At 49.2% G+C, this 57,671-nt stretch carries 35 protein-coding genes (2 of these 35 running past the window's edge); 8 read left to right on the top strand and 27 right to left on the bottom strand.

Annotation, left to right across the window (positions count from 1 at the left end; translation table 11 throughout):
• From BLS44_RS00735 to BLS44_RS00640, 21 genes are all read right to left on the bottom strand, one after another.
• On the bottom strand, positions 1–776 hold the 5' portion of the coding sequence (locus tag BLS44_RS00735; RefSeq protein ID WP_090388124.1) for a sialate O-acetylesterase. Its footprint begins 757 nt before the window's first position; the window shows 776 of its 1,533 coding nt (coding positions 1–776); its start codon is at positions 774–776; its stop codon lies off the left edge, out of view.
• 214 nt (positions 777–990) lie between these two features.
• Complete coding sequence (locus tag BLS44_RS00730; RefSeq protein WP_090388123.1) at positions 991–2,775, bottom strand: alpha-L-fucosidase; 1,785 nt, start codon at positions 2,773–2,775, stop codon at positions 991–993.
• Between the two features lie 84 nt (positions 2,776–2,859).
• The gene (locus tag BLS44_RS00725; protein WP_090388122.1) at positions 2,860–4,125 is read right to left on the bottom strand and encodes an SGNH/GDSL hydrolase family protein; all 1,266 of its coding nucleotides are present in this window, start codon (positions 4,123–4,125) and stop codon (positions 2,860–2,862) included.
• Between the two features lie 113 nt (positions 4,126–4,238).
• On the bottom strand, positions 4,239–4,748 hold the full coding sequence (locus tag BLS44_RS00720; RefSeq protein ID WP_090388121.1) for a hypothetical protein: 510 nt from the start codon (positions 4,746–4,748) through the stop codon (positions 4,239–4,241).
• Positions 4,749–4,751: 3 nt separating this feature from the next.
• Positions 4,752–6,401 carry a RagB/SusD family nutrient uptake outer membrane protein gene (locus tag BLS44_RS00715; RefSeq protein ID WP_090388580.1) on the bottom strand — a complete coding sequence of 550 codons (1,650 nt, stop codon included), beginning with the start codon at positions 6,399–6,401 and terminating at the stop codon, positions 4,752–4,754.
• A gap of 186 nt (positions 6,402–6,587) precedes the next feature.
• A complete protein-coding gene (locus BLS44_RS00710) occupies positions 6,588–9,956 on the bottom strand; it encodes a SusC/RagA family TonB-linked outer membrane protein (RefSeq protein WP_218127672.1) in 3,369 nt (1,122 codons plus the stop codon).
• Positions 9,957–10,164: 208 nt separating this feature from the next.
• Positions 10,165–11,193, bottom strand: a complete 1,029-nt coding sequence (locus BLS44_RS00705; RefSeq protein ID WP_090388120.1) for a FecR family protein — start codon at positions 11,191–11,193, stop codon at positions 10,165–10,167.
• A 90-nt stretch (positions 11,194–11,283) separates the two neighbouring features.
• On the bottom strand, positions 11,284–11,856 hold the full coding sequence (locus BLS44_RS00700; protein WP_176954267.1) for a sigma-70 family RNA polymerase sigma factor: 573 nt from the start codon (positions 11,854–11,856) through the stop codon (positions 11,284–11,286).
• A gap of 29 nt (positions 11,857–11,885) precedes the next feature.
• Positions 11,886–13,478 (bottom strand): hypothetical protein, encoded by a 1,593-nt coding sequence (locus BLS44_RS00695; RefSeq protein WP_090388118.1) that lies wholly within the window; start codon positions 13,476–13,478, stop codon positions 11,886–11,888.
• A gap of 218 nt (positions 13,479–13,696) precedes the next feature.
• Complete coding sequence (locus tag BLS44_RS00690; RefSeq protein ID WP_090388117.1) at positions 13,697–15,121, bottom strand: alpha-L-fucosidase; 1,425 nt, start codon at positions 15,119–15,121, stop codon at positions 13,697–13,699.
• 165 nt (positions 15,122–15,286) lie between these two features.
• A complete protein-coding gene (locus BLS44_RS00685; RefSeq protein WP_090388116.1) occupies positions 15,287–16,660 on the bottom strand; it encodes a polysaccharide lyase 6 family protein in 1,374 nt (457 codons plus the stop codon).
• 34 nt (positions 16,661–16,694) lie between these two features.
• The gene (locus BLS44_RS27000) at positions 16,695–16,817 is read right to left on the bottom strand and encodes a hypothetical protein (RefSeq protein ID WP_262492836.1); all 123 of its coding nucleotides are present in this window, start codon (positions 16,815–16,817) and stop codon (positions 16,695–16,697) included.
• Positions 16,818–16,957: 140 nt separating this feature from the next.
• A complete protein-coding gene (locus tag BLS44_RS00680; RefSeq protein ID WP_090388115.1) occupies positions 16,958–18,151 on the bottom strand; it encodes a glycoside hydrolase family 88 protein in 1,194 nt (397 codons plus the stop codon).
• Positions 18,152–18,200: 49 nt separating this feature from the next.
• Positions 18,201–20,075, bottom strand: coding sequence for an alpha-L-fucosidase (locus tag BLS44_RS00675; RefSeq protein ID WP_090388578.1), 1,875 nt, complete (start codon positions 20,073–20,075; stop codon positions 18,201–18,203).
• Positions 20,076–20,148: 73 nt separating this feature from the next.
• The gene (locus tag BLS44_RS00670) at positions 20,149–21,318 is read right to left on the bottom strand and encodes an alginate lyase family protein (RefSeq protein ID WP_090388114.1); all 1,170 of its coding nucleotides are present in this window, start codon (positions 21,316–21,318) and stop codon (positions 20,149–20,151) included.
• A gap of 97 nt (positions 21,319–21,415) precedes the next feature.
• On the bottom strand, positions 21,416–23,563 hold the full coding sequence (locus BLS44_RS00665) for a glycoside hydrolase family 31 protein (protein ID WP_090388113.1): 2,148 nt from the start codon (positions 23,561–23,563) through the stop codon (positions 21,416–21,418).
• A gap of 86 nt (positions 23,564–23,649) precedes the next feature.
• On the bottom strand, positions 23,650–26,214 hold the full coding sequence (locus BLS44_RS00660; protein WP_090388112.1) for a glycoside hydrolase family 95 protein: 2,565 nt from the start codon (positions 26,212–26,214) through the stop codon (positions 23,650–23,652).
• Positions 26,215–26,362: 148 nt separating this feature from the next.
• Positions 26,363–28,891, bottom strand: coding sequence for a glycoside hydrolase family 2 TIM barrel-domain containing protein (locus tag BLS44_RS00655; RefSeq protein WP_245729048.1), 2,529 nt, complete (start codon positions 28,889–28,891; stop codon positions 26,363–26,365).
• Positions 28,892–28,900: 9 nt separating this feature from the next.
• Entirely contained in the window at positions 28,901–29,698 is a 798-nt protein-coding gene (locus tag BLS44_RS00650) for a hypothetical protein (protein ID WP_090388111.1), read from the bottom strand.
• Positions 29,699–29,763: 65 nt separating this feature from the next.
• Positions 29,764–31,338: a RagB/SusD family nutrient uptake outer membrane protein gene (locus BLS44_RS00645; protein ID WP_090388110.1), complete on the bottom strand. Its 1,575-nt coding sequence runs from the start codon at positions 31,336–31,338 to the stop codon at positions 29,764–29,766.
• A gap of 9 nt (positions 31,339–31,347) precedes the next feature.
• Positions 31,348–34,467, bottom strand: a complete 3,120-nt coding sequence (locus BLS44_RS00640; RefSeq protein ID WP_090388109.1) for a SusC/RagA family TonB-linked outer membrane protein — start codon at positions 34,465–34,467, stop codon at positions 31,348–31,350.
• A 176-nt stretch (positions 34,468–34,643) separates the two neighbouring features.
• Here BLS44_RS00640 and BLS44_RS00635 point away from each other — a divergent pair, with 176 nt between their 5' ends.
• From BLS44_RS00635 to BLS44_RS00625, 3 genes are all read left to right on the top strand, one after another.
• The gene (locus BLS44_RS00635) at positions 34,644–35,495 is read left to right on the top strand and encodes an AraC family transcriptional regulator (protein WP_245729047.1); all 852 of its coding nucleotides are present in this window, start codon (positions 34,644–34,646) and stop codon (positions 35,493–35,495) included.
• Between the two features lie 144 nt (positions 35,496–35,639).
• A complete protein-coding gene (gene dnaX, locus BLS44_RS00630; protein ID WP_090388108.1) occupies positions 35,640–37,406 on the top strand; it encodes a DNA polymerase III subunit gamma/tau in 1,767 nt (588 codons plus the stop codon).
• Positions 37,407–37,702: 296 nt separating this feature from the next.
• Positions 37,703–40,012, top strand: coding sequence for a M60 family metallopeptidase (locus BLS44_RS00625; RefSeq protein WP_090388107.1), 2,310 nt, complete (start codon positions 37,703–37,705; stop codon positions 40,010–40,012).
• A gap of 200 nt (positions 40,013–40,212) precedes the next feature.
• Here BLS44_RS00625 and yidC read toward each other — a convergent pair whose 3' ends face one another.
• On the bottom strand, positions 40,213–42,057 hold the full coding sequence (yidC, locus tag BLS44_RS00620; RefSeq protein ID WP_090388106.1) for a membrane protein insertase YidC: 1,845 nt from the start codon (positions 42,055–42,057) through the stop codon (positions 40,213–40,215).
• 211 nt (positions 42,058–42,268) lie between these two features.
• Positions 42,269–43,918: a CTP synthase gene (locus BLS44_RS00615; RefSeq protein WP_090388105.1), complete on the bottom strand. Its 1,650-nt coding sequence runs from the start codon at positions 43,916–43,918 to the stop codon at positions 42,269–42,271.
• Between the two features lie 494 nt (positions 43,919–44,412).
• On the opposite strand from BLS44_RS00615, the gene BLS44_RS00605 reads away from it, so the two are divergent.
• The 3 genes from BLS44_RS00605 to BLS44_RS00595 all read left to right on the top strand — a co-directional run bounded on the left by BLS44_RS00605 (position 44,413) and on the right by BLS44_RS00595 (position 48,400).
• A complete protein-coding gene (locus BLS44_RS00605; RefSeq protein ID WP_090388103.1) occupies positions 44,413–45,726 on the top strand; it encodes a spondin domain-containing protein in 1,314 nt (437 codons plus the stop codon).
• A gap of 145 nt (positions 45,727–45,871) precedes the next feature.
• Positions 45,872–46,714 (top strand): helix-turn-helix domain-containing protein, encoded by an 843-nt coding sequence (locus tag BLS44_RS00600; protein WP_090388102.1) that lies wholly within the window; start codon positions 45,872–45,874, stop codon positions 46,712–46,714.
• A gap of 153 nt (positions 46,715–46,867) precedes the next feature.
• Positions 46,868–48,400, top strand: coding sequence for a tetratricopeptide repeat protein (locus tag BLS44_RS00595; protein WP_090388101.1), 1,533 nt, complete (start codon positions 46,868–46,870; stop codon positions 48,398–48,400).
• On the opposite strand, the gene proC is transcribed toward BLS44_RS00595, so the two are convergent.
• Complete coding sequence (gene proC / locus BLS44_RS00590) at positions 48,390–49,178, bottom strand: pyrroline-5-carboxylate reductase (protein WP_090388575.1); 789 nt, start codon at positions 49,176–49,178, stop codon at positions 48,390–48,392. The genes BLS44_RS00595 and proC overlap by 11 nt on opposite strands.
• Positions 49,179–49,247: 69 nt before the next feature.
• Positions 49,248–51,476, bottom strand: coding sequence for a phosphoribosylformylglycinamidine synthase subunit PurL (purL, locus tag BLS44_RS00585; protein WP_090388100.1), 2,229 nt, complete (start codon positions 51,474–51,476; stop codon positions 49,248–49,250).
• 263 nt (positions 51,477–51,739) lie between these two features.
• Here purL and BLS44_RS00580 point away from each other — a divergent pair, with 263 nt between their 5' ends.
• Together BLS44_RS00580 and BLS44_RS00575 are read left to right on the top strand one after the other, a co-directional pair.
• Positions 51,740–53,008: a hypothetical protein gene (locus BLS44_RS00580; RefSeq protein WP_143019619.1), complete on the top strand. Its 1,269-nt coding sequence runs from the start codon at positions 51,740–51,742 to the stop codon at positions 53,006–53,008.
• A gap of 133 nt (positions 53,009–53,141) precedes the next feature.
• The gene (locus tag BLS44_RS00575; RefSeq protein ID WP_090388098.1) at positions 53,142–55,331 is read left to right on the top strand and encodes a glutamine synthetase III family protein; all 2,190 of its coding nucleotides are present in this window, start codon (positions 53,142–53,144) and stop codon (positions 55,329–55,331) included.
• A gap of 817 nt (positions 55,332–56,148) precedes the next feature.
• Here the strand turns inward: BLS44_RS00575 and BLS44_RS00565 are convergent.
• The gene (locus BLS44_RS00565; RefSeq protein ID WP_143019618.1) at positions 56,149–56,655 is read right to left on the bottom strand and encodes a hypothetical protein; all 507 of its coding nucleotides are present in this window, start codon (positions 56,653–56,655) and stop codon (positions 56,149–56,151) included.
• 788 nt (positions 56,656–57,443) lie between these two features.
• Positions 57,444–57,671 carry the 3' portion of a hypothetical protein gene (locus tag BLS44_RS00560; RefSeq protein WP_143019617.1) on the bottom strand. The gene runs 657 nt beyond the window's last position, so 228 of the gene's 885 nt are visible here — the last part of the coding sequence; the start codon falls outside the window, past its right edge — the gene reads right to left on this strand; the stop codon is at positions 57,444–57,446.

Here is a 57,671-nt window from a genome sequence, read left to right as displayed (position 1 = left end):
TCCGGGTGTGTTGCCGAATCTTTCAGCCATTGATCCCGTTCCTGCCCGTACTTCGCCAGTTCTTCCGGGTATGTTTTTACGGCTGTTTCGTAACGATCAAGTATCCGGCGAAACTCCCTGCCGGTATCCAGTACTTCTTTTCGTGTCCAGGACTCTGCGGGTGTTCCGCCCCAGGACGAGTGGATCAATCCCACGGGCACCCCGGTTGCTTCCCTGATCTCTTTGCCAAAATAATAAGCAACCGCAGAAAACGTGGCTGCAGTTTCCGGTGTGGTGGGCGCCCAGCTGCCCTGCAGATCCGGCCGCGGTGTTCCGGCCACTTCCTGTTGTACGGTAAAGAGCCGCAGGCGGGGATCTGAAGCTTTTGCCACTTCTTCTTCGTAGCCGGTTACCCCGGTGCGCCAGGCCTTTTGCTTGGCCAGCGGGAATTCCATATTCGACTGCCCGGAGCAAAGCCACACTTCGCCCAGTAATACATCATTAATTTCAATGACGTTTGTTCCGTTAAAACGGATCGTGTACGGGCCACCGGCCGCGATGGTCTTTACATGCGCTATCCAGCGCCCGTCCATACCGGCCATTACGGTTACCGGTTGCCGGTTCCAGCTGCATTGGATCCTAATACGCTCCCCCGGGGTTGCCCAGCCCCATAATGCTACCGTCGTCCTTTGCTGTAGTACCATGTGATCGGCAATCACCGCAGGCAATTTTACTGCAGCATTTATGCTACCGCTGACAAGTAAGAATGACAGGCAACAAATACATTTCCATTTCATTTATTATCTCATTTAATGGTTCGGCCCTATGGGTCCCGGTTCCTGTTAATACCGGGTGCTATCAGATATTGCGTTCCTGCAGCGCTTATGATAAGCGTTCATATATCTTATCCCGCATTATTATTGCGCTTTCAATATTTTCTTCCTGCGGTACTTTTCAACAGCATTCCTCCGCTACAAACGCTCCTGTGTACAATCATTAAGGAAGCTCATGCTATTTCAGCGGCTCTGCAATAATGCCCTTTAGTTTAAACAACTCCTTTCCCTGCCGGCAGGGGCTGATGGTGATGGTATATACGCCGGCCTTCTGTACTGTGAAAATTGTGACCGGGTGTTTGATAAACAACAGCGGGGCCGATTTATCAAATTCAGAAGTCCTCAATGTACGGAACATATAGGTTTTGCCATCCACCTCCAGGCGTCCTTCCTGTTTGGCGCTTTCCTGCGGACAGGCATACTCCAGGACCAGCTTATAATCTCCCGGCTCTGTAACCCGCACTGTAAATGAAACGGCATCCTCAGGGGCCCTCATACCGGTAATACAGGTCGTGTGCTTCCAGTCGCCAAAGTAATGACTATAGGTCAGCGACTCCACACGGGCCTGTCCTTTTACGGCTGCAAAAACTGCATTCACCGGGTTAACGGCGTATTGGGCAGAAACTGTAACGGGAGCCGTTGCATTATAAGCCGGAGTTGTACCGCTGTATTCCACTACCACAACCTTGTCGGGTGTATGCTCACTCCGCAGGGCTGTGGTATTCACAACCAGGTCGCTGCCGTTCTGGTTATAAGAAAGCACTTTTTTATCCGTTAAGGCGTATACCCGGGTTACCCTGTTGGCAAAGCCCGGCACCAGTAACTGCCCGTTCCCCGGCTGTTCCCAAATATGGAGAAAAAGTCTGCCTGGTTTTGCAGTGGTTACCCCCCAGGGTTGCGCCGGTATCCAGCCGGCAGTGGAGGCATAAATACTTTCCCCGTTTTTCTGAAGCCATGCACCGGTCTCCTTCAGGTACTTTATAGAATAATAGGGAATATTCCCTTTGCCGTCCGGGCCCACATTCAGCATCAGGTTGCCGCCTTTGGAAGCCACGTTAGACAGGAGCCGGATGATCTCATGCGATGATTTAAAATTCATATCATGCGCGATATACCCCCAGGAATCATTATGTGTGTAGATCGATTCCCAGGCACCTTCAATGGGTACCGGCGGCACTTCCGAATCACCAAAATCCTTGTAGTCCCCCAGCCCCTGCCCTACCCGGCTGCTAAACAGGCTTTGCGGCTGCAATACCCGCAGTTCATCAATAAAGGCCTGCGTTTGTTCCCTGGTCATACCTCCGGGCGTATCGAACCAAACGATCCCGAGCGGGCCATAATTGGTCAGCAGTTCCTTCAGTTGCGGTATGGCTTTTTGACGATAGTATTGCTGGTAGTCTTTTTTCGACTCATCAAAATCCCAGGTATTCCTTCCGCCGTTGGGCTCATACCAATCCTGGAACTGGGAATAGTAGAATCCGAATTGTATCCCTCTTTTTCTTGTTGCTGCGGCCAGGGCTTTCATGGGATCCTTTTTGTAGGGCGTTGCATCCACAATATCGAAGTCCGTTACTTTCGAGTCAAACATAGAAAAGCCTTCATGATGCTTGGCTGTGATCACCATGTATTTGATACCCGCATCCTTTGCCAGTTGCGCCCATTCATCGGCATTAAAATTTACCGGGTTGAAGCTTTCGGCCACTTTGCGATAGCGGCTCACCGGTATCTTTGCCTGGTTCATAATCCATTCCCCGCTGCCATAGTAGTTTTTCCCGTCCCAGGTGCCGGCCAGCCGGGAATACAATCCCCAATGAATAAACAGCCCGAACTTTGCCTCTCTGAACCACCGGATATTGGAATGTTGCTTCGCGGATGACGACTGATCCCACATCTCTTCCATGCCCTGCTGCGCCACACAGCAAAGGGACATACACCAAACCAATGCAACTAAAATAAACTTCATCTCTCTTTTTATTAAATCCATTTGCTGTTTTATCCCCGTAGCGCCGGTCTCCGTATTCCGATAGGCCCCGGCAAGAGTGCAGACTTATTGCTCATTTACCAAAAAATATACGATCCTGGCCGCATTGCCCCGCGACCGCTGATTATGCTGATCCGCAATCGAGATCTTCAGTTGGTGCTTTCCTTCTTTCAGCCCGTCGCCAAGCAACAGGTACCAGGGTAAATGTAGCCCACTGCTCCATTGCGTATACAGATCGAGCGACTGCTCCGGCCCGTTATCAACGGAATAGCGGATCACACCGGCATCCGGACCGGAAACGACCGCAATACCCACGGCCGTGCCCCGGAACGAAAGCGTTACAGCCGCCCCGGGAGTTACCCCCTCAAGCACCGGGACCTTCACAAAGCCCGGTCTTGTGCCTGCATTGTCGGCCGGCGTCCAGGAAGCAGACCATACAAACCCTTTTTCAATAGCAGCATTTTTCACCGGGATGTATCGCCCACCGGCATAGTTAAGCGGGTCTAAAGGCCGGGGTATTTTTTTTGTCCTCAGCGCCCGCGGCGCCCTGCCTTTCAGCTGCATTTGCAACAGGGTCTTTATGGTATTAAAATACAGTTCCTGCCCAAAAAGTGAAGGATGCAGGTCCTTAAAATCGCCTGCCCAGGTAAATTCTTTGTGCGCTATCCGCTGATATACTTCCTCTGCCAGGTTAATGAACGGCAAACCGTAATAGCGGGCCAGTGTATCGTGCAATTTAATTTCAGCAGGAACCTTCCCTGCTGCATAATCAGCAAGCTTAAACTCATCGGCAAAACCCATCAGCACGATATTCATACCCGGGTTACCCGTCAGCGCATGACGAATAATCCCCTCTAAGGCGCGGCGCTGTTGTATTGCAGGAGTCCCGTTCACATAGTCATTCACCGCCGACTCGATAAACAGCAGATCCACCGGCCCCTGGTCCAACACATCTTTCTGAAACCGGAAGGCATGAGGCAGGCTGCCCAGCGACGGAATACCGGCATTCAGAAAGCGGAAATGCACCTGGGGATACTGCTCCGCCAGATAGCGCTCTACCTTATTGCGCCAGCCCGTCATATTGGTGATGGATCCCCCCAGGAAAGCAACGGTTACTTCTTTTTTATTACTGACCCGGAACCATAGATTATCCAGCGTTCCATAAGCATGGATAAACGATTCTGCCGGCAACGGCTGCAACGCGTTCAGCGTATTTCTTTGAACATAACTTTGCTTAGGTTCCGTGATACCCCGGGCGGCCGCGAACAGCCCTGTACTCAGTGCTAAAAACAGCACCCCTGAAACCACGCATCTCCTGATCGTTGCTCTCATGTTTTTGTATTTTAACAAACTTCCTGCTAAAATACAAATTCCACCGCACCGGCTATCCTCAGATTTAGCTAACTATTCAGCTATATATTCCCGATCCGTTCCCGGAACGCCGTTTATTGTATCACCAGGGGTCTTTTATGCGCAGTAGAAAAGGTATCTACCACATACTGGCTGGTACTGTCGCCTATCAGATTGATCACCGCGCGTCGCGTACCCGGCGTGCTGTTATTCAGCAGCCGGATATAGATCGTATCCTTGGTCTGTTTTGCCTGGGGGAACAGGATCGAGAATCTACCGTCTACAGGCTGCAGCACGTTTCCCTGCCGGTCCACCACATTAAAATCCTGCCCCAGCACCGCAGGATTGGCGATCCCGGAGGTTTCCACGCGATAGTACGTTTTTGCATCATAGCTCCGGGTAAAGCCGGAATAAAACTGTATGGGCAGTTTAAGTAATGCGGTCTGCGACCGGTTTACCCTTACCGTATCATTCGTATTGGGATAATAGACCACATAGTAATGGTGTTCTAATTCCGCCAGCCCTTTGGGATAATCCTTTTTTTCACAGGAGGCACCTGCAAACAACAGCAGGAATGCCAGGTATATATATTTTACTGATTTCATGGCTTATTTCCAATTAGGATTTTGTTTTACATTATTCTTGCTCAGCGCAATTTCGTTCAGCGGTACGGGATACAGGTAATCACGATCCGGCCGGAAGGCTCTTGATGAAGCCGGCTCCACTACCAGGATCTTATCCGCATTCAGATTAAGCGTATTGGGATTGGTGCCGATCCATTCCGCCGCAAAGAATTTACCGCCCAGCAGTTCTTTGGGGAGCACGGTTTCTGCAGTTTTCCAGCGGATGAGGTCATCGTACCGGAATCCTTCGAGGGCCAGCTCCACTGCCCGCTCCCTGCGGATCTCTTCCCGCATGTCCAGGTGGTTGGCCGTAACAAAGGCATTCGTAAGCTTTACCGGCATACCAACCCTTGCTCTTAAAAGATTGATCGTGTTGTTAAGATCCTCATCACTGATAGCCTCCGCCAGTTCATATTTTGCTTCGGCATAGATCAGCAGCACTTCTGCGTAGCGGATAAGCAGGCGGTCTACCGTGGCCCTTTGCGAAAGATCGTCGGCATTGGTGTACCCTTTCTTGGAACCATACGAGGTTCTGCCCCCGATGCTGATGGAGGGGATCCAGGGCCGGCCATAGGAATTTTCGCCCATTGCAAATACCGTCGCCGCCAGGCGGGGATCCCTGTTCTGCAAAACTGTATTGTAAGATGTTTCATTGGCCTCGGGCACAAAATAAGCAGACCGGCTGGCCGCAGGTGTGTTATCCGTATTGAAGGCCGGAAGCCCATCTGTATACAGGTACATGCGGATCATATTCCGCGTAATGGCATTGGCGCCGTTGGCCAGTGCCCTTGAATTGCTGTGTGTCAAAATGGGATTGGCGGCACTTTCGCCATAAACTTTTACAAAAATATTCTCCTTATTCGCAGGTCCGTCCGAAACCTCTTTAAACAGGTTCTCGTAGCTGGCATACAGCCCGTGGCCCTGCCCCATTACGTTAGCTGCCGCCTCTGTAGCTGCCTGCAGATGCTCCTGCCAGCCCCCCTGGCCGTGAAACTTCAGCCGGGTTCCCTCATACAATGCGGCCCTTGCCTTTAACGCCCACGCCGCGCTCTTGGTTACCCGTCCATACTCTGCCGCCGGAAGGGCCGCTACAGCCGGTAACCAGGCGGCAGCAAAATCCAGGTCGTCGTATATTTGTTTTATCACTTCCGTGCGCGGTGTACGCGGCATCAATAATTCAGGAGAATTATAGTCAAGAGTTTTCAGCAACAAAGGCACATCTCCATATTTCTGTAAAAGATTCAGGTATGCATAGGCCCTGAAAAACCGGGCTTCTCCAAAATAGCGGTTACGGATCGTTTCCGATACATTTGCCCGCTGTCCTTTTTCAAGAATGTTGTTGGCCGTAAATATTTCTTTATACCGGTCGCTCCAGTCCCCGCTCGTTGCCGGTACTTCCCGCGTTCCGTTGCTGATCGTATTAATGGCGATTGCCACGCTCTCGTCCGAGCGGGTATCATTCCAGTTCGGCGCCAGTTGCTGGTAAAGCCTGTTTGCCGCATACATCAGGTCGCTTTGTGTATTCCAAAAATCCCCATCGGAAAAGATGGCCTCCGGCTTTCTGTCTATGGAGCACCCTGCCAGTGTAAGCGCTGCCAGGAACCAGAGGAGCATCCTGTTTATATTCTTTTTCATCTGTATATTTTTTATTTGTCCCGCCGGGCGAGACGATTTTATTGTCCCCCGCGCCGCCCCGAATGTTTCGGGGGTCCTGTGGGCCGGGATTCTCATGGAGTTTCGCATAAAAAAACCGTCATCCTTCCGGGTAGGAAAACGAATATTTTTCATGCTTCATTTCATATTATTTCTCAGTCAAAATTTTTATAAAGATAGATTCACCCCAAAGGCAACGGTCCGGTAAAAAGGATACGTAACCGCACCAACCCCATTGCCCACTTCCGGATCAAATACGCTCAGCACTTTGGTTGTTTCCCAAAGGTCCTGTCCGGATACATAAACCCTGAGGTCCTGGAAGACGCGCTTCTTTACCGGGATATTATACCCGATCTGCAAATTCTTCAGCCGCAGGTAATTCCCGTTCTGTGCCCATTTATCGGATGGCAGGTAATTGAAGGATGCAGACTGGTACATCCGGGGGAAATAAGCATCCCGGTTATCGGGCGTCCAGTGATCCATATGGATGGTCCAGGGCATATTGGACGTAGCCACGAACGGCGCCATCGTGTTGACATCTATTAAGAATTTGCGCTGAAGCACCCCCTGGAAGAACACCGAAAAATCGATCCTTTTCCAGTTCAGTCCCAGGTTAAACCCGTAACTATAGCGGGCATTGGCTGTTCCCAGGTATACAAGATCTCCATGATTTTCGGGGGTAGCATCTCCTACATTTATCTGGTTATCGCCATTCAGATCCAGGTATTTTACATCCCCGGGGCCCGATTTAACAGGAAACCCGCCGGGGTGCTGGATCTTGGCGCGGTAAGCATCTGCTTCCTCCTGCGACTGGAAGTACCCGTCTGTCCGGTAGCCCCAAACCGTATTGAGCGGATACCCCTCCAGCAAGGGAGTGATGCCTCCCTGTGACGAAGCATTGGTATTGATCACGTTTCTTCCGTCATATTTCAGGAGCTTGTTCTGGTTGTCCGAAAAATTGGCACCCACTGTATAACCCAGGTTGCCCACGCGGTCCCTCCATTTCAACTCCAGCTCATACCCCCAGCTTTTAAGCTCGCCCACGTTAAAAGAAGGAAGATCGATGCCGATGATGCTGGGCAGGTTTAACGAGGCTAGCATATTTTTATTCTTTTTTACATAGTAATCACCCGAAACAGAAAGTCTGTTCCGCAACAAACCGATATCTACCCCGATATTGGATTGCTGTACGGTTTCCCAGGTAACCTGCGGGGATGCCAGTACCGACTGGTAAAAGTATTGGGTACGGGTATTGTTAAACACCAGGTTATTATTCGTACTTAAACCGCTTGTGAGTAAAGGGATATAAGGATAGAGGCCCAATGGCGAACCATTACCCAGTTGCCCCCAGGAAGCCCGCAGCTTCAGTTCATTCAAACCGGGCAGGGCATTTCTGACAAAGTCCTCCTGGCTGATTCTCCAGGCTGCGGAAAAGGAGGGGAACAATTGCCACCGGTTGCCCGGGGCCAGGCGCGAGCTGCCATCGTACCTGTAGGATGCTTCCAATAAGTATTTATCCCTGAACCCGTAGTTCAGTCTTCCAAATGCAGAAGCCATCGCCCAGGTCTCTATTACCTGGCTCGACTTTACGCTCAGCGGATCTCCATAATTGATGCTGAAGGCATCGTTATTGATCATATTCTGGGCGGAGGCATTCAGGCGATCGTTCCGGAACTCTTCATAAGAAGCGCCCTGCATGATCTTGAACTGGTGATCACCGTTCAGGTTGAAGGCATAGGTAAGATAACTTTGCAGGTTGTTTTGAAAGCCCCTTGCTTTGTTCACCTCTATGGAGTTGGGCACATTTAAACTAAAGCGCACCGTATTCCGGGATCTGCCGTACCAGTACAGGCTCCTGTTATGCGCCTCCCTGGTATAGGAGCTCTGGTTCCTCCAGCCAATTACATCCAGGGTAAGCCCTTTTACTACATTCTTTATCTGAACATTGAGCCTGCCTGTTAAGTTTTCCAGGTTGCTTCTCTGGATCCCCGCGTTTTTTTCGATGTCGACCGGGTTCACCTGCAGGTCGCCGTTATAGGGCTGGCCGGTTGTATCTTCCTGAGGGGTGTACAATCCCTGCCGGGTCCGGCTCCTGTAAATACGGTCAATGATATTATCCGTGCCATTGGAGTTCTCGTCTACAATATTGCTTACATATCCCAGGTTCACCTTCAGGCTTACGTATTTGTTAAGCTCCGCGTTAATATTGGCTTTCAGGTTATACCGGTAGTTATTATCCGGGCCATAGCGGAGCACGCCATCTCTTGTATAAAAGCTTCCCATAAGGATGTAGCTCAATTTATCCGTTCCGCCGCTTACAGAAAGGGCATGGTTTTGCATATGGTTTACTTTATCCATGCCTTCCCTGATCCAATCGGTATTTCCAAAATACTCCCACCGGTCGGTAGTCGGGTTGGGCCGGTACCAAAAGTTAGGATTACGCAGCCACTCCCTTTGTTCGTCGTTAAATTCCGCAGAACCGGTGGCATTGAGCCGCGATTCGTCGATCAGCGTTTGCTCGTCCCAGGAATTCAAACGCTGCGGCATCCGGGCACTTATATTTAAGCCATAATAGCTGTTTAATGATACTTTCGTTTTTCCGGCAGCGGCCCTTTTTGTGGTGATCAGCACTACCCCGGCTGCCGCCCGGGCACCATAAATTGCAGAAGCGGAAGCGTCTTTTAATACCGATATGGTCTCCACTTCGTTGGGGTCTACAAGGTTAATATCCTGTTCTACCCCATCTACCAGCACCAACGCATCAGCACTGTTGGCAGAGGAAAAGCCCCGGATGCGGATGCCCAGTCCTTCGGCGCCCGGTTTACCGCTTGAACGTAAAACCGTTAAGCCCGGAACCACTCCCTGTAAGGCGCCGGTAACGTTGGGCGCCGGGCGGTTGATCAGGTCTTTACCGCCTACCTGGGCCACAGCCCCGCTTAAATTGATCTTTTTCTGCGTGCCATACCCTACTACTACCACTTCGGTAAGCTTTGATTCGTTTTTTTCCAGTGCAATGGTCTCCGGCAGGTTACTTACCGGCAGCTCCCTGGTGGTATACCCCACAATGGAGAGCACCAAAACAGACTGGGCATCTTTTACCTTAATGGAGAAGCTGCCATCCCCACGGGTAACCGTACCATTGGTGGTTCCTTTTTCCACAATATTCACGCCCATCAACGGAGCACCGTTTTCATCAGTTATCGTTCCTCTTACCTGCAGATCTGCCGGTCCGGATTCGTTACCGATGATCACGATGAGTCCCTGGTTCATCCGTTTATAGGCAAAGGAAGTATGCCGCAACAGTTGCTGCATCAGGTCGTCAATAGTGGCATTCCGGGCCCAAACATCAACCCGCTGACTGCTGAGTGCCACACTATCGCTGTAAACAAAGCGGTAATCGTATTTCTGTTCGATCCCCTTTAAGACAGCAGTAATAGCAATATTGGTCTGCTTTAAATTGATCCTCCCCTGGGAAAAAGTATTGATAGCAATCGCCTGGCTGGAAGTCAGCAGGACGATAAAGACGACAAGCTTCATTATCAACAGGTATTTGATAATTAATTGCACCCGATCGCACATGACAGGGCAATCTTTAATTTTCATATTTTTGTAATGATTAAAGTGATGGAATATTGCTGTCCAGGCAATGATTACTGTCCTTATCCGGCGGGAAATGTTGCAAGCATTTTCCGCCTTCTTTTTTTGATATCAGGTTTCTTTTCTCATATGGGATCGTTTTGAAAGGTTATTTATAAAGCAATACATTATTCTTATCAATTTCATACTGTATACCTGCCGCAAGCCGGAAGGATTCCAGTACTTCAGAAAGACTTTCATCCTGGAAAGTACCACTAAGCCGGCGGTTCAGAAGCACCGTATCCTTTACCCGTATGGTACACCCGTAGTACCGGTCCAGTGATTTTACAATTGTTTCCAGCCGCTCCTGGTTAAAAACCAACCGGTTCTTCAGCCACCGGGTTTCGGGGGCCGCTGCCTCCAGCGAATCGTAGTTCACTTTGATCACGGCAATTTCCGGGAGGTCTTTTTCTCCCGCAGAGGCAGGCATCGTGCTGCGGACAACGACTTTCTCCATGGGTTTCAGCAGGATCTTCCCCGTTCCTTTCCGTTTGAAAGCCACCTCAACCGCCCCCTCCATCAATGTTGCCTGCGCGTTCGTTTCGTCCTTATAAGAGCGTACATTGAAAGCGGTACCCACCGCCTTTATATCCATTAGCTGCGTATGTACAATAAACGGGTGCACTTTGTCTTTTGCTACTTCAAAATACGCTTCCCCCGATAAGTAAACCGACCTGGTTTTGGCGCCAAATTCATGATCATAGGTCAGCCGGGTATCGGCATTGACCCAAACCTTACTGCCGTCGGGCAATATAAGGTTGGTACGGGACCCTTTGCTGGTGGCAATCACATTTGCCGCTTTCCGCGATTGCCGCGGAGGGTTCATTAAAACATAGAACAATGCACCCGTTATGAGTATAAAAAACACAGCTGCAGCCGCCATCCACCGCCCTGGTATCATCCGGCTGCGCTTTTCCGACTGACGGATCTTTTTCTTTAAACGGTCCAAACCCGCCGCTTCCCCGCCCATCTCCCTGTTAAACAGCGGATCCGCACCGGAAAACAGTTTTAGCGACTGCAGGATACCGGCATACGATCCGTTCTCCGCCAGGGCCTCATTGAGCTCCTTTTGCTCCAACAGCGTTATTTCGCCGCTTTCCTTTTTCCGTATTAGTTCAACAAACCGGGTCCGTTCCATAAAACTGCACTTATGGGTAAAGAGTACCCGGAGGGGAAAAACCCTTAGTCGTCTTAAAAAAAAATCAGAAAATTTTATCGGGGGTATATTCTATGAGGTCTTCGAGAATCCCAAAGGTTTATCCATCAGTTCCAGGCATTCCACGATCCGGCCGTAAGCCAGCCGCATATGGGCTTCCACCGTCTTTACCGAAATCTCCAGCAGGCTTGCTACGTCTTTATACCGGAGACCCTCTTCTTTGATCAGCCGGAAAACCAGGCGACATTTATAAGGGAGTCCGTTGATCGCCGTTTCCAGCAGCTGCCGGGCTTCTTTGGCTATAATGCCGGTTTCAGGCCCTTCATGGGCCAATGTTATATATTCCCCCTCTTCGGACGAAAGCGGCGCTATACGCTTCCGGGATTTCAAATAATGAACAGCATTGTTTTTCAAAGCACGGTAAAGATAATTAGCCGGATGTCCGATTCCGGCGAGGTTTTTCCGGTTCGCCCAGATGCTTGCAAAAAGGTCCTGTACCAGGTCCAGCGCCACATCCTTATCCCCCACCAGGGCTGCGGCATAGGCACGCATCCCGGGTAAAAAATGAAGATATAATTGTTCAAAAGATCCGTAATGATCCTGTTCCGCAACTTCCGCAAGCCATCCTTTTATCTTCTCATGCATCCCGGCTGACATTTACAACAAAGGTCTATTTAATATTTTACCTGGACAAGAGCAAATTGCCCGTCTTCATATCCTATATTTTTGAGCGCCTTTTGCCCCATCCGTTCCTGCAGCTGCCCCAGGTATAAACTCCCGGGGGCAACTGCAATGCCCTGTGCATCAAACACACCTTCGCGGAGCAGTGGTTCTTTATTAAAGGGCATCGCCCGCTGTTGCCTTTCTCCTGTTGATCCGATCACCCAGTTATATGCGCCCGGCGGCTGCTGGTTCAGATAAGATTTTGCCCGGCAGTTCCATGCTACGGCCCAGCCGATGGCCCAGCCATGCCCGGATCCCATTTCACCGCGGTTCATAAAATCAATGCCGCCATCCGGCACTTCACAGGCATCCACCAGCAGGCCGGTAGCCCAACGCTGGTGTGGCTGAACCCAGCCATTGCCGGTAAACCGGCAATGCAACAGCACGATGGGGCCGCTCACTTTGGCCCCTGTTGCCAGGAAGAAGACATTATCGCCCCGGATGGTACAGCGGTTGAATAACAGCTGGGCCCCGTCGGCAGACAGGTCCGCCGGTTTGGCCGATCCTTTGGTAGGTACCGTATGCCGGATATCAAGGTCTGTAACCGTGATCTGCTTCCCGCCAACGCCTACACTGTTCACCGTATTCCGGATCTGTACGCAGCGGATCCAGCCATTGGTTAAACCGCGCGTCCGAATGGCCGAATGATGCGCCTGGCTGATGGTCACCGGTTGTTCCGGCGCATCGATCTCCAGGTACTCTATACCCGCGTTTTGAACCCCACCTGTTTTTACGATCTTTTGTATCGTAGCGCCGGGTTTTATAAGCGCCGCATCGTAATTGTCCGTAAGGGGCACATCAACAATGATGCGGTTTCCCTTTATGGTTTTGATGGTCCGTTCAACCGATAGTTCGCCGGTGATCCAGGTTTGTTTTTTCCCGTCGCGTACCAGGGTATCCATTCCCATAAACCGTACCCATTCCGGGGTGATCGGTTTTGTGATCAGCACCAGGTCACCCGCTGTAAATGCGGTGGCATCAGCCACGGTGAACCGGTCCGTACCCGATGGGATATAGGCATCCGTGATCCGCACTTTGCCACCGGCTGTCTTCGTTTGAACCGGGGCTTCCAGGCGGATAGCCACATGTGGCGCCCCCGTCATCTGTATTTTGGTTGCAGTTCCGCTGCCCCGTAATACAATGCCGCTGCTGTGAATGGTAATGGGCTGCGCACACGAGAATTCCCCTGGAGCCAGCACTACGGCTCCCCTGAAACCATCTGTCTGCGGCAGTTTCGCCACCGAATCAATTGCGTTCTGAATGTTGGGGGTATTGTCTCCGGCAACCGGTTTCACCCTCACTACCTCTTTTACCTCCGGCAGTTTTATCCCTCCGCCTTTATAACCTGCATAAGAAAAATCCATGATCCGGTCGCCCCTTGAAGTGGTTGCATACTCCAGTTGCCCCCCGGCATTTACATGTACCCAACGGCTTTCATTGTTGTTGCGGCCGGCCGGCCCCGTTTTTTGTGCTGCTGCAGTACCTGTCAACAGCATCAGCGCCAGCAATGTGCCGGCGCCCTTTTGACGAATATCATTTTGCATTGCAATAGTTCACTGTTTTTATACCGGGCGTTTATTTTATCGGTTGGCGTATGATCCCTTCCTGGCAGCTGCAATAAAACCGCAGGACCACTCCGCATCGCGGTGTGAAATTAACCGCAAAGAACACACAAAGACTTACAAAGCCATTGTTCATGATCACGATACTTCACTGCTCCACCCCACCGTCACGTAAAACGCAACCCCTTCTCCGCCTGAAATTAATCCAGCTCGCCCGTCTTCATCTTCTTACCGCCCTTCGTATTTACATTGACAACCCGGCCTTTTACCTGCAGCCGGATCACCGAAGCAATAGCATCCGGGGCCGCTGCCGGCAGGTCGATCACCACCGTTCCTTTTTGATTACGGGCTTTTACCATTTTGTTACCGGCCAGCTGTACCGCGCTGATCACTTTATTGGAAAGGCCCGGCACCACCAGCTTTCCATCCTTCGGCCAGTCAAATACAAACAGGTTCAGTACGGTATTGCCGCCGGCCGGCTTCATGGTGCATCTCCCCCAGGACAAATCCTGCAACGGGCTGGCATGTGTAGCGTACACGGCGCTGCTGTTCACTTTCATCCATTTGCCGATCTGGGCCAGGCGCTCAATGCTTTCCTCGGGTACCGATCCATCATCCTTTGGGCCGATGTTCAGCAGGTAGTTGCCGCCCTTGGAAGCAATGTCTACCAGGTTGCGGATCAGGGTCTCCGTTGGTTTCCAGTTATGGTCCCAGCTCTTATACCCCCAGCTGCCGTTCATGGTCATACAGGTTTCCCAGTCCTGCCCGTCCAGCTCCGCCTGTGTGGGGATCTTTTGTTCCGGTGTTTTAGTATCCCCCGGAAAGTTCGGACGCTTTAACCGGTCGTTGGTAATGATATTGGGCTGCAATTTCAATGCATCCTGCAGTTGCTGTGCCGCCTCATCGGTCATATTGGTGGGTGTATCCCACCACAATACAGCGATATCGCCATAGTTGGATAAAATCTCTTTTACCTGCGGCACCGATACATCCTTAATATACTGGTCAAAGGTTTTTGTTTCCTGCGCCGGATCCCAATGGCCTTTATGTGCCAGGGTATAGGCATCGATCTTTGCAGAGTCCGGGTTGGCCCAGCCCTCCCGCATTTCCTTACGCGCAGCCGATCCGCCCGGGTTATTCCAGTCCTGTGCCTGGGAATAATAAAAGCCCAGCTTTATCCCGTATTTGCGACAGGCCTCTGCCAGTGGTTTTAAAAGGTCCTTACCATAAACCGTGGCATCCGCCACATTCCATTTACTGGCATTGGATTTAAACAACGCAAACCCATCGTGATGCTTGGATGTAATGATGATATATTTCATCCCTGCATCCTTCGCCATTTTTACCCAGGCATCCGGATCATACTTTACCGGGTTAAAAGATTTGGCACGTTCCTGGTACTCGGCTACCGGTATCTTACTGCGATTCATGATCCACTCCGCACCACCTCTTGCCTGCTGATGGCCGTGATATACACCGCCCCATTGCGCATACACGCCCCAGTGAATGAACATTCCAAAACGGGCTTCCCGCCACCATTTCATGCGGGTATCCTTGTCTGCCTGCTGGCCATTTGCCATGCCTGTAAGCAGGCATATAAATAGTACAATTCCGATTCTTTTCATATCTGTTTTATATATGGTTCTTTTTTTATGTTACCGGCTTCAGGGCTACCATCAGCACCGGTTGTGTCACTCCCTTCATCCTCCGGTAATGCTATTCAGCTACCGCTTCCGACGGAGCGCTGTTTGTTACAGTATCGTTATACACGGCGTTCCGCAGCGCGTTGTTTATTTTGCCAGCGCCCCTACCTCATCCGCCTTTAATGCGTGTGCCGTTGCGGTTGCCGTGCTGTACTGATCGGCACCGGTATCCCATTTCCCGTTACGGGGCTGGCCGTCCATGTCTACTGCCTGAACGGGATACCCTTCCCCGCCTGCTCCGATCGCCGGGCTGCCTTTATCCAATCTCCAGATACCATTTGTTCCTTTTACCAGTTTGGGATCTAATACGCGGCAGCCTGATTCCGGCATATCCCCCGCCCCTTTCGTATCAAAAATAATATTTCCCTTCCACTGTGGTGACGTATAAGGTCCGGCAATGGATGCAGCTACATCCCCACCCCGGATGATATTACAGACAATGGCAATGGCCGTGGCGCCCAATCCGTTCTTCCTTCCCGGTTGTTCAATATTCTTCTTATTGTTCACCATTGTATTAAACGCGATCAGCACCCGGTCGGGCCGGTCATGCTCGGTAAGGGCGGCCCCATCCGCTACCTCTCCTCCGCCGTTCCCTACAGTAATGGCCGGGTTACAGTTTTCAAAATAATTACTGAAGATCTGGTGATCATCTCCAAAAATGCGGATCCCCGGTGTATTGAAAAAATAATTACCATACACCGTGCACTTATTTCCATGCCGTAAGGTGAACTGCGCCGGGCAATCGCGGATGGTATTGTAGCGCAGTGTTACACCCGATGCCTTTACGGAGATCAGTTCATTTTCGCCATGACATTTTTCAAACAGGTTATACTCCACGATGCTGTTGCTGGTAGACAAACTAAATCCGCTTAAACCAAACTGGAAGGTTTCGGCACCGTTGGCACCACCCTGGTCCGGAAAATTGTAAAAATAATTGTGATGGATGTGCAGGCGTTCTGCAATCTGTTTGCCTTCTCCGCGTATGGCCAGGATCCGTCCCATTTCGGTTTTATTCTGGAACGTATTGTAGTCTATTTCATGATCACTTCCTGCAATGGTCAGGTATTCTCCTTTGCCCGGCGTTTCAAAAACATTGTGTGTCCAGCGGCAAAAGCGGGTACCGGCTCCGGAGCGCGCTTTTGACGCCGCATGGGTAAATTTAAACCCTTCAATGACGATCCAGGTGGCAGGTCGTTGGATGCTGATACCGCCAGCGCCGCTTATTTCCGCACCACCGGTACTTTCTGCGCGGATGGTTATCGGCTTTTGCTTTGTTCCCTGTTGTACAATCTTAATATCCTGGGCCGCTTTATAAACGCCGTTTTTCAGAACGATCACATCGCCGGGAACTGCATTATCAATCGCTTTCTGCAGCTCATCAACGGAGGCAACAGTGATCGTTCCGGCCATCGCCTTCATCAAGAACTGCAGGAATAAAACCGCAAGTATATATTTTTTCATCTGTATCTTTTTAAACCGATTTGTTCATTCCATACTACATGCAAAAACAAACAACAGCAGCCCCATAATGATGTTGCCCGTTTTCTTTAAATTTTTCATATGCCCATACATTAAAGTTGACCAGATCGCCGGAAGCCGTTCCGGCTATATATTTCATAACAAATAACCTATTTTATTGCACAAAAAGAGTGCGATAAATTTGCTTTCTGCTCAACGATTTTAACCTGTTCTTCAGATGATCCTTTTCCGGATACCAGATCGCACAATCTTATGGCTGCGGAGGATACCGGGGGGCTATCAGAACAACCCCTTTCCCATGCGAAGCTTTTTTGCCCGTTGCAACGCCTCCAGGTAATAATAGTCGGCATAACTCAGCGGTTCATCTACTTCGGTATTGGTGAGTTTTGTGCCCGTACTGTGCAACAGTAAAAAACCGCTTGCAGTGCCAAGGGGAGCCCGGTAACTTTTTGTAAGACTGCCCACAATCCTGTCTGCCGCTGTCCGGTACTTTTTGGCATTTTTACTATACGTGCTCAGCTCATACAGGGCCGATGCAATCACCGCAGCAGCCGAAGCATCCCTGGGTTCATCGGGAATGCCGGGTGCATTAAAATCCCAATAAGGAACACCGTCTTTGGGCAGGTTGGGATGATTGAGAATAAAGCCGGCAATATGCTCCGCCATCTGAAGGTATTTTATATCCTTTGTTTCCCTGTAACACAGCGTATAGCCATACAATCCCCAGGATTGCCCGCGCGACCACGCTGATTCATTGGCATAGCCCTGGTGTGTTGTTTTTTTATTGATCTTACCGGTAAGGGTATCATAATCCACCACGTGGTAAGAGCTGTAGTCCGGGCGAAAATGATTTTTCATCGTTTGGTCTGCATGACTTACTGCAACCTGGTACAGCGACCGGTCGCCGGAAAGCTTGTACGCTTCAAATAACAATTCCAGGTTCATCATATTGTCGATGATCACCGGAAAATCCCATTTATTCTTGCTATGATCCCATGAACGCAGCACACCGGCAACCGGGTTGAACCGTTTACTCAGGGTTTTTGCTGCCTGGATGATCACCTCTTTATAATGCGGGTCTTTTGTAAGGCGGTACCCGTTTCCAAAACTGCAATATACTTTAAACCCCATATCGTGCGTGGTGCCATTGGTTTTCTCCTGTTCTATATCCGCTGTAAAACTGCGCGCTGTTGTTTCCCATTTCTTATTTCCCGATAGCTCATACAGGTACCAGAGCTCGCCGGGAAAGAAACCACTGGTCCAGTCGCGGGAAGCCACCAGTTTCAGTTTCCCGTCTTCCAGCGTTCTTGGCGACACGCCCTTCTTGTCCGTTTGCTTTGCTGTGGCAATCTCCCGCAGCATCACAGCTGTTTGCTGCTCCGCATCTTTTACCACACCGGCTATATTTGTATTTTGCGCAAAGCCTTTTAATGCGCCGGCAATAAAGGCAATGAGGATTACTGTCTTCTTCATGTTTACAAATGAATGGCTCATAAAGAGCTTTTTTAATGTTTTTGTAATGCTATCTATGTTGCCCCGGCAAGACCAACTGCACTTCGAGCAACTTCATCAGTTCCGTACCGGAAATCGCTTCCGGGCTTAACACAAGCGTATTCACGCCCCGCTTCAGCTCCAGCTTACCAATTTTTTCGGTAACAACTCCGCCCTTTGCCTGCTGCACTTTTCCTTCAATTGAAGCGGTATTATTCAGCAATAATTTATAATTACCGTCACATTCCTTCCCGGTTACATATTTAATCACCACATCATATTGCCGGGCTTCCATCGTACGTATATTCCATACCAGTTGCTGTGCTGCCGACTTCCAGCCTTCTACATAATAACGGCCGGCCTTTCCATCTCCAAAGCCAAATCCTTTTCCCTCTAACTGCGCATCAAAAGCCAGCAGGCGTGTTACCGGAATATTGGGCGCCACAAAGAATACGCGATCCGTGCCGGGTTGGTCCTTTAATTCCAGTACTATTACCGTGTTGGCCACATCTGCCGTAACACCCGATAAGTCGATCTGCAGGTCATCCCGCCCGATGCGCTTTGTTTTTACTATCTTTTTGCCGGATAATGTATAAGCTTTGCTGATGGCAGATTGTAACCCGCCTACATATAGTTTCCGGTCGGCGGGAAAATCAAATATATGCAGGTATATTTTATTGCCCCGCAGGGTGCTTACCCCCCAGTTCTGCAAAGGCAGCGGGCTTTCTGCAACATTGTAAATACTTTCACTATTTTGTTTTACCCAGTTGCCGATGCCTTTCAAAATAGCAAGATCTTTTGTATCGATCGTCCCATCGCCCTTCGGGCCAATATTCATCAGCAGGTTGCCGCCGCGCGCTGCCGCCTTTGCCAGCAATTGTATAAAAAAGGGAACGGATTTATGACTGTTATCATACCGGGAATAGCCATAGCTTTCGTTTGTTGTAGGGATCGCCTCCCAGTCGCCCGTGGCCGGTGGAAACTCAGCAGGGCGGTCAGCTGTATTCAAATAGTCACCGTAATTACGTTCTGTGTTCCGTGCCAGCCTGCCGTTCACCACTACATCAGGATCGGTTTCCCGTATCGTCTTTAAAATGCGCAGGTTCTCGGAGAAGGGCAGTTTATGCGGGGTATCGAACCAGAGAATATCCGGATGGTATCTGGTCAGCAGTTCTTTTATCTGTGGTATGGCTTTTTCATTTACGTATTGCACTGCTTTTGGCAGGAGTTCCGGATGATGATCAAACCAGTCGCGACCCCCAAACAGGTTCTTATCGCCACCAGGGTTCTTGTATTCCCAGTCATTACCCGGAGCATCCGGATGTTCCCAGTCAAATGCATGCGAATAATAAAACCCGAATTTGATACCATATTTTTTGCAGGCGGCCGACAATTCCGCCAGGGGGTCCCGCTTAAACGGGGTTTGATCATGGATGTTAAAATCCGATACCGAAGAAGGATACATGGCAAAGCCATCATGATGCTTGGCGGTAATGATCATATAGCGCATACCGGCATCGCGGGCCGCCCGGGCCCATTCATCGGCATTAAACAGAACCGGGTTAAACCCGTGCGCCAGCTCCAGGTACTCGCTGCGGGGGATCTTTTTCACACGCATCAGGTGCTCTGCATAGCCCCCTACTTTTTGTCCTTTCCACTCGCCGCCGGGCAGGGAATAAACACCCCAGTGGATGAACATCCCGAATTTCGCCTGCCGCCACCACGCAATGCGCTCTTCATGCGTTTTCATGGACTGCTTCCACCAGCCAGTCACCGCTTCTTGAACGGCCTGCTGATCCCGCTCCTGCCCTTTATTGTACATATCCCTGTCTTCATCTCCCGCTACCTGTGCGGTGGCCGTAACAACACCGGCACCCAGCAATAAACCTAAAAACAAACGTTTCATACTATAAGGATCTTGCCCCATCGGGGTTGCTTTATTTTCTTTATTCAATATATACCGTTCACAACAAATATGTTTACCGGCCCATCCAGATCAGCGGGTTTCTTACCGGCAGGTTCCGGATCACTTCTTCCGTTTCCGGCGCATGATCCAGCTTTTTCCAGGTATCAAACCAATCCTTCTTTTTAAAAAAGGCAGCGCCAAACACCAGGGCCGGCTGGGCAACGGGCCAATTGTTCCAGTACATTACATCCTGTTTATACGGCCACTTATTTTTATCGGCGATAAAGGGGTAAAGAAAGGCAATCCCCTTCTTTATAGAGCGACCGTCCGGAGTCTGATAGTTCCAGAGATCATCCGATTTTGTTGACAGTACCTGGCAGATCGTGGTCATGGCATCCAGGTTAAATAAGGAGTAGCCATAGGGTTTGGTACGGGCCAGCTCTTTGGGGAAACTTCCGTCCGGCGCCATCTGGTTGGGCAGCAGCACAGTTTTATACCGGTTACTGCAAAATTGCATCAGTTCCCTGTTCCCCGTAAACTTTGCAAAAACCGCCACCTGCATTACCCAGCAGGTACCATGATTATTGGCCGCGTTCATTTCATCCCTGCCATAAGGATGGGTGGTCAACCATTGCAAGAAAGCAGCAAACCATTTTTTTGTTGCGGTCAATACTTCCGGGTCTATTGCAGCATCTCTTTCCATTACCGACAGCCCCTGTACGACTTCCATTAACTGAATGGCATCGATGATGCCGATACCACGGCCCGTGGCCCGGCCTTTTATGGCCTGGGCATACAGCAGGTTCGGGTTCATCAACGTGGCAGTATCTGCAAACCAGGCCTTGCAATGTACCAGCAGCTGCTTTACATACTTTTGCTGCGGACTGATGCGGTAAGCCGAGGCCAGGGCGCCTGCGATCCGGCTGAAGCGGATCATCGCATGCCGGTGCGCCACAAAATTATCCGGATTTGTTTGCCCGTCTTTTTGAATATACGGACTATCTACATTAGCCGGATTGGGCCACCAGTAATCGCCCTCACTGTAAAAATCATGTATTCCGCCGGCACTGCGGGATGCCCGGTGTGCCGTTACCGTCTCCGGACGTTGCTGCATGGCCCAGGCCGCTTTTTCCAGCACCTGCTTTTTTAAAACGGCTTTTACCTGTGCCAGATCCTGGGCATAAAGCTGCTGCACAGTTGCTGCTGCAAACGATATGGTAAAATATAAGAATATGGTTTTCATTTCCAAAAATTTATCCCGGGAAACGTGGGATACCCCAATGCTTCTCCCCTTTTACAGACGTACCTTTACACCTTCCTGCCTTTGCGGTCCATAACTGCTACTTTTCCGTCATAAACCTCCACGTGATCTTACCGTATGATTGGACCTCTTTTTTATGCGGGGGTTCAATACTTCCTTTTAATTTTCCTTTGGTATCTTTTTCGATGCGGATGGTTCTCCAGTCGTAGTTCCCTTTTTCATAACCGAAGGTTTCCCCGTCATCATCATACAACCGGTAGCTGCCGGGCTTTTCGCCATATACCCGGATCTCCAGGTCTGTTTTTTCACCTGCTTTTGGGGCATGCAGCAGTGGTGGCATCATAGGGATGATACCGCCATCCTTTACATATACCGGGATCTTATCCAGCCCGGGTGTAACGGTAATCACTTCCCCATCGCCGGCATAGGCCCCGGTATAAAAATCGTACCAGCGCCCTTGGGGCAATATGATCTTTCTTGAGGTTTGCCCGGTAAACAGCGGTGCCACCAGCAGGTATTCACCAGCCATATACTGGTCCTTTACCTCTTTGCTTACGGCTTCCAGGTAAGGATTATCTTCCAGGTTGTTCTTTACAGAGCTGCCGGCGTTCACCTGGTTCACCTGGTAGCCCGGTTCGAGGCTCATTCCCCTGAACACCGGTGTACCTTCGAAATGATATTTGGCAAATTCCGAATACCAGTAAGGCATCATCCGCATACGCAGCAAAGCCAGCTCTTTGATCTGCGCAGCTACCTCGGGATAGGACCAGGGTTTGGTGCCGCTGGACCAGGCGTTGATCATGGCCATGGGCGAAAAGATCACCGTCTGGAAACGGCGCAGCCATTCTTCCGCCGTTTTTGAAGCACGTACTTCAGGGGTCCATAAAACGCCGATATACCCGCTGTTGATCAGGGCCGTGATGAAGTCTTCGTGGTTGTAATAATCATTGTACAACACATACGGGTAACTATTGGCGCCGGCATTGGACGCCCGCACCAGACCGTAGGTACGCTGGTTTTTATTTTTAAACAGATCGATACTGTTTTTCATGGCCAGTACGCCATAGGTCTGACGCATCTGCTCTCCCGAAAGTCCGGACGGGAACCTGGCTACGTCCGGCCACAGGTAATAATCATATCCGTCTACTTCATCGATCTTATACCCGCTTACGCCGATATCCACCTGGTCTTTTTTTAATTGTCCAAAGAAAATATCGCGTGCTTTGGGAATGGTAAAATCCGGCACTTCGCCCACCCAAACGGTATGCGATCCGGTATAGGGCGTGATGTCTTTATAAAAAGAAGCCGATTTGGATACATAGGGATTGATCCAAAGGTTCAGACGGATCCGCCTCTCCAGCATTTCTTTTACAAAAGCCGGGGGATCCGGGTACCGTGTTTTATCCCATTCGAAGGTGCCGGGATAAGAACGGCTTTGCCAGCCGGGTTCCAGCCCGATAAAATCGAGCGGATAGCCTTTTACAGAAAAAGAGTCCGCTTCCTGTTTGACTTCATCTGCCGTGAACAGCGATCGCACCCGTTGTGTAAAACCCAGTCCCCATCGCGGCGGCAGCGTGCCGCCTCCGTTAAACAGGTTGTAGCGACGTACTGCATCGAGCGCCGTTGGGCCTGCAAAAACATAAACTTCCGTACCCGGCGCCGGTACCAGCAATTCTACCGCATCCGAATACGGCCTGGAGCTCCAGCTTTTGTCGGTATTCCGGTCCTTCTCCACCGGCGGATGCTTACTGTCTTTGCGCACGCCCGATCCGGCATATACGCTGATATACCGCGCCGCATTTACAAACACACCATAACCTCTCGATGAAACATAAAAAGGTACCGGTGCATGCGTACGCCCGTTATCCTTTCCGCCGTAGTGATCCACATGCAGCTGCAATATTTTACCGCGCTGATGCACCGTCTGAAAATTCAGGCCGAAGCCAAACAATTGCTCTTCCTTTTCAAGAGGGAACCGCAGGTAGGTCTTCCCATCAGAAACCGTTCCGGAAATATCAGCCTTTGAAAAAGGGAAATCCTGCTCGCTCATTTTCTTCAGCCCCGGGGCCGGTGTGGCGCCGGCGGCCTTTAAAAGATCATAGGCCTCCGGCCTGCCTACAACGCCTTTCCACACACCCGGGGCTACCGGCTGCCATATGACTTGCTGGGCGCCTGCCTTGCTTAGCACAAGGAGTAGAAAAAACGTCAGAATATTTTTATAGACCATTGTTAAATTTCAATCAATACTATAATACTTATGCCTTCGGATGAATCGTCAATAATGAATACTCCGAGGCTATTGCCTATTCACCTTTATAATGGAACAATCGTATATCGTTTTCCTTTTACTGTTTTAAAATCAATGGTATACCCTTTTTTAACAAACAGGTCCACCAGTTTTGCCTCCTTATTTTTCTCATAGGGTGGTCTTCCATAAGCTGTAAGTAACGGATTCAGGTTCACACCCGTGGCCGCTGCTGCGCTCACCTCCGCTATCCTTACCGGTATAGAAGTATGTACCCGGCAATTACCGCCGGAACCCGATAGCACCGTAGCGTTGGTCAGGCGGCCGTTATCCCATTCTATATTCCATTGAAAATTGCCGCGGGCCCGGATGCCTTTTACCGATCCCTTGCTCCATGCAGACGGCAATGCGGGCAATAATACGATATGCCCATCATGACTTTGTAACAGCATTTCCGTGATGCCCGCCGTAGCTCCAAAATTACCATCGATCTGGAAGGGTGGATGTGCATCAAACAGGTTGGGATAGGTACCGCCCCCACCCATGGTTTCCCTTGTCTGTTTGGGATCGATATAGGTAAACGCATCGCTCAGTATCTTATAGGCATGATCGCCATCCTGCAGCCGTGCCCACCAGTTGATCTTCCAGGCCATGCTCCATCCCGTGCTTACATCTCCGCGGAAGAGCAATGATTGTTTTGCCGCAGCGGCCAGCTCCGGTGTTTCATTTATATTGATCTGGCTGCCGGGATATAGCCCGAACAGATGCGATAGATGCCGGTGCTTATCCTTCGGATCATCCCAGTCTTTAAACCACTCCTGCAGCTGGCCATACTGACCAATATGATAGGGGTAAAGTTGTTCCCTTACCGTTTCCAGCTTTTTTGCAAACGCCGCATCCGTTCCCAGGATCTTTGCCGATTTAATAACGGCCGTAAACAATTCACGTATAATGGACATATCCATGGTACTGGCCATCGTTAACTGGTATTCTTTTCCTTTTATTTTTATAGTGTTTTCCGGTGATGTAGATGGATTGGTGACCCAATAGCCCGAAGCCGGGTCTTTTACCAGCCAGTGCAGCATAAATTGTGCTGCGCCCTTCATCAGCGGATAAGCTTCTTTTTGCAGGAAATCTTTATCCCCCGTAAAAAGATAGTGCTCCCACAGATGCGTGGAAAACCAGCCGCCTGCCATGGGCCAGCAGCTCCAGCGCGGCATTCCCCGCGGGTCATCCCATCCCTGTCCGCCGGGCGGCGAGGTTTTAGCCCAGAGATCGGAATTATGATGTGTTACCCAGCCTTCTTTGATGCCATAATTCGTTGCTGCAGTAACCGCGCCATTCACTGCCAGCTCTTTCATAAAATCAAATAAGGGCTGGTGACATTCGGAGAGGTTGGTATTCTCCGCCAGCCAGTAGTTCATTTCGGTATTGATATTGGTGGTATAGTTACTACCCCAGGGCGGCTGCACATGATCGTTCCAGATACCCTGCAGGTTGGTAGGGCGCGCACCGGGCCGGGAGGCAGCGATCATGAGATAACGCCCAAACTGGTAGTACAGGCTTTGTAAAGCGAAATCATCCGGTGCCTTTGCAAAACGCTTCAGCCGTTCATCTGTAGGCAGCTTCAGGCGGGTAGCATCTGCACCCAGGTCGATCGTTACGCGGTTGAAAAGGGACTGGTAATCGGTTATATGCGCAGACCGGATCTGTCCGTATTTTTTTTGCAATGCTTTATCCAATACAGCCCGGGCTTCAACAGCAGGATCCTTTCCCTCTTTACCCGGCGATTTATCAAAGCCATTAAAACTGGTGGCCTCAGAAAGATAAATAGTTACCGCATTGGCCCCCGATACTACCAGGGTTGTATCCCTGCGGCTTACCGATCCGCCTTCAGCAACGATCTTTGCATGCACTTCAAAATTCAGTCCCTCACCATTCCAATCGTCATACACCACCTGTTGCGGCTCATACTCGCGGTTGGCCACAAATTTCGGCGCCTTTCCTTTCAGCACCAGCAGGTCCCGGTCTTTATTTTCCGTACGGTATTTCAGCTTACTCGTCAGCCCGGCAACAAAACGGATGGCATTCTTTTTATCGGCCGTAATGCGGATGATCATGATCTTATCCGGATGACTGATAAAAGTTTCTCTTGTATACTGTACGCCCCCGGCTTTATAACGCACGGTGGCCGTGGCATTGGCCAGGTCCAGATCCCGGTAATAATCCGTTACCTGCGTATCCTTTAATGAAAAATCCAGCCAGAGATCTGCCAGCGGCAGGTAACGGGCCGAATAAGGACCATGCATTTTCTTCCAGACCACGGCTGCACTGTCGTAGTTACCGGCAAAGATCAGCGCCCTTACTTTTTCCAGTATCGCGGGGCCCTCCGGCTGATTACCCGGATTGGGAGCACCCGACCAGAGCGTGTTGTCATTTAACTGGTAGCGCTCCTTTACAACACCGCCAAACACCATGGCCCCGGTCTTCGCATTTCCCAGCGGCAGGGCTTCTTCCCAGATGGCAGCAGGCTGCGCATACCAGAGTCTGAGTGCATTACCCACATTCCCGGTTTGTGCGTTCAGGGTCCACACCGGCATCGCCATTGTCAAAATGATCAAAAATCTTTTCATTATCTATACCGCCCTATGGGGCTTTGTTTTATGTTAAACACCTGTTCCGCCTATGAGTTGTTCCTACAGGGAGGCCATCAGCGCGTAACCCTACTTCATGAACCATTAAGGAACTGCCCCCTTAACGGCTGATACCTTCCCGGTCCTTTTACAGGTCCACAAAAGCTATGGGCAATTTACCGGATCGGGCACTTGCCACCACCCGGTCTTTTCCTTTCTGCACGCGGATGAGCGCCCGGCCGTTATAGCATTGCAGATACCTGGATCCGGAAGAAGTTCCCAGGTCATCCAGTAAGCGGCCATCTCCCGTTAATCCAAAACGGATCCAGTCCGTTGCATCCAGGCAGGGCACGCCTTTATCATCCAATAGCTGTGCCTGAAGGGTAACGACACCATCTTCCTCTTTTATTTTTTTCAACTCCAACCGCGCGGGTTTTGTCCATTTTTCGGTCTGGTATTCAAACCGGATCTCATCGGTAACGGTTTCTTTTCCCTTTTTCGCCACTACGGTAACCACATACTCGCCTTTTTTCAGCGGCACATTCCAACGCAGGCCGGCAGCAGGAAAATCCTGGCTGTTCCTTTTTTTAGTTCCAAAGGATTTGCCATTTACAAACAATTCCGCAACGTCACAATTGGAATACACTTTGATCATTTTTTCCTCATCTTCATTGCCCCAGCGCACCGGCCAGGTATGCCCGTAAATATGCGCCATGGGTTTGCTGGTCCAGTAGGACTGGAACACATAATAGGCTTCTTTCCTGGTAAGATCCCGTTCTACCACTCCTTTCTGATTCATATACGGAATGGGATTATCCGGACGTACCGGTGTAGAAAAATCTTTAAAGGGCCACTGCGCTGTACCCGTGAGCCAGGGCATGGTTTCCTGTTCTTTTAAATGCCAGTCTACCAGGTTGCAGATATAGGTCTCGCTCCAGTCACCATCCTTTGAAGCCCGGGCGGCCCCGCCATATAAAGAGGCATCCCCGGCGCGCTCATCAGCGGCACCGGAGGCCTTGATATTCTGTAAGGATCTATCCGGGTTTTCAGAATGCCGCCCCGCATGGCTGTCGCCGCCCCATTCCACATGTAAAAAATGATCCACCTTATCAAACTCCGCTTTGGTAACCTCCTTATACTCCGTATAAATACCACGATACCAGCCAGCCCAGATGGAGGGTGAATACACATCCACAATATCACTGCAAAAGTCGCAACGGCGGATAGCGGTTTTGCGGGAAGGATCCAGGCGGTGCGAAAGGTCATTCAATTCCTTCATGAACTGCCGGATCTTTTCTTTGTCAAATGTGGGGAAATCACCGGGCCAGTCGTTCTCATTTCCCAGGCCCCAGATGATCACCGAAGGGTGATTATAGTGCTGTTCGATCATATGGGTGAGCATGCGCCGGGCCTGCTCCTTATATACATCACCGCCCAAACCGCCCCGGCACCAGGGTATTTCTTCCCATACCAGGATGCCCAGGCTGTCGCATAAATTTAAAATGATGCGCGATTGCTGGTAATGCCCCAGCCGGATAAAGTTAACGCCCATCTCCTTCATGGAGATCATTTCAGCCCGCATCATATCTTCCGTCATGGCGGCGGCTACACCGGCATGATCTTCGTGCCGGTGTGTGCCTCTCAATAAAAGCCGTTGGCCATTGAGCAGGAAGGGGCCGTGTTTTACAAACTCAAAATTCCGGAAGCCTATTTTTGTCCGCGCTTCAGATATCCCATCTGCTGTACGGACCGTGGTCACCAGGGTATAAAGGGCCGGTGTTCCGGGCGACCACAGCTGCGGCCGGTTCACTTTCAGCTCATCAAAGCGGTACTCACCGGCTACACTGCTTTTTTTACGGGTCGTCTGCAACACTTTTCCGTTGGGATCCAGCAGCTGCAGGGTCATCTCCGCCTCACCGGTAACCGCCGCGGGATTATACAACCGGGTGCGTACATTCACCGTACCTGATTTGCCATCTTTACCCGTTACGGCATCTGCAAACACCTTGTCCAGGGAAACAGCGGGTACATATACCAGGTTAAGATACCGGTACAGACCACCATAAAGGTTAAAATCCGAAAGATCCGAAGGGATCATTTCCAGGTCGCGTGAGTTATCGCAGCGAATGGACACCGGTACCCTGCCTTTGAATTGTTTTACCAGGCTGTCCTGTTTCAGGAATGCGTTTACAGCATCTGTAATGTCGGCCGTCCATTCATCATACCCTCCCACATGCGAGGCCACTTTCGTGGTATATACGTATACTTCTGTTTTTTGCCCGGCCCCTTCAAAATGCAGGAGGGTTCGCCCGTTTGCATAGGGATTTTTAACAGCCAGCTGCGTACGGTACCAGGCCGGTCCCTGATAATAATTTTCATCGGGGTCTACGGCATCGCGTGCGTTCACGCAATGCGGCAATGTAACATTGGTCCACAACGGAACGCTTTCCGGGTTACCTGCCTTCACCGGCCGTACGGCTTCCCATATGCCGCCCAGATCCTGTTTCAGGAATTGCCAGTTATGGGTCAGGCGGGTGGCCTGTTGCGCAGCAGCGCCCATACTCAGCAGCAGTGCTGCTAAAATACCGGCCGAAAGAAGCGCCGGCTTGTACAGCAACCGTTTTTGTTTTGAAATACGTGTGAAAATATCTTTCCCGGGTGATCCAAAAAACATCATGTCAAAAATTTATTTCGAAGGGTACAGCGCTGCACCATACACATGCACAACACCATTGGTAGCTACAAACCCGATGGACCGGCTGCTGGTGCGGTCATTAAATACAATAGGGGCAATATCGGCATTATTCTGTATACGCAACGTAAATTTCCCCTGGGGGTCAAATCCTTTTCCGCCTGCCCCGTTGAACCCGGGCAGGGAGGGATCCCAGTAGCCCAGCAGGGATTCCTTTGTAGCTGTGCTATTAGGAGGCAGCAGCGATTGTACGGATCGGTTCTCTGCATTCAGATCATAATAATTGTGTATGCCCTCCCCAATAAGATACAGGAAAAAATTCTTTACCGTTTCCTTTGAGTAATCTTCCCATTTGGTAGCAGGATGTGTTTGTGGCAGACCGGTGAGAGGGTTCATGATGGGGTTGCCGTTCTGATCCAGGTTCACAATGGGAAAGGTAAAGAACAATCCTTTGTCCATTACGCCCGAAGCGTTAAAGCCCCGCACGGCATCATTGTGCAGGAATATAAATGTTCTTCCCGCCTTTTCATACTCGGAAAGATCCAACCCGCAATAATCCAGTCCCTTCTTCATCCACCTGAATACGGTATCATTGGGCGCCTCGGGTGTACCATCGGCCCTCTTCAGCAAAAACTCCCTGGCTGTCATGTGAATATTGGGGTCCAGCGTTTCCTTTTTATAATCATAGTTCTCCTGCCGGCTTAGCCCCAGCAGTTTTTTACATCCCGGCAAAAAAGTTGCAACTACGGCAAGCACCAGGATGCTGTTCATAATGCCTCTGAATATTTTCATCTGTTGATATTTTAATATTTTCAATGCCCCGGCAGGATACACATTGCCGGGCCCTGTCTGTTTTTTTATCCGCCGTAGCCGGGATTTTGCACCAGTTTCTTGTTCGCATTCAGCACACTCCGGTTTATCGGCCACAAAATCCTCCGCGGATCGCTAAACCCAATGGCTTCCCCTGCAGGAGTTCCGGCGGAGATCTGCCTTCTTCTCAATATGGGGTCCATGATCTTTATCACATTACCGGTACGAACAAGATCAAACCATCTTTTACCTTCCCCTACCAGTTCCATCTGGCGTTCCTTCAGGATGGCATCGGCCATTGAAGGCTGGTCGGCAACCGGCGGCGTGTCTGCTATATATGCCGGCAATCCTGCCCGCACCCGTACAAAATTGAGGTATTTCAGCGCTTCTGACAGCTCACCCGTTGCATTTAATGCCTCTGCATATAACAGGTAAATATCGGCTAACCGGTACATCGACAGGTATACCGGCGCTTCCTTAAAATAATAGGTTGCCAGCTCTGCTGCCGTGGAAGCCTTGGTTGGATTAACAGGGGAAGCATACCACTTGATAAACCGGTCGCGGTTTGATTTGGTTGGGTCGTTACCTGCAGAATAAGGATCAATCGTTTGTTTGGAGCGAATATCCACAGGAACCGGGGCCGCAACTGTTTGTGGCATCACCCAGTTGTTATACAGGTCAATATCCATGGAAATGGGTTTGTTATTGGCCGTCCAGGATGTGGTCATGCAGGCACAATCATTTTTCAGGAAATCCCAGTGAATGCTCCAGATCGACTCGATGCTCGTATTGGGCACCGTGAACAGATTTTTCCAGGTTGCCTGCGGCTGAAGATTGGCCCCGCTTGCACCGGCGTACAATGCCCCCGTAGGACCTTTTGCCTTAAACAGGTTCTTCATCCATATAATCGCATTGGCATAGTCATGCTTCCACATATATACATCTGCCAGGATGGCGCAGATAGCGCCTTCACCGATCGTCCATACCGAAGCCGTCTGGTTTTTTGTAACCAGAGCATAAGCATCGGTGAGGTCCGGTATGATGCGTTCATCGATCACCTTCGCAGCCGCCGTGCGTGGTTTTTCAAGCGAATCCGACAGGCTCTCCATAGGGGTGGTCCAAACAGGCGCATCGCCCCACACCCTTACAATGTAAAAGTAACAGATGGCACGCATGGCATAGCTTTCGGCCAGCGCCTTATTCATCACGGCTTCGGTAACCCGGCTATCCGTTACGGCGGCACCCGGGATGTATTTGATATTGGCATTCGCTCTTCCGATCACGGTGTATAAGCCAGACCAGTCGGAAAAAGCATTATCCGTTGTCAATGCATTCATTGTTACCTCGGTGGTAGTAACCGTGGTATAGCTCAGGAAGCGGTCAAAATTATCAGAGCGGTAATCGCCCCAGAACAGTGCTTTTTCCTTGTAATTCCCGTCGCTGCCAACCATTTGCTGCTGGAACCCGGAATACATACCCGCAACAGCCGCATTAACATCGTATAATGTTTTGTAAAATTTATTCTGGGCCACCTGTGCCTGTGGCGAAAGATCAAGGAACTTTTTGCAGCCTCCGCATATAGTAATAGCGCAAACGATAATGATATAACTCAGCTTTTTCATTTTGTCATTTTAAAAGTTAACATTGATGCCAAACCCATACTCCCGTCTTTTGGGGTACTTCCCGTTATCATAACCCGGCTGCAGTATATTGGAGGTACTGAATTCAGGATCATACCCCCTGTAGTTAGTCCAGGTAAGCAGGTTGGTACCATACACATAAACCGTTGCTCCTTTCAGGAGGATCTTCCGGGTTATGCCGGGCAGGAACGTATATGAAAGGCGCAAACTGGAGAGCCTGATAAAAGAAGCGTCCTCAATGAAGATACTGTTTGCATCCTTTTTCTCATTCCCCCTGTTTTTAAAATCGGGGTAATAAGGATATTTAGCTATATCACCCTGCTGTCTCCATACATTGTAAACCATTTCCGGGCTCCCGGCTCCTGTATTGGATGGATAACTTTGCGCGGCCAGCAATGCATTGTACACATGTGCGCCAAAAGATGCGTTGACCAGGAAAGACAGTGAGAATTGCCGGTAATTGAGGTTATTAAGGATCCCCAGGTAAAACTTGGGTTGTGCGTTGGCCAGGATCTGCCGGTCGCGGTCATCGATCAGGCTGTCTTTGTTTTTATTCTCCCAGATCACATCTCCCCCACGCAGTTTACCACCGGGATCATACATCTGGTGCACGGCCCCGGTATAAGGCTGCCCGTTAAACGTGTATACGGGCTTCCCATTCTCATACAACGGTTTTCCATCCGCCCCCAGCACTACTGTAAGCCGGTCCCAGTTATCGTTATATGCGTTGGATTCATTCCACGCGTATACCCCAAGGTTTTTCCAGCCAAAGAAATTACCGATCCTTCCGCCTTCTTCAATATACCATTTGTCAGCTACGATAAACGGCATCCCGTCACCCAGTTTTTTAATGATGTTCCTTTCAAATGAAATATTTCCACCGATCTCCCAGGTCAGGCCCCTGCTGTCCTTTGCAAGAACAGGGGTACCTTTGGCTGAGAACTCCAGCCCGCGATTCTCCAATGTTCCTATATTCACCTTCACGTTATCAAAACCGGTTTCGCCCGGAAGTGCTTTCTCATACAGGAGGTCTTTTGTTGTTTTGATATAGTAGTCCGCCGTAAAGGTCAGCCGCCCGCGGAAGAAGGTCAGATCCAGGCCGGCATTCTGCTGCTGGGTGGTTTCCCAATGCACGCGTTCATTTCCGAACGTAGCGGTAGTATAAGCGCCGCCCACTCCTGCATAGCTCCCGTTGAACGTGATCTTGTTCAGATAATCGTTGGAACCGATACGGTCGTTACCTACCTGGCCAAAGCCGATCCGGAACCGGCCGTCCGTTAACACATCTTTTGCCCAGTACATGAACTTTTCATCAGAGAACCGCCATCCTGCAGATGCAGAATAAAAGTTACCATACCGGGATTCGCTGCCAAAACGGGAAGAACCATCACGACGGAATATACCGGCCAGCGTGTACCGGCCCTTATAGCTGTAGTTGGCCCTGGCAAATAAATTGGCCCCCGCGGTAACGTCGGCATCCGAATAGGTTTTGGAAGCTGTCAGGTAAGCCGGCTGCGTAATAAATATTTCCTCACTCACTACATTGGCATATTCGGAATGCTCCCTGTCGTACCGCCGCTTATCTGCACTCACACCCAATGTGGCCTGCAGGTTATGATTGCCGTTAAACGTTTTGTTATAGTTAAAGAACGACTGGTATTCCCAGGAAAATACTTTTTGCATGTCATTAGCGCCATTGTTCTGATCCTTATTGGCCGAAACATACCTGGGCGAGAACTGCAAATTCTGGCGGTTATCCAGCATGGCGTTAAACGTGGTGGTAAACAGCAGGTCTTTCGTGATCCGGTATTGCAGCGAATTGGCAAACTGGATGGAGAACACATCGGTTTTATTGGTTTCGTATATAGCGTTGGCCACCGGGTTGCGTTTGGACCCGACATAGCTGGTGAGCGAGCCATCCGGATAATAGATCAGCGAATAGGCAGGCCGGTCAAATGCCACCGCAACCGTTCGCGCAATCGGCACTTCATTACCGGTTTGCCACAACATAGAAATATTGCTCACATACTTGAATTTGGGTGAAGCCTGGTATTCAACATTGGTTCTTACCTGTACCCGTTTTAAATAACTGTTTAAAATGATCGACTTGTCGTTAAGATAGTTCACACCGGTATAATAACTCAATCCTTTTTGTCCGCCGCTGATCCCCAGGTTTACCTGCTGCCGGTCTCCAAGATTACCCAGCAGGATCTGCTGCAGGTCATTATCCGAGTTAAAGCCGGGGTTCAATGAATCCGTATTGCCGGGGTTCCGTTCCTGGATCCTTCTGAACTCGCGTACTTCGGCGGAATTATTTTGCGGCAGCTTGTGCGCCAGCCTTCCAAAAATGCGGGAATAATTCAGGTCGATCCTCGGCCGGCCTTCTTTTCCTTTTTTGGTGGTAATGATGATCACACCATTGGCCGCCCTTGCACCATAAATAGCAGCTGAAGCAGCATCCTTCAGTACTTCGATCCGCTCAATATCCATTGGATTGATACGGGCTCCATCCGGGTTGATCACACCGTCAACCAGGTATAGCGGGCCATTGCCCCCGTTAAGCGTGGAAGCTCCCCGGATCTGGATGGAACCTTCAGCCCCCGGAGCGCCGCCGCCATCGTTCACCACCAGCACCCCCGCAGCCTGTCCCTGCAGTGCATCAAACAAATTGACGGGCTGCCGCTCTTCAATTTGTTTCGAGCTGATCGAGGAAATTGCACCGGTCACATCCCGCTTACGCTGGGTTCCGTAACCGACCACCACGATCTCATCCAGGTCGCTCAACTCCTGTTTTAAGACCACATTTACAGGTCCCTCCTGGTTTAACACCTGTTCAAAACCGGTGAAACCAACAGCGGTAAAAATGAGGGATCCCTTTCCATCAGGGACCTGGATAGAAAACCGCCCGGAAGAATCTGTCATTGTTCCGCGATCCGAGCCTTTCAGCGAAACCGATACCTGTGAAACAGGGTTGCCCTTTTCATCCACCACTGTTCCCTTTACCGGAACGTTCTTTTGCGCCTGCAAAAAAACCGGAAGAGAAAACAAGAGCGGGATCAGGACCAGCAGTTGCATAAGCCTGCGCTTTTTTTTCATAAAGCAATACGTCATACAGTTTAATTTAAGAGGTTTGTTCAATCGTTTGCACAGACTGCAAGTACGTATGTTTTGGGGGCAAAAGAAGTATCAACATTATCCAACTAGTAAGCTATTTTGGCATCAGCAAATACCCAAACCTGATTCCGGCGTATATTTCATTTACCTTCTCGGGGTCAACCGACATTTGTATGAAACCACATGTATTAAAAATGATGGCAACGCCGGGCGCTTCTTTTGCGGTCAGAAGAGACCAGGCTCCCGTTAATAGCCGCTGGCATTGTCATAAGGAAGCTGAGTTGATCTATATTGCCCGGGGAACGGGAACCCTGTTGATCGGCGACCATACCCGTTATTTTTCGGCAGGGACCCTGTGTCTGATAGGATCCCGTCTACCCCATTACTGGAAATTTGACGAGTGCTATTTTGAAAAAAACGCCCCTATCGATGTTATTGCCATTCATTTCCACGAGACCTTCTGGGGAAAAGCCTTCCTGGATCTCCCCGAAAACGAGGGCATCCGGTTGCTGCTCCAAAAAGCCCGCAGGGGGCTCCTGATCCACGGAAACATTCAGCCCATGGTTCCTTCCTTTCATTACCTGGTCCATGCGGAAGGGCCCTACCGGATCATCTCCCTGGCAACATTGCTTTCCAAGATCGCGGACTGGGGCCCCGTTACCAGTCTTTCTTCAGAAAACAGCTGCCTCAGTGCAGGAAATTTTGAGGGAAAAAGGATCCATGAAGTTTATGAATATACGGTGAAACACTTCAGGAGGAAGATCCCGCTCCCGGAAATTGCCCGGGTGGCCCATGTAAGCCCCCACGCATTCAGCCGCTATTTCAGGCAACGCGCCCGGAAAACCTATTCGCAATTTATTGCCGAACTGCGGGTGGGCTATGTATGCCGGCAACTGGTGACAACCGATCACCCCATCAAACGCCTGTGTTATGAAAGCGGGTTTCAGAATACGGCTTCTTTTCACAAATGTTTTAAACAGATTACCGGCATGAGCCCGCTTTCTTACCAGCAGGTATACAAATAAGCTACAGCCCCAACAAAAAGCTTTATTTTTTGAATGCCCGGGCCATCTTCTCCTGTAGCATTCCCAGTTTTCCACATTTGCCGACGCCGCAACAAAACCACCCCCAATTATGTTACATTTGTCAGACAATATCAGGAGTTTTTAATGGATAAATTTATTGTTTCAGCACGGAAATACAGGCCACAGACTTTCGACACCGTTGTAGGCCAGGCGCATATCACCACCACGTTAAAAAATGCCATCAAACAGAATCAGCTGGCACATGCTTTTTTGTTTTGTGGCCCCCGTGGCGTGGGAAAGACCACCTGTGCCAGGATCCTGGCAAAAACCATCAACTGTGAGCAATCGACAGCAGATGGGGAGGCCTGTAATACCTGCAACTCCTGTGTTTCTTTTAACCAGGGCACTTCGCTGAATATCCATGAGCTGGATGCGGCGAGCAATAACTCGGTGGATGATATCCGCACCCTGGTAGACCAGGTGCGTTTTGCCCCGCAAGCAGGCCGCTATAAAGTGTATATTATCGATGAGGTGCATATGCTGAGCTCTTCGGCTTTCAATGCCTTCCTGAAAACACTGGAGGAGCCGCCCCCCTATGCCATTTTTATCCTGGCCACCACCGAAAAACATAAGATCCTTCCTACCATCCTCAGCCGCTGCCAGATCTTTGACTTTAAGCGGATCACCACCAATGACACGGTGGAACACCTGGAAGCCATCTGTGAAAAAGAAGGGGTAAAAGCGGAGCCGGCGGCTTTACAGACCATTGCACAAAAAAGCGAAGGCTGTATGCGGGATGCACTAAGTATCATGGATAAGATCGTCAGCTTTACCAACGGCGAGCTGAACTATGCCAACACCCTGGAGCACCTGAACATCCTGGATGAAGATTACTATTTCAAATTGCTTGACAATATGTTGCAGCAGGACCTTTCCGGGGCGATGCTGCTGTATGACGATATCAACCGGAAAGGATTTGAAGGCGACCTGGTACTAAACGGGTTTGCCGCCTTTATCCGGAACCTGCTGGTGAGCAAGGACGAAAAAGTAGTGGCCCTGCTGGACACCGTAGAAAGTTTTAAACAGCGCTATCTCGAAACAGCCCAAAACACGTCATCGTCATTCCTCATCAGCGCGCTGAATATCCTGAACGAATCGGAGATCAACTACCGCGCCGCCCGCAACAAACGGCTGCATGTGGAGCTAACGCTGATCAAACTTTGTTACCTGCAGCAAGCCATCGAATTAACAGCCGGCGATACCGGGCTGAATAAAAAAAAAATAGCTGAAAAAGCTGTATCAGTCCCCTTCAGGAGCCTGCAACCTGTTTTACTGAAACTGGCACCCGCGGCAAAAGTGGGGGAACCCGTTGCCCGGCCGGCCACTACAGGCAGCCGGCTGATCATTGAGGAACCGGCTCCAAGGCCTGTACCTCCACCGCCAGCTAAAGAATCGGTGACGGCTAAAAAGATCAGCAGCCTTGAGAAATTAAGACAACAATTTAAGGACACGCACGTTGAGCCGGTCGATCACCCCCTTACACAGGAGGCCCTGGAAGAGGCCTGGAAGGAATTTATCGTATTGCTGAAAGAGAACAAAAATTCAGCAGCACAAAGCTTTGACCTTGCCCAGCTAAAAGTACTGGACACTAACTCCTTTTATGTGTATACTGCCAACGCCATCGAATACCGGTTTATAGAAACCTGTAAAACGCAGACCTCGGAGTTCCTGCAAAAAAAGCTGTCGAACTCCCAGCTGCAGTTCTACATTATTAAAAGAGAGAACAGGGAAGTACAGGAAAATACAGAGCCCAAGCCGATGACCGCGGTACAGCAGTATCAGAAAATGATCGAAAAATATCCGCTGGTAAAGGAGCTGAAGGAAAAACTGAAAATGGAACTGGACCGGTAAGTACAGGTTAATGAAAAGCTCAAGGTTCGGTCGGGTTTTCATACTTGCCTCTGCTGAAAGCAGATAACTTGCAGCTTTGTTTAACGTGGAAAAAGAGCGCCCGATATCTGTCAAAAGCTGGAGTGAGAAACCGGATGTTCTTTCAGGCAGGAATTGAGACCTGAAAACCGGGTAGCCTGGTTTCAAAGTCCGTTCAGCAAACCTGGAAACCGTCCCTCACTTTATTTTTTCTTTGAGCGACAAGCTTGTTCTCTATTCGTAACCAGGCTTATTGCGTAATAAAAAACGGACGCTTTATGAAAGATCGATTGCCGGCTTTTGCCCGGTTTGCTGCTGTTTTACTGGTACTTTTTTGTTGGAAAGCTTATGCCCAGGAAGGAACAGACCGGGTACGGTTGCTGACCCAGGTGCAAAAGCTGCCGCTACCTGATTCTGTATTTGCCGCTGCTACTTATCCGCTCAGCTTCACCCCCGAAGTCATTGCTACGGCGAACCTTGGTAACGACGTTGCGCGGATTTTTGTTCCAGCGATCATCAGCAGCCGTATCGGGAAGGGTAAACTGCTGATCATTGGGTCCGGAGCTTACTTAAACAGTTCACTGCTGAATAGCACTGGTGTTCAACAGTTCCTGCTGAACGTTTTATCCTGGGCTGGGCAAAACAGGAATACAAACGTGGGACTAATAGGCTCTCTGCAGGCGTTTCAAAACTGGTTAACTTCAAAAAATTACTCTTCCTCGTTACTCGCAAACGGGGCTATTCCCTCCGGAACTTCGCTCCTTTTTTGCAATACAGACATAACGCACAAAGAACAGCTGCAAAAAATCCGGGCCTTTGTTGAAGCGGGGGGATGTTTTGTGCTGGCCTCTCCCTTATTTGGCCGGTCCCAGGCAGATGGCGGCTCAAAGCATACACTCCACCTGCAAACCCTGTTATATGCCGCAGACCTTTTTCACGTAACCAATTTTCCTGATCCGGCCGCCAATAACAATCAACTGACACTGGATACAGTACCCCGGTATCTAAACATCCGGCACATTATTGAAGACATCCGCAACAACAACTATGCAAACTATATAATAGAAAGAAGCGATATCGTCGCAGCTACGATTCTTAGTCTTGCTGTTAATACCAGGGATTCCGTTTCTTCCTCTGCCGTCTATGACACAATCATGCACCTGTTTAACCTGCAGGACACCGCCAACCTGATCCTTCCCGGTGCCATGACCCCTCTTTTTAAAAGCGACTGGAAAAAATACCTGGGCTACCAGATGCAATCTGCCTACCGGGCAACGCTCGCCGAAAAGGATCCGGGTTATATCAATCCCGAAGCAAAGAATTTTCCAGGCCCCGTAGCGCCCCTGGCCCAAAAGGTCACAAAAGAAATAATCATTACACCCTACAGCAATAATAGTAGTCTTGCAGAACCGGCTCCTTCTTTTAAGCGCTGGTACAGTACCGGCCTTTATGCGCCTGCCGGTGCCAGGGTAACCATAAAGATCGCCCGCAAGGATATTCCGCGTCGGCTGGCGGTACAAATTGGAGCGCATAGCGATCAGTTGTTTGAGCTAGATATGGTTAGCCGCTGTCCCTATGATCTGACGGCCAGCACCGACCTGGAAAAAGACACTACTACTGTACACTCTTCGTTTGGCGGGTTGATCTATATAAAAATTCCCGACACGGATGGAGGCGCCCCCCTTTGCATAACAATCTCTGGCGCGGTAAATGCGCCTTATTTTCAGCTGGGAAAAACAACACGGGCCAGCTGGCAACAAACGATCCGGAATTATCCAGCTCCCTGGGCCGAGATCGCCAGCGATAAGCTTATTCTAACGGTTCCTTCATCCCGGATCAGGAACCTCGAAGATCCCCGGAAACTGATGCTACTCTGGGATAGCATCATGGATGCAGATGCAGACCTTGCTGCAATCCCCAGGAAAAGAAAGCACCCTGAACGAATCGTTGTGGACCGCAACGTGGCGTATGCCTATATGTATACGACCCTGGAAAGGATCACGGTTCCCGACGACGAAAGCTGCAAACTGATGCTGGATGCAGACCTGCTGCGCAAAAAAGGATCCTGGGGACATTTTCACGAGCTGGGGCACCGGCACCAGTTCTGGGGGATCGATCATAGCGAACTAAGTGAGGTAACCGTAAACCTCTACACCATGTATGTATTTGATAAAGTATTAGGCAAAGGGTTGTATAACCATAAAAACATTTCAAGCAGGGCCGCCGTGCGCGAAATGATCCGCTGGTATTTACAATCCGGCAAAACCTATGAGGAAATGAGCCGGGATCCTTTCCTCTACCTGAGCGTATTTATCCCCATTATAGATGAAATGGGCTGGCAGCCCATATTGAACCTGCATAAAAATTTCCGGGCTATACTAAATGCAACGCCTGACCGCAGTAAACTGGAGGCAGACAACAACACACGCCGCAATTCCTTTTACAAGGCATTATGTACAGCTACACATAAAGATCTCACCCGCTATTTTGCACTATTCAGGATCCCGGTTTCAGAAGAGGTAAAAAAAGAAGCCGCTCTATATCCCGCATGGCTTCCCCATTATTTTGTAGACCCTGCGGAGCCCTGACATCTGAAAACAGGAACGCGCTCTCAACTGTCAGCCAGCTACAGGCAAAAGCGGGTAACGAACAGCCCCCCGAATCAAAGGAATAGAATATTGTCAATGATCAATAGAATATCAAACGGATCTAATGTGAAGCATGAAACCAGCCTCGCTTAGTCAACTCATTGACCATTGACTATTAACTATTGGCTGTCCATCACTGACTATTTCTTCTTCCGCTGATCCTGCATCTGCTTTTGCTGCTCCTGCATCTGCTCCAGCCGTTCCTGCCATTTGGATTTGGTCTTGGGCTTTTTGCGGTTTTCCTGGATCCTCGCCAGGATCTTGTCATGGTCAATAATATAGGTCTGGATCACAAATTGCAATGCTAATGTGATCAGGTTAGACACCGTATAATACCAGGTAAGGGCCGATGGCAGCCTGTTGAAAATAAACAACAGGAATACCGGGAAGATATAGGGCATGTACTTCATCATCGGGTTGCTCTGGTCCGGCGACATGCTCATACTGTAAATAGAGATCAGCAAACTGGTAATTGTGGCCGTGATGGTAAACAGGCTCAGGTGACTTCCCAGCAATGGGATATGGATCCCGAACTTGATCGGATCATCAAAAGCAGAAAGATCGCTTGCCCAAAGGAAGTCGGCCCCGCGGAGATCCACACTCGCATTAAAGAAACTATACAAGGCAAAGAAGATCGGGATCTGGAACAGGGCGGGTATACAGCCTCCCAACGGGTTTACACCGGCCTCCCGGAACAGCTTCATCTGCTCCATGCTCATGGCCTGCTGATCGGCACCAAATTTTTCCTTTAGTGTTGCGATCTCGGGCCGCAGTGCTTTCATCTTTGCACCGCTTAAATAACTTTTGTAAGTAAGCGGAGAGATCAGCAAACGGATCACCAGGGTCAGCAGGGCAATCACCAACCCAAAATTGCTTACAATGCTTTTGAAAAAATCAAATACCGGCACAATCACATACTGGTTCAGCGGGCGCACAAATGCATACATGCCCTGGCCCAGGTTCACCAGCTTGCTGAAGCCGTTGTCGTATTTCTTCAAAATATTATAATCGGCCGGCCCATAAAAAATGCTCATTGGTATGGTGGCCGTGTTGCCGGCAGGCACTTTCAGCTGCATATTGGCCGTGCTCTTTACCACTTCTTTGCTGGCATCGGGGGGAACGGTCCAGGAGATCTTGCCCCCGGTAAAATTATCCTTTGCAACCAGGAAGGTATTGAAGAACCGCTGGCGGATACCGATCCAATTCACACTTTTTTCAAAGTTGATATGATCCTTCCGGCCAATAGTATGATAGTCGAAATTACCGTTTTCCATGAAGCCGATCTGCGTATTCTGTTTTTCAAATTCGATATCGGATTCCTGCTGGGCAGCATCATATTGCCAAACCATATTCATGGTACCCTGCGACAACAAACTGCCGGGCTGCGACAGGTTGATGTTAAAATCGATCTTATAGTCGTTCGGATGAATAATGAACTGATGGGTGATATAGTTTACCGAGGCAGCGCTATCGCCCCCCTTTAATTCGAAAGTAACCAGCTGTGCGCCGTCAGGCCCCGATTCTACCCGGCCATTACCAAAATAAAGGTCCCCGGTCTGCGCACTTTGATTGGCTGCCGTATTGATGGCATAGCTGATCTTGTTAAAATCCGTAGCAGCCAGCCGTACGTGCTGGCTATCCAACGCATTTTTAAACTTTTTAAGCTCTACATATTTCGGCTGCCCTCCTTTATTGGTAAAAACGATTTTGAACACCTCGTTTTCAACCGTCACCAGCTGCTCGGCGCCCTGTGCCGCGCTTAAAAACATACCGGCGCTGGTTGCATGCCGCTGAGAGTCGGCCCGGAGCGAGTCCCTGCGCAATGTTGCGCTGTCCAGTTTTGGCTTTAATGCATTGGCTATAGAATCCTGCCGTGCCAACTGTTTCTGGTGCTCTCCCTGCTGCAGGTTATTGTAGTAGAAATAAAAGAAAAAAAGTACGGCTAAAAGTCCGAACCCGATGATCGTATTCCGGTCAAAATTCATTACTTACGTATATTTTTGAGCCGGCAAAGATAAGACAAAGCGGGGGATTTGCCTTTTTGGATTTCATCTGTTTATTTTTTATTGTTTTTGATGGTCTCCGGCCCCGACAATGACGGTTCCGGATATGCAGGCACCCTCCAGCCTTGTTTATAAAAAAAAGCCGCCCGGGAACGGGCGACAATTATTTAGCAATTTATAATATATAGTACCCCTATAAATCAGCATTTACGGCATCTCCTTTTTTGAGGGAACTATTATTTGCGGCATGTTCCACTGCGGCTTCCACAAATTTAACAAAAACAGGGTGCGGGGTTTCTACGGTACTTTTCAGCTCCGGATGGAACTGCACCCCCACGAAAAACGGATGCGAAGGCAATTCGATCACTTCTACCAGGCCGCTTTCCGGGTTTTTACCACTGGCAACCATACCTGTCTGCTCAAAAGCCTCCAGGTAACGGTTATTGAATTCCCAGCGGTGGCGGTGCCGCTCGGTGATCTGTTGTGTTCCGTATATAGCAGCAGCCAGGCTCCCTTCTTTCAGTTCACAGGCATAAGAGCCCAGGCGCATGGTGCCTCCTTTTTCAGTAACCGTTTTCTGGCTCTCCATCAGGTCGATCACGGGGTCAGCCGCATTTTCATCCATCTCAGTGGAATTGGCGCCTTTCAGCCCGATCACATTCCTTGCAAACTCAATGGCAGCCATCTGCATACCCAGGCAAATACCAAAGAACGGCAACCCATTCTCCCGGGCATATTGCACCGCTGTTATTTTTCCTTCCACCCCTCTTAATCCAAATCCCGGCGCCACCAGCAGCCCTTCCAGACCACCCAGTTTTTCCGCCACGTTCTCCGGCGTAATATACTCACTGTGCACATTTACGATCTGCACCTGGCACTCATTTACCGCACCTGCATGCACAAAGGCTTCCAGTATGGATTTATAGGCATCCTGCAGCTCCAGGTACTTGCCAATAAGGCCGATCCGAACCACCGATTTTGGATACTTCAATTTATCCAGAAAGGCGCGCCACCTGAGCAGCTCCGGCTCTTTATAATCGGCGATGCCCATTATTTTTAAAACCGTAACATCCAGCTTTTCGCGCAGCATGGCCATGGGCACTTCATAGATCGTTGACTGGTCTGCAGATTCAATAACGGCCTCCTGGCGCACATTACAGAACTGGGCTATTTTCCGACGCAGTTCCGGTGTAAGAGGCTTTTCAGTTCTACATACAATAATATCAGGACGTACCCCCTCCTGGCTCAGCATCCGCACGCTGTGCTGGGTGGGTTTGGTCTTTAATTCTTTTGCGGCTTTCAGGTAGGGAACCAGGGTAAGATGGATGACCACAGTATCTTCATCCGGCAGTTCCCACTGCAGCTGGCGTATGGCTTCTACAAAGGGCAGGCTTTCAATATCACCAATGGTCCCCCCGATCTCGGTGATCACAATATCATACTCACCCGTGGTGCCCAGCTCCATCATCCGGCGCTTGATCTCGTTGGTGATATGCGGCACGACCTGTACCGTTTTTCCCAGGTAGGCGCCCTCCCGTTCTTTATTGATCACTGTCTGGTAAATACGACCGGTGGTCACATTATTAGCCTGTGAAGTAAAAATGTTCAGGAAACGCTCGTAATGCCCCAGGTCCAAATCGGTTTCTGCTCCATCCTCGGTTACATAGCATTCTCCATGTTCATAGGGGTTCAGCGTACCGGGATCGATATTGATATAGGGGTCAAACTTTTGTATTGTAACCCTCAGCCCCCTCGCCTGCAGCAGTTTTGCCAGCGATGCGGCAATAATTCCTTTTCCCAATGAGGAGGATACCCCTCCGGTCACAAATACATACTTAGCCATAATGGTATATTAAAATCAATAAATTATTCCTTAACAAGAATCATTTCACGAAAAAAATCAACCTGTTTCAACAATATCCAGCCTGCTTGATCTGCTGAAAAGAACAAAATCAGCCGCTATGACCCATAAAATCCGATGGAAAATTTGAAAGGTCGTGCAAAGATAAATAATCTTGCCGGAATTAAAATTTTTGGGTCCATAAAACTTTGAGGGTGGCCTACAATTCCATTCTTTTCCAAGGTTCCGGAAAAACAACCGTTCGGCTACTGAATGCGGCGCATTCCCCAATGTCCCCTGCGGGAGCCATTGCAGGGAAATAACCGCTCCGGCTATATTTTATTGAAGGCTCATAATTATCCCGTTTGCTGCTTGGCATGGCAGGATTTTCGGCAGTTTCGGGAAATACAGACAACCCTTAGGGAATAATGGGAGTTGTTTGCAGTGACCGTCCGTTATACTTTTAATTCCTGTTATTCACACAAAATAGAAAGTTTATGAAACCAGAAAAAAAATTGAACATGGCAGGGCTCCTGATCCTGTTAATGGCGTTTGCTGCCGGCGCCGGTTCCTGCAGCAGGGGTAATAGCGGTATGCAGGAGATCCACAATATCACTATCGAGAACGTGCTTGAAAGCAAGCCCCTCGTGCAGTCGGGAACCTTTAAAGGAGCCGGGGACCCTCCTGTTCTGTTTCCCGGTCAATCAGTAAGCATTACATTTTCAGCCACTAAAGGGCAGGCCTTTTCGTTTGCAACCATGTATGGGTGGTCCAATGACCTGTTTTTTGCGCCGGAAAATCCCGGTATCCGGCTATACAACGATGACGGCACACCTGCAGAGGGCGATGTTTCCTCTCAGATCAAACTCTGGGATAACGGCACCCGTATCAATCAAAAGCCGGGCGCTGCCGTAACGCATCCCGGTATTGCGGAAGCAATTCCCCAAAACCTGATGGCGATCAACGGAACGGATGCCCAGGGCAATACCTACCTGCCCGCTTCACAGCTTGTCAGCGCCCGGCTTAGCTACCAGGGTAATTCGATGTTTACCCTCACACTCAAAAACACTTCGGGCGGTACCATGAACGAAACACCCTTGAGCCCGGGCGTTTGGGCCATCTCCTATATTGCGAACGGCAACCCGCTGAGCCCGGCGCCCATTTACGCAAAAGACAAACCCACGGCCAACGGGTTGACCAATATTGCGGAAGCCGGCGATATCCAGCCCATGAGCAGCTACCTTGCGGAAATGACCGGGATTTTTACGCCGCTATCGCCCGTGCTGCTGGTTGTATACACGGGATCAAAAAATCCTATTTACAGAACAGGAGAAAAGGATCGCGGGGAAGGATTAAAAGACCTGGCTCAAAAAGGAGACGCCGCCATACTGGCCGCAGCACTGCAAAAGAAACCCGGCGTTAAAGCCGTATATATCCTTAAAGAACCTGCGGCAGGCGTGCTGCTTCCCAGAACGGCAACTGCAGCAGGTGGCAAGGTAACACAGCAATTGCTCCTGGGCAACGGCGACCGGATCGCCATCGCTACCATGTACGGATTCTCGAACGACTGGTTTTTTGCAACAAAGGACGATCTCAGTACCGATGTGCTGAGAAACGGGGATATTTCCGCATCCACGGGCCTGTATGATGATGGCACCGCGATAGACCAGTTTCCGGGAGCCGGCGTCAACCAGGCTGCCTTTGGCGGCACACCCGTTGCTGAAAGCAGTCCCATCCATGCGGTACCTTCTGTCACCCCTTTTACCAGGTTGCCGGACGTGACCAAAATAATAAAAATAACGTTGGATTAAATCCAGCGCAAAAAAAGAGGTTGTATCAAAGCCGTTCTATGACAGGTGCCGTTCTGAAATACCGCCCGGCGATCTGCCGGGAGTTCAGCAGGACATTGCAGGCTTTTGATACAACTTCTTTGTACTTTTGATAAGACGTTTGTCCATGATCTTCCGTTTCAGTGATAAAAAGACCAATGGCGTTTTCACCATCAGCAGGGAAAATGACGACCTTAAGGGCAATGGATTGCTCAAAGCCAGCACCATCAATACCATCATTTTTAATAAGCAAAGAAACCAGGTAGTCACTATTGACGAAGTCCCCTATGCACTTCCACCAAACACCGTACTGCCCCTGGTGGCCAACCAGCATTTTGTTTTTGAGCGTCCGCAGGATGTTGTGGCCTGGCAATTCAACAGGGATTTTTATTGCATTGCTGATCACGATGCCGAAGTAGGCTGTGTGGGATTCTTATTTTACGGCATCAAACATCCGTTGTTCTTAGGGCTTTCTGCGGCCGATATAAAGGCCATCAATCTTATCGAAAAGCTGTGTTTGGAAGACATGGTGGTACAGGACCGGATGCAGGGCGAAATGCTGCGCACGCTTTTAAAGCGGCTCATCATCAACCTCACCCGCATCGCGCGCAGACAAACAGAAAATGCACAAAAATTAACCGATGATAAATTAGACACGGTGCGGATGTTCAACCTGTTGCTGGAAGGTCATTTTAAAACAGAGCACGAAGTACAGTTTTACGCCAATGCCCTAAACAAATCGCCCAAAACACTGGTCAATCTTTTTGCATTGCTGAACTACCCCCCTCCTTCAAAGCTCATACAGGAGCGCATCATCCTGGAAGCCAAGCGGCATCTTTATTATACCACCAAATCCGCAAAGGAGATCGCTTATATCCTCGGCTTTATAAGCCCTGCACATTTCAGCCGCTTTTTTAAACAGCATACGGGCAGCAGCATTTCCCTGTTCCGGGAAAACCGGGTAGTATAAAGGGCTGGAAGGAACCGGGAAAAGCCCGCGCCACCGGGAGGTCGGCAGGATGAAGCAATGTACCCCTCAGCCTTCCGGTCCGGGATTTAAAATCCACGGCCCCATCCCGGGATTTTCACTATTTTTAAGCACCTGATTATTTACACTCAAAAAATGAACCTGTTACTCATCAGAACAATTGCTCTTGCCGGGCTATTTCTATCCGCTTTGTTTGTACATGGGCAAAACCGTTTACAACCCGATCGTTCTTACCAGGCGGGGAAAACAGCGCTGGATCAAAAAAATTATGATGCTGCTATTACGAACTTTACGGAGGCTATAAAACGGACGCCTCCGGATAGCCCTTTTGCATTTTTAAGCAAGGCTTATCTTAACCGAGGCAGAGCCTACCTGGGAAAAAAGGAAATGAAACGGGCCAATGATGATTTTTCACGGGTTATTGAGCTGGATCCCCGAAACTACGAAGCCTATAACCTCCGGGCCATGAGCAATATTAACGTTCTGGAAATAGCAGCTATCGACCTGGGAAAAGCCATTGAGCTGAACGACCGGTATGCAGAGGGCTATCGCAACCGGGGCAACATCTATATCGCCACCCAAAACTACGATAAAGCTCTTGAAGATCTGACAAAAGCCATTACCATTGACACCGGGTACGCTGAGGCCTACCGCTCACGCGGCAATGCCTATTACCTGAAACAAGATTACAAGGCTTCCATCCATGATCTCACCCGGGCCATTGTCCTGGGCGCCAAAGAGAGCGATTCCTATAAAGTACGCGGATCGAGTTATCTGAATTTAAATAAAATCGGGGAAGCTATTGATGATTTTACAAAACACCTTGCCCAAAATGCAAAAGATGCAGAAGCCTATGGTTTGCGCGGCTGGTGTTACCTGCAAAATAATGACTACAACCGTGCATCTGATGATTTTACAAAGCTCATAGAGCTGGATCCTAAAAACAAGAGTGCATATTATAACCGGGGCAACATCTATATCTTTAAAAAAGATTACCAGCGGGCGATTGACGATTTTACAGGCTGCATCGCACTGGATACCGCCTATGCGGAGGCTTACAGGCAGCGGGCAAGACTATACTATAACCAAAAGGACTATGCCGGCACGCTAAAGGACCTGGACAAATGGACTGCACTGGACCCTCAGAATAAAGATGCCTATCTTGTGCGCGGATCCTTATACCAGGAAATGAACAACACACAAAAAGCAGCTGAAGATTTTACAAAACTCATTGCCCTCGATCCTAAAAATACCGAAGCTTACCGCCTGCGCGGATGGCTGTATTTTACCAAACAGGAATATGAGCAATCATTTAAAGATTTTAATACCATCCTTACACTGGACCCCAAAAACGCAAATGCTTATTATAACCGGGGTACTATTTACTTTTTAAAAAAGGATTACCGGCACGCCATCGATGATTTTACGAACCTGATTGCCCTGGATACCACCTATGCCGATGCCTACAAGGAACGGGCAAGGGTTTATTACACCCAAAAAGACTATACGCATACACTCAAAGACCTGGACAAATGGATTGAGCTGGCCCCTCAAAACAATGAGGCTTATTTTATACGGGGGTCTGTTTACAAGGAGCTCGGCAGGCACGAGCAAGCCGATGCCGACTTAAAAAAAGCGGAAGCCCTAAAAGCGAAAATTAATCCTTAGCTATTTTTTTATAACTGGCAATTACGCCGCGGATGAGTGAAGAGCTGAATCCCCGGTGCTCCATTTCATTGAGTCCGACTATGGTGCAGCCTTTGGGGGTGGTTACCTTATCAATTTCCTGCTCGGGGTGGCTGCCATTTTTCAGCAGCAGTTCCGCAGCGCCCTTTGCTGTTTGTGCGGCGATCAGGTTGGCCGTTCTGGCATCAAACCCTATTTCAATTCCGGCCTGGATATTGGCACGGATATAACGCAATGCAAAAGCGGTTCCGCAGGCTCCCAGCACCGTGGCGGCATCCATCAGCTTTTCGTCGATCAGCGCTACCTTACCCAGGGTATTAAACATATCCACTACATAGGCGGCCTCTTTTTCGGTCGCATTGGCATAGCTGATGCAGGTAATACTTTCCTGGATGGCTATAGCCGTATTGGGCATGGCCCTGAAAACAGGAAGCTGCTTTTTGATCATTTCCTGCAGATCGGCCAGCGAAACACCGGTGATCACCGAAACCAGTGTATGTTTTACGGTCAGCTGCTTTTTAAATCCTTCGATCACCGCAGCCACCTGGAAGGGTTTAACCGCCAGGATCACCAGCTCACTCTGCTTTACGGCAGCTGCGTTATCCGCGCTTGTCTTAACACCTTTTTTTTCCAGTTCTTTCAGGGTAGCCGGATTTCTTTTGGTAATAGTTATAGCTTCGGGTTTGCAGAACTTACTTTTGATCAGCCCTTCTGCTATTGCAGTGCCCAGGTTGCCTCCACCGATGATCGCAATATTCATTTTGTTTGAGATTTGAGGTTTGAGGTTTGAGGTTAACATGAACCCTGGAACCTCAAACCTGAAACTAAATTACAGTCCTCCCATCGCTTCCCCGGCAGTTTCCTTTGCCAGGTAACCTTCGATGGCCGTGTCATATTTTTCCTTCCATTCGCTGATAGCACCCCAGTCTTCCCCGTTAACGATCACAGCGCCGGAACTTACGGTTCCTATTTTTTCAAAAGACACACCACATTCCTGCTCCAGCACTGCCGCCTTATCCGCTGCAACACTTACCACCACCCGGCTTTGCGCTTCGCCAAACAAAGCTGCGTCCTTACGAAGATCAGCATTCGTTTGAACGCTGAAGCCCAATCCCCGGTTAAAACCGCTTTCCAGTAAAGTAATGAACAGTCCGCCCTCGCTGATATCATGCGCAGCAGATATTGTTTTATTATGGATCAGTTTCGCCACAGCCTGCTGCAGGGCAAATTCCTCTTCCAGCTCAAAATAAGGGGCCGGTGAGTGGGTAATGCCATGAACATGATACAGGTATTCCGAGCTTCCAAGGTCTTCCGGCTGCTTACCCAGCAGGTAGATCACATCCCCTTCATTTTTGAAGTCGAGGGTCATTTTATTGCCGATATCTTCCAGCAGTCCTACCATGCCAATAGTTGGCGTAGGATTTACAGGCCCATCCGGGTTCTGGTTGTAAAAGCTTACATTACCACCCGTAACCGGTGTATCAAATTTGCGGCAGGCATCGCCCATGCCTTTGATTGCATTTACGAACTGGTAATATACTTCAGGATCATATGGATTCCCAAAATTCAGACAATTGGTTACTCCCAGCGGTAATGCGCCGCTGCAAACCAGGTTGCGCGCAGCTTCGCTTACCGCGATCATGGCACCTTTATAAGGATCTGCATATACATAACGGCTGTTACAATCGGTAGTAACCCCCAGTCCTTTTTTTGTTCCCTTGATCGTTACCACGGCTGCGTCCGAAGGCGCATTGGTGGAGGTATTTACGGTACCCACCATACTATCATACTGGTTATAGATCCAGCGTTTTGATGCGATCGAAGGCAGGGCCACGATCTGTTCGGCCACGGCTTTCAGATCAGCAGGCTGCTTAACAGCGGAATGGTCAAATGTCTTCAGTGTTTGCAGGTAAGCCGGCTCTTTATATTCCCGGTCGTACTGCGGTGCACCGCCACCCAGCACCAGTTCCTCTGCGGGTACAGATGCTTCCAGCTGCCCATGCATATAAAAATTCAGCAACCCATCATCGGTCACCTCCCCGATCACAGCAGCCGGCAGATCCCACTTTTCAAATACGGCTTTTACTTCCTCCTCTCTTCCTTTTTGGGCCACCAGCAACATCCGTTCCTGGCTTTCGCTCAGCAGCAGCTCCCAGGCTTTCATATCTTTTTGGCGGGTAGGCACTTTATCCAGGTCTATGCGCATGCCCACGCCACCTTTGGCACTCATTTCGGCAGTAGAGCAAATGATCCCCGCAGCACCCATATCCTGCATCCCCACTACAGCGCCGGTCTGGATCACTTCCAGGCAGGCTTCCAGTAATTTCTTTTCCTGGAAAGGGTCTCCCACCTGCACTGCGGGCAGTTCCTGCACACTTTCCGAGGTGATATCTGCCGATGCAAAAGAGGCGCCGCCAATGCCATCCTTGCCAGTGGCACTGCCTACAAATATTACCGGGTTACCGGTGCCCTCTGCGGTGGCAGACACGGTTTCGCCCACCTTTACAATACCCACGCTCATGGCATTCACCAGGGGGTTGGTATGGTAGCAGGGGTCAAAATAGATTTCCCCTCCCACAGTGGGTACTCCAAAACAGTTGCCATAATGGCCAATACCATGTACTACCCCTGCAAGCAGGTGCTGGGTCTTGGCCTCGTTCAGCTTTCCAAACCGCAGCGAGTTCAGCGCTGCGATGGGGCGGGCCCCCATGGTAAAAATATCGCGGTGAATACCCCCTACCCCGGTAGCGGCCCCCTGGAAGGGTTCCAGCGCCGAGGGGTGATTGTGTGATTCGATCTTAAATACAACGCCCAGCCCGCCGCCGATATCCATCAGCCCCGCATTTTCTTCTCCTGCAGCCACCAGCATGCGGCCTCCATCGCGCGGGAGCGTTTTCAGCCATTTAATGGAGTTCTTGTAACTGCAGTGCTCGCTCCACATGGCAGAAAAGGCACACAGCTCATTAAAATTAGGCGTACGCCCCAGTTTTTCCCTGATCAGTTCAAACTCTTCTTTTGTCAAACGCAGCTGTTCTGCGGTTTTTACAGTAATTTCCATTATATATTATAGCTGATTTTATGTAGTATTAAAAAATCGCAGCGAATTTACAAAACTACGGTCATTTAGCAATCCACCGCAAACACAGCAACTAAAAAAAGCCACTGAGATTCAGAAACACCAATTTATAATGCATCTTCCGGCAAAAGCACTACTGCCAGAGCAATTCAATAGCGTTAATTCAAAAAAACAAAGCTTACAGCGCCTCTATCACCATCTTTGCAATTATTGAATTATCATTGTACCAGTTAAAATACCCTGTCGTGGAAGTTTTTCTTTTTATCAGTTATCTTTTACTATTTTCCTGGTGCATTCTGCATACCCGCTTTTTCAGGAACAGCGGGCTCTCCCGGTTCCAGCTGGTAGCCCTCTTCCTCTTAAAAGTGGGTATCGGCGTAGCCTACGGCTGGATCAACTGGTATTCCGGCCCCGGCCCGGGAAAAACCGATACCTGGGTGCTTTACGCCCAAAGCCTTAAAGAAACCCAAACCCTGCTTACCAGCCCTGTCCGGTACATCAGCAGCTTTTTTTACAATCCCTATACCAACAGCTTCGGAAGCCTGTTTGCCTCCAGCTCCTCCTACTGGAACAACCTGAAAGATAATACCTTCATCCGGATCGAATCAGTCTTCAATTGCTTCAGCTTTGGCAGCTATTTTGTCAATATCATTTTTTATAATTTTCTCGTTTATTTCGGGGTCATAGCCCTTTACCGGGTAATGCGGGAACACCTGGGAGGGAACCGCCTGCTCCTCATCGTTACCTGCCTCCTGGTACCTTCTTTTTTATACTGGACCAGCGGGCTTCATAAAGACGGGCTTACTTTTTTGACCCTCAGCACAGTCATTTATATCATCTACTTCCGGAAAACCCGCAGCCGGCCCTTAAAAAGCTACCTGCTGCTCCTGGCCGCGCTGCTGCTGTTGTTTGCCCTCAGAAATCATGTGCTCCTGGTATTTTTGCCGGCCCTCGCGGCCTGGATGCTGGCACAGCGCTTCCCCTTGCAGCGGGTGTGGCTTTTTGCAGGCATTTACAGCCTGGGCTTTCTTTTTTTCTTTACGGCCAAATACCTGCATCCTTCGCTGGATTTTCCTGCAATCGTCGCCGGCAAACAGGACGCTTTCCTGCGTCATATTGGCGGCACGTCCACCGTTCAGGTACAGCGGCTGCGCCCTGACATAACCGGTTTTGTACAACAACTGCCACAGGCCGCAGGTATTGTTCTTTTTCGTCCCTTTGTATTGGATATAAAAAAAGCCATTGTAGTTCCCGCGTTCCTTGAGGTCATGCTTATCTGGACCGGTGTATTGCTCCTGCTCTTTTTTCCAAAACGAAAACCCATGTACCGGCCGTTCAGCCTGTTCCTGGTGGCCTTTACCGTCAGCATGGTACTGATGATCGGCTATTCGGTCAACAACCTGGGTGCCATTGTACGTTACCGGTCGATCCTCTTTCCCCTGATCGTTCCGCCTGTTATTATGGGTATTTGCTGGGGACGGGTGCTCCGGAAAATAAATATTAAAATAAATTAATGTGTTGTTTTTATATTAAAAACAACAATTTCACAGCATTCGGATCAATAAAAGATAAAAATTTACTCAAAAAACAGAAAAAAATATTACATAGAATATAATTTCATACTATTTTTGCAGAAATTATTTTTCAATGTCATTAAGATTCAACGCAATTTCCGAACTGCATACCTACAATACGGATGTAGGCAAGATCACTCCGAAGATCACAGAGGTTTTTGGATCTCACGTGTTTAACTTAGCCACTGCAAGAAAGTTTTTGAGCGACGAGGCTTTTAAGAGTCTTAAAGCGTCTATCAATGCAGGTCAGAAAATTGACCGCAATGTAGCCAACCAGATCGCTACAGGTATGAGAGCCTGGGCCGAGACCAAAGGTGTTACCCATTATACACACTGGTTTCAACCCCTTACCGGAACTACTGCAGAAAAGCACGACTCGTTCTTTACACTGAAAGGCGATGGTACTCCTATTGAAGAATTTGACAGCGGCGCCCTCATACAACAGGAGCCGGATGCCTCCTCTTTCCCCAATGGCGGACTGAGGGCTACTTTTGAGGCAAGAGGTTATACTGCCTGGGATCCCTCCTCTCCTCCGTTTATCGTGGAGATCGGCTATGGCAGAACCCTTTGCATCCCTACTATATTTATTGCCTATACCGGCGAATCGCTGGATTATAAAGCACCGCTGCTGAAATCGATCGATGTGCTGAATAAAGCTGCGGTAGACGTATGTAACTACTTCGACCGTAATGTACAAAAAGTAACGGCTACCCTCGGATGGGAACAGGAATACTTTGTGGTGGATGAAGGACTGTTCAACGCCCGCCCCGACCTGGTAATGACCGGCCGTACCGTTTATGGCCATAACTCTGCCAAGAACCAGCAACTGGAAGACCATTATTTTGGCGCCATTCCGGAACGCGTATATGCATTTATGCGCGACTTTGAAAACGAATGTTATAAGCTGGGGATCCCCCTGCGTACCCGTCATAACGAGGTAGCGCCTGCCCAGTTCGAGTGTGCACCGATATACGAAGAGATCAACCTGGCGGTAGACCACAACACTTTGTTGATGGATACCATGAGCCGGATCGCCCCCCGCCATGGCCTGAAAGTGCTGTTCCACGAAAAGCCGTTCGCCGGCATCAACGGTAGCGGTAAGCACAACAACTGGAGCCTTGCCACCGATACCGGCATAAACCTGCTGGCACCGGGCAAAACCCCCAAGACCAACTTAATGTTCCTTACTTTCTTTGTAAATACCATTAAGGCGGTACACGATTATGCAGATATTTTAAGAGCTTCTATTGCTTCGGCCCCCAACGACCACCGTTTGGGCGCCAACGAAGCACCTCCGGCCATCATTTCCGTTTTTATCGGGAAATACCTGTCGCAGGTGCTGGAAGAGGTAAAAGAGCGTGTTTCCAAAAAAATGGATGAGCAGGATGAAAGCATGCTGAAGCTTGATATCCATAAAACCATCCCGGAATTGTTTATGGACAATACCGACCGGAACCGGACCTCTCCTTTTGCTTTTACAGGAAATAAATTTGAGTTCCGCGCCGTAGGTTCTACTGCCAACTGCGCCAACCCCATGACCGTATTAAATACCATCATGGCGCAAACCCTCAAACAGTTCAAAAAAGAAGTAGACGCCCTGATCGAGAAAGGGGAGAAAAAAGAGATCGCCATCATGCAGGTGATCCGCGAATATATCGTTGCCAGCGAAAAAGTACACTTTGAAGGCGACGGCTACAGCGAAGCCTGGGAAAAAGAAGCGGAAAAAAGAGGGTTACCCAACCTGAAAACAACACCGCTGGCCCTGGATGCCATGGTTACCGATAAAAACAAAAAACTGTTTATTGATAACGGCATCTACTCCCTGTCTGAACTGGAAGCAAGACACGAGATCGAGCTGGAAAAATACATCAAGAAAGTACAGATCGAAGGCCGCATTATGGGTGAGATGGCTACCAGCCTCATCCTTCCCCCTGCGATCCGCTACCAGACCCTCCTGAGCCAGAACATCCGGGGACTGAAAGAGGCCGGTGTTTCTGAAGAAGCTTATGCCAATCAAAAACAGATCCTCGATAAGATCTCCGAGCATATCAATAAGGCCAGCGACCTGGTAGAACAAATGATCGAAGCCCGCAAAATATGCAATGCGATCGAAGATACCCGTACCAAGGCCATTGCATATGAAAGCCAGGTAAAAGCACAATTCTTCGACCAGATCCGTTATCATGTAGATAAACTGGAATTACTGGTAGATGACAGGGAATGGTACCTGCCCAAATACAGGGAGCTGCTGTTCATGCGTTAATATAATAATTCTTACAGCAATAAAAGGCCGGCGATCGCCGGCCTTTTTACATTAATTTAATGACGCCACCCGGTAAACCCCATCCGATAGTTCCGGGAAATGGTGCGAGCGATCGAGCTCCCCATCACAGGGGCCCGATACTCAATCAAAGAATACCGCTCCCGCAAACCACCTGATCAAATACAGGGATCCGTTATTCTCCTGGAGGGCTCCTGCCTGTTCCCGCCCAATATAGCATAAGAATGTTTGCAAAACGCTCCGCCAGGCAATCGCTTTCACAGTCCGGGATCAGATCCCGCACAGCAGCATTACGACAGGTATAAAGCCGACGGTATCCTTAGGATACCCGGGTTTTGGTATTGTATTTACAAAGTATATATACGGAAGATTTTCGGTAACAGCCAGCCATTTAAGCAGCCGGCCAAACAATGCGCCCCTTTTTCCTGCCCCCAGAACGGAGGCTCCCTGGCGATGTTTTGAGGATACAAAGTTAACAGAACTAATTACTTTCAAAAAATACCCTAAAATGGGTATTTTTTGAGTAATCATTCACCTGTTTATATCTTCGATTGGGACAAATGAGCTTTTTGCTTTCCCTTCTTGATAAAACAGCATTAAAAAACCTCAACAACTTCTCTATGGCTTCTTGCTGTTTCATACAATTAACTAAAAAATGGAATTATTGCCACTTCTCCCCCTCCCAGCAGATGCTTGCGGCTCTATCATATTCCTTTTGGCCGAGTGCATGCCCCTACCGGTTCAGCTTCTTATCCAAATCCTTTCAGCAAACGCAATCGTCTAAACGGCTCTGCTTCTTCTAAATACTGTATCGTTGCAGCATATTTTGATGTGTATCAAAAACTATTTTATTCATCGTTGAATCAAAAATAAAATACTCAAAAAAAAACTGTTCGGAAATGATTGTAACCACCTCCTCCTTTTTACACTTTAAAACGGGCCAGGGGTAATACGCCTCGTTAGTCAAAACCAAAAACACCTCACTTTGAAAGTCTGAAATAAACGCCAACAACTGGCCCTCCCATATATCAGTACTCCCATCATACGCCATTAATACGCCCTGTGCCTTAGAGGTTTCCCATACAAATAACCTATTAAGCTTTAAATCAAAGATCGTTGCGATCTGTTGAATTAGTCTTTCTGCGTCATTTGCTTCAACGAATAAAGCATTTATTCCACGACTATTGATAGTTGTCATTATGTCCTGCCTGAGCTCTTCCATAAAGTTATTTTCTATTCCCCCGACATTAATACGCGCAGGGCTCGTCACTCTTACATGGGTATAAAACAAAGGAAAAGTTGACATTGATCGCCACGGGCCTTAAACTGAATCTCACCATAAGGGGGGCACCAAACGGCATGTATTCGGTTAATGAGTCTTTGCAATTGCTATCGCTCTTCAGACACTCTCATCCGCAAGCCAAGAAAGGGCCATTCTATTTGTACTAAGAATAAAAAACAAAACAGCACCGGTCAGCTATTACATGTATCAGTAACAGGCTCCCGCCAGCAAGCAATAACAAATTTAAAATCCATCATTAATAATACTTTTTATTGTAATGAAATATACAATCACTGTCGCAATAAAATAGATAGCTGTCAAATACTTCTTTTGTACTAATAAAATAAGCCCTGCTATTATCGCCACTATGGCAAGGAGAAAGTTGCCGTAAAACAACAGTGAAAAAAAATTCTAACTATCGAAAACAAAGACGACGAATCATATTTACTATCAAATAGATTCAATGCAAAAAAATAGCTTAAAAGAAAATAAACCATGCCTGTTATCAGACATATAGAACAAATATGTCCAACCTTGTTAATAAATCTATCCATAAAATTCAATTATATCTTATGATATAATTTGTAAATCCTGTTCAGAACCTTGCTCAACAGCTCTGTTTCCAGTGCCTTCAGCGCGCGTTAACCTACTGTCCAATACAAATCCGCATTTCAATGATAATTGGAGGAAGAACGCCGTCGTTCAACATCCTTACATTATCCTTAATAAACCTCGCATGTTATTTTTGGCGATGCCCTTATCAATTTGCAATGCCCGCTGCTTACCTGCTACACTTCAGTATATTGCACGCCTCATTTTAACCGGTAAACAAAAACCTCCTTTTTTGTAGCCGATAAATCTTTATGAAAGGTTATGACGCCGGCAGCATTAATTGAATCCAGCGTAAAGTTGGAATAGCCTACCCCAATTGGAGTACCAGGATTTGCAGGATCCCAAACAGGGAATGCAAAAGATGCATCCTTGTTATTGATCCTTGTTATTGTTTCTTGTGGATATGGTGGGTAGGTGTCTCCCCCAAC

Source organism: Niabella drilacis (genome assembly GCF_900101395.1).
Lineage (GTDB): Bacteria > Bacteroidota > Bacteroidia > Chitinophagales > Chitinophagaceae > Niabella > Niabella drilacis.
Note: the sequence above shows the minus strand (reverse complement) of the source record. Positions and strands in the feature narration are given on the sequence as shown.

Bases quoted from the DNA above. Each gene is read 5' to 3' on its own strand.
- BLS44_RS00730 (WP_090388123.1), bottom strand. From the start codon at position 2,775: ATGAAGTTTATTTTAGTTGCATTGGTTTGGTGTATGTCCCTTTGCTGT.
- BLS44_RS00725 (WP_090388122.1), bottom strand. From the start codon at position 4,125: ATGAGAGCAACGATCAGGAGATGCGTGGTTTCAGGGGTGCTGTTTTTA.
- BLS44_RS00720 (WP_090388121.1), bottom strand. From the start codon at position 4,748: ATGAAATCAGTAAAATATATATACCTGGCATTCCTGCTGTTGTTTGCA.
- BLS44_RS00715 (WP_090388580.1), bottom strand. From the start codon at position 6,401: ATGAAAAAGAATATAAACAGGATGCTCCTCTGGTTCCTGGCAGCGCTT.
- BLS44_RS00710 (WP_218127672.1), bottom strand. From the start codon at position 9,956: ATGAAGCTTGTCGTCTTTATCGTCCTGCTGACTTCCAGCCAGGCGATT.
- BLS44_RS00705 (WP_090388120.1), bottom strand. From the start codon at position 11,193: ATGGAACGGACCCGGTTTGTTGAACTAATACGGAAAAAGGAAAGCGGC.
- BLS44_RS00700 (WP_176954267.1), bottom strand. From the start codon at position 11,856: ATGCATGAGAAGATAAAAGGATGGCTTGCGGAAGTTGCGGAACAGGAT.
- BLS44_RS00695 (WP_090388118.1), bottom strand. From the start codon at position 13,478: ATGCAAAATGATATTCGTCAAAAGGGCGCCGGCACATTGCTGGCGCTG.
- BLS44_RS00690 (WP_090388117.1), bottom strand. From the start codon at position 15,121: ATGAAAAGAATCGGAATTGTACTATTTATATGCCTGCTTACAGGCATG.
- BLS44_RS00685 (WP_090388116.1), bottom strand. From the start codon at position 16,660: ATGAAAAAATATATACTTGCGGTTTTATTCCTGCAGTTCTTGATGAAG.
- BLS44_RS27000 (WP_262492836.1), bottom strand. From the start codon at position 16,817: ATGAAATATATAGCCGGAACGGCTTCCGGCGATCTGGTCAACTTTAAT.
- BLS44_RS00680 (WP_090388115.1), bottom strand. From the start codon at position 18,151: ATGAAGAAGACAGTAATCCTCATTGCCTTTATTGCCGGCGCATTAAAA.
- BLS44_RS00675 (WP_090388578.1), bottom strand. From the start codon at position 20,075: ATGAAACGTTTGTTTTTAGGTTTATTGCTGGGTGCCGGTGTTGTTACG.
- BLS44_RS00670 (WP_090388114.1), bottom strand. From the start codon at position 21,318: ATGAAAACCATATTCTTATATTTTACCATATCGTTTGCAGCAGCAACT.
- BLS44_RS00665 (WP_090388113.1), bottom strand. From the start codon at position 23,563: ATGGTCTATAAAAATATTCTGACGTTTTTTCTACTCCTTGTGCTAAGC.
- BLS44_RS00660 (WP_090388112.1), bottom strand. From the start codon at position 26,214: ATGAAAAGATTTTTGATCATTTTGACAATGGCGATGCCGGTGTGGACC.
- BLS44_RS00655 (WP_245729048.1), bottom strand. From the start codon at position 28,891: ATGATGTTTTTTGGATCACCCGGGAAAGATATTTTCACACGTATTTCA.
- BLS44_RS00650 (WP_090388111.1), bottom strand. From the start codon at position 29,698: ATGAAAATATTCAGAGGCATTATGAACAGCATCCTGGTGCTTGCCGTA.
- BLS44_RS00645 (WP_090388110.1), bottom strand. From the start codon at position 31,338: ATGAAAAAGCTGAGTTATATCATTATCGTTTGCGCTATTACTATATGC.
- BLS44_RS00640 (WP_090388109.1), bottom strand. From the start codon at position 34,467: ATGACGTATTGCTTTATGAAAAAAAAGCGCAGGCTTATGCAACTGCTG.
- BLS44_RS00635 (WP_245729047.1), top strand. From the start codon at position 34,644: ATGAAACCACATGTATTAAAAATGATGGCAACGCCGGGCGCTTCTTTT.
- dnaX (WP_090388108.1), top strand. From the start codon at position 35,640: ATGGATAAATTTATTGTTTCAGCACGGAAATACAGGCCACAGACTTTC.
- BLS44_RS00625 (WP_090388107.1), top strand. From the start codon at position 37,703: ATGAAAGATCGATTGCCGGCTTTTGCCCGGTTTGCTGCTGTTTTACTG.
- yidC (WP_090388106.1), bottom strand. From the start codon at position 42,057: ATGAATTTTGACCGGAATACGATCATCGGGTTCGGACTTTTAGCCGTA.
- BLS44_RS00615 (WP_090388105.1), bottom strand. From the start codon at position 43,918: ATGGCTAAGTATGTATTTGTGACCGGAGGGGTATCCTCCTCATTGGGA.
- BLS44_RS00605 (WP_090388103.1), top strand. From the start codon at position 44,413: ATGAAACCAGAAAAAAAATTGAACATGGCAGGGCTCCTGATCCTGTTA.
- BLS44_RS00600 (WP_090388102.1), top strand. From the start codon at position 45,872: ATGATCTTCCGTTTCAGTGATAAAAAGACCAATGGCGTTTTCACCATC.
- BLS44_RS00595 (WP_090388101.1), top strand. From the start codon at position 46,868: ATGAACCTGTTACTCATCAGAACAATTGCTCTTGCCGGGCTATTTCTA.
- proC (WP_090388575.1), bottom strand. From the start codon at position 49,178: ATGAATATTGCGATCATCGGTGGAGGCAACCTGGGCACTGCAATAGCA.
- purL (WP_090388100.1), bottom strand. From the start codon at position 51,476: ATGGAAATTACTGTAAAAACCGCAGAACAGCTGCGTTTGACAAAAGAA.
- BLS44_RS00575 (WP_090388098.1), top strand. From the start codon at position 53,142: ATGTCATTAAGATTCAACGCAATTTCCGAACTGCATACCTACAATACG.
- BLS44_RS00565 (WP_143019618.1), bottom strand. From the start codon at position 56,655: ATGTCAACTTTTCCTTTGTTTTATACCCATGTAAGAGTGACGAGCCCT.